Genomic DNA, 46,362 nt, shown 5'->3' on the forward strand with positions numbered 1-46,362 from the left:
TTTTTTCAGAAGACGAATCTTTTGTCATGCCGGCTTTTTACCCATTATCATATTCTGGCGCGTTCTTTATATTATCGTGTAGCAAACTGACCGACTTAGCCAAGCATTTCACCTAAAAACCGTGCAGTATAATCAACGACCGGAATAATACGCCCGTAATTAATACGTTTTGGCCCTATTACACCAATAGCGCCAACAATACGATTAGTCTCGTTGCGGGCCGGGGCGACCACCATGGACATGCCAGAAGCTCCGAACAAACCGCTTTCAGCCCCGATAAAGATGCGAACACCCTCTGAACTTTCTGCCAGTTCTAACAAACTCAGCATTGTCTCCTGTGCTTCAAGCCGGTCAAATAAAGTCTGTATAGCCTGCAAGCGCTCCTGCCCGGCAACATCAGTCAGCAGGCGCGACTGGCCTCTGACAATTAATGTGCCACCCCGTTCACCGGTATCTCCGCCCCATATGGCAAGCCCGCGCTCAACCACATCAGCAGTCAGCTCATCAAGCACATGCCTGTTGTCAGAAATTTCTGTGCTCACACGTTCACACAACTCAGACAATGTTGCTCCCTTAAGTCTGGCATTCAGGTAATTAGCCGCTTCAACCAGAGCCGACGCAGGCACCCCTGCCGGAATTTCTGTCACACGGTTTTCAACCCGCCCATCTGTACCAACCAGCACAACAAGGGCACGATTACCGCCCAGAGCAACAAACTCAATATGCTTAACAGCTCCCTCACTTTTAGGCGCTATGACAAGACCTGCTGCGTCAGACATACCTGAAAGTAATGAAGATGCCTCCGTCATTGTATCCTGCAATGAACGCCCGCGTGCCTCCAGCGTGTGGCTGATCCGTGTCTGCTCTTCTTCCGAGAGCGCTCCAAATTGCAAAAGACCATCAACAAACAGACGCAGCCCGGCCTCAGTTGGCAAACGCCCTGCTGAAGTGTGCGGCGAAAACAGCAGACCGGCTTCGGTCAGAGAAGCCATGATATTACGCACCGTTGCAGGAGACAGCGGCTGGCTCAGCCTGCGTGCGAGCGTACGCGACCCGACAGGCTCACCATTGGCCATATATTCTTCCACCACTTCACGCAAAATCGTGGCAGAACGCCGGTCAAGATCAGGTGGCAAAGCACTGCCAACAGGGAACACACCAGGTCTCATCATCTGCTCTGCTCCTCCTCACCAGGGCTACATTGTGGGTTTCTTAATCATTTAAAGCAATTTTTTAGCACACACACCATTCTCGTCATACTGAACTGACGATAGTGTCACCTTTGTGTCGTTCGCCTGCCTGGTGAACAAACTATGATTTAAGGAGTTTCTTGACATGCGCCCTTCAGGTCGTCTGCCCAGCGAGATGCGTACTATTACCATCGACACCAGCTTTTCCCACCATGCCGAAGGCTGCGCTCTCATCCGCGTGGGTGGCACAGAGGTACTGTGCACAGCCAGTATTGAAAACCGTGTACCTCCGTTTCTTCGTGGTCAGGGCACCGGCTGGGTCACCGCAGAATATGGTATGCTGCCCCGCGCCACACATTCACGCGGCAGCCGCGAAGCCGCAAAGGGTAAACAGTCAGGTCGCACACAGGAAATTCAGCGCCTTATCGGGCGTTCACTTCGTGCTGTGACAGATCTGAAAGCCCTTGGTGAAATGAGCATCACCCTCGACTGTGATGTGCTTAATGCTGATGGAGGCACACGCTGCGCGTCAATAACCGGAGCATGGGTAGCTCTGCGCCTGGCTCTGGGTAAACTGGTTGCCAGTGGTGCTCTCCCTCACCTGCCACTGCTGGGTCAGGTTGCCGCGGTCTCGTGCGGACTGACTGAAACCGGCGCCGTACTTGACCTCGATTACGCAGAAGACAGCACAGCAGCAGCTGACACAAACTTTGTGCTGACAGCCGACCGCCGCATTGTTGAAATTCAGGGCACAGCAGAAGAAACACCTTTTACAGAAGATGCCTTTAACGAACTGTTTGCTCTTGCACGCATTGGCGTTTCAACGCTGTTTGATGCGCAGACAGCCGCTGTAACACGCGCAGAAAATGGCTGATACATGAGCACACCGCTTTTACACACCGGCGATAAGCTGGTGCTGGCCAGCCACAATGCAGGAAAACTCGCTGAGTTTTCGGCTATGCTGAAACCTTTCGGTATTACCGTAATTTCAGCCGGTGAACTGAAACTGCCCGAGCCGGAAGAAACAGAAACCACCTTTACCGGTAATGCCGCTCTTAAGGCACAGGCAGCGGCAAAGGCCTCAGGCCTGCCGGCATTGTCAGATGATTCCGGCCTGTGTGTGGCTGCACTCAATGGTGACCCGGGCATTTACTCTGCCCGGTGGGCCGGCCCTGACAAAAACTTCCCTGCTGCTATGGCACGCATTCACAATGACATTGGTACGGGCGAGCGGGCAGCATGGTTTATCTGTGTGTTATGTCTGGCTTTTCCTGACGGCAGGCTTCATTTCTTTGAAGGACGGACTGACGGGCAGATTGTCTGGCCACCCCGCGGCACAAACGGGCATGGCTACGACCCCATTTTTGCCCCTGAAGGTAAGACCCTTAGCTTTGCCGAAATGACTGACGACGAGAAAAATGCTCTGAGCCACCGTGCACGGGCCTTTGATCTTTTTCGTAAAGCCTGCCTGGGCTGAATAATCACTGAACCGGGGTTATGAATATCCCGGTTCAGACTACATGCTGGTATATTTTATTCAGGTTTTACAAATACATAAATAAACTGATCTGTTTTACCCCGTATTTTTGAATCAAATACCTTCAGGTGATGGTTATCCTGCGGGTTTGCCAGCAGGCTGCTTTCACCAGCAAACGTAAATCCTGCGGCGAGAATAGCCTTTCTGGCTGTGTCAGGCTCAATACGATGCAGCGTATCAGTTTGCGTCAGACCAGCACCCGCCACCGCAACATGATCGATAACCACAAATTTTCCGCCCGGCTTCAGGGCCGCAAACACCTGTTTGCTAAAGGCTGTAATATCGGTGTTACCCAGAAAAGGTGTTGGCAGGTCATGCAGGTTCTGAGAAGTAAAAAAAACATCAACCGGCTCAGGCAAATTCAGTGATGGCAAATGCACCTGAAGCGCCGTGACATTCGTTATGCCGGACTGATGAGACAGAGCCGTCATGGTTTTTTCAAACTTTGACCCGGGCGTCACCATAAGTGACGGCCAGATATCAAAAACATGACCCTGCTGCCCCACCACACCCGAGAAAATGCGGGTCCAGTATCCACGGCCAGGCAAAAAGTCAGCAACTTTCTGCCCTGGTTTCAGCCCCATAAATGCGACAATCTCCGCCCCGTGACGAGAGGCATCCTTGATTTTATCTGCATGACGCACCGGCGCATTAACTGCCGATGCGACATAGTCAGGCAAAGGGGCAGCCCCGGCCAGGAGTAAACCGGTCAGCCCCAGTGCAAAAAATTTCAGATTATGTCGCATATCAGTGACTCCTGTCCCGCTTTCCTGAGCTGTTAGCTCAGGCGCTGTGTTACATCTGCTATACGTTTACCGTAGAGCTCTGCACTTTTTAAATCACCTTTATGTACTTCATCGACAGATGCATCAGCCGGAGCACGTGTCAGAAGACCGACTGAACCACCAAGGTTATTCACATCATCAGCCGTAGCCGCTTTGGTGTTAGAAGGCGCCTGGCCCAGGCTCACCCATATACCACCATGCTGCGAAGCCAGTGTCTGCAGCGTGATCAGAGCAACCTGTTTATCACCATTCGGGCTGGCTGAGTTTGTAAAGCCACCAAACACTTTGTCCTGCCAGCCACGGGTAAACCAGATTTTAGAAGTCGCGTCGGCGAATTTCTTAAACTGCCAGCTTACATTACCCATATATGTCGGGGCACCAAAAATAAGAGCTGAAGCTTCGTTCAGGCTCGCCCATTCTGCCTCAGTGATATCGCCATTCTCATCAATAGCGATGAGAGCCGCACCAGCACCCTTAGCAACCTGCTCAGCAACAACGCGCGTGTGACCGTAACCAGAGTGATAAACGACAAAAATTTTGCTCATCGTCGACTTCTTTCAAAAAATATCTCATAAGAGATTAGTTTCTTTTTGAAACTATCTTTCCAAAAGAAACGATAAGAGACCTTTCTGCTCTCAACAAGAAGGCACTTTGAAGACACATGGTTACCACCAGGAAACTACGGGAGGTCCCCTCAGACCATTATAATGTTTTTGCCAAAGAATGTCCTGCCCGCATGGTGCTCGACCGCATAGGCGATAAATGGGCCCTGCTGATTCTTGATCATTTAAAATCAGGCAAAACACGCTTTAACGAGCTGAAGCGAAGCGTTGGCGGCATTTCGCAAAAAGTACTCTCAGGCGTACTAAAAACACTTGAACGTGACGGACTGATTTATCGTGAGGTGTATCCCACTGTGCCGGTCACAGTTGAATACTCTCTCACCCCCCTGGGGGAAACACTCACTGAAGCCATAAGTGCCGTAACGCACTGGGCCGAACTGCATATGAAAGAAATTCTTTCAGCCCGTGAGGCCTATGACCTGAAAGTCTGATGGCCACAAAAAAAGGTGGGGCTGTTACCAGCACCACCCTTTCTGAGCTCTCAGCCCCGGTGTGACATCGCCACACCGGGATTGCACGAGATCTCTTAAGCGTCTGTGTTACGACGACGAATAGCCGCACCCAGAATATCACCCAGAGAAGCACCGCTGTCAGATGAACCGTAGTCACTGATAGCCTGCTTATCTTCTTCAACTTCACGACCTTTAATGGTCAGTGCCAGTTTACGGGCTGCGCGGTCAACAGAAACAACCTTCGCATCAACGCGCTCACCAACAGCGAAGCGCTCTGGGCGCTGCTCTGCTTTATCGCGAGCCAGCTCTGCACGACGGATGAAGCCGGTCAGAACGTCGTCAACTTTCACTTCGATGCCGTTAGACTGGATCGCTGTGACAGTGCAGGTAACGATCGCACCTTTCTGAACACTGATCAGAACGTCAGCTGCCGGATCTTCCTGAAGCTGTTTGATACCCAGAGAAATACGTTCTTTCTCTACGTCTACGTCAAGAACCTTGGCTTTAACAACCTGGCCTTTTTCGTAGTTTTTCATAGCTTCTTCGCCGGTTTCTTCCCATGACAGGTCAGACATGTGAACCATGCCATCAATGTCAGCTGAGAGACCAACGAACAGACCAAACTCAGTAATGTTGCGGATTTCGCCTTCTACAACAGCACCGACTTTGTTTTCTTCAGCAAACTGTTCCCACGGATTACGCTGAACCTGTTTCAGGCCCAGAGAAATACGGCGTTTCGTGCTGTCAACATCCAGAACCATGACGTCAACTTCCTGAGAAGTAGCGACAATTTTTCCAGGATGAACGTTTTTCTTCGTCCATGACATTTCAGAAACGTGAACCAGACCTTCAACACCTGGCTCCAGCTCAACAAACGCACCGTAATCAGTGATGTTTGTAACGCGACCTGAATAACGCGCACCTGGCGGATATTTCAGAGCAACATTTTCCCATGGATCAGCTTCGAGCTGTTTCATACCCAGAGAGATGCGCTGCGTGTCAGAGTTGAAGCGGATAACCTGAACGCGAACAGGCTGGCCAATCTGCAGTGCTTCTGAAGGATGGTTGATGCGTTTCCATGCAATGTCGGTGACATGCAGCAGACCATCAACGCCACCCAGGTCAACGAAGGCACCGTAGTCAGTGATGTTTTTAACAACACCGTCAAGGATCATACCTTCTGTCAGGCCCTGGATCAGCTCACTACGCTGTTCAGCGCGTGTTTCTTCCAGAACGGCACGACGTGACACAACGATGTTGCCACGGGCGCGATCCATTTTCAGGATCTGGAAAGGCTGAGGAACACCCATCAAAGGGCCGACATCACGCACAGGGCGAATGTCAACCTGGCTGCCGGGCAGGAACGCCATAGCGCCACCCAGATCAACAGTGAAACCACCCTTAACGCGACCGTAGATGGTACCATTAACGCGCTGATTAGCTTCGAAAGCTTTCTCAAGGCTGGTCCATGCTTCTTCACGGCGTGCTTTTTCGCGTGACAGAACGATGCTGCCGTCGCGATCTTCGTAGCGCTCAACATAGAGCTCAACGACATCACCTGGTTTTACGTCAGGAGAAACGCCAGGAGGAGCGAACTCACGCAGAGAAACGCGACCTTCGCTTTTCAGGCCAACGTCAACGATAGCGAATTCGTCGGTGAGGCGAACAATACGGCCACGGACAACTGATCCGTCAAAGCCGGCGTCGCGGCCAAGAGTTTCATCAAGAAGGGTAGCAAAGTCTTCGCCACGGAAGTGATCCGTGGTCGGGGTTACGGCTGAAGCCATGTGTTACTGTAAATCCTGCACCAGTCAGCATAATGGCATGAGACTGGTCATTCCTGCGCATTGCACAAAGCAACACGACTTGCCCGAAAACACGCACAGAAGACCATTCTTCAGGGGTTTTACCGAGCCATATGTCAACATTACAGAAATCCGCACACAATGTGCACAGACACTCCTGTTGGCAGAGAAACCATCTCATGGGCGCTTGTCAACATAAACCCTGAGTTTTTTCTCTCAGACTCGGATAAAATGTCAGAAACCGTGTTTTCTCAGTCAGAGCATGTGGCAGCCTGAGCTCCCCTCACCTGGTAAGACGCTCCCGCGCATAAGCCAGAGCCTGGGCGAGCACCTGATCAGCATCAAGATGATCTGTTTCTATCTGCAGCGCATCCCCGGCAGGCTTGAGAGGAGCAACAGCACGCTGAGAATCGGCCAGATCGCGTGCGCTGAGGGCCTCCTGCGTTTCTTTTAAAACCAAGGCTACATCCGGGGCCTGCATATCACCACCCTGCTGCAGAAAACGCCGTAACGCACGGGTCGCGGCTGATGCGGTGATAAAAAGCTTCACCTCAGCATCAGGAAAAATCACTGTGCCAATGTCACGGCCATCAAGCACCGCCCCCTCCGGCCCGACAAAACTGCGCTGCGTAGCAATCAGAGCTTCACGGACAGCTGGCTGAGCAGCCACCTCACTGGCAGCCCGGGCAACATCAGGCGTGCGCAAATCCTTACGTGCCAGATCGGCCGGTGTCAGGCGGGTTGCAAAAGCCTCGGCAGGGTCTGCCGGGTTATCACCCACATCAAGCACAAGGCGGCCCACCGCACGATAAAGCAAACCTGTATCAAGGTAAGGCACACCAAGCGCCTTAGCCAGGCGTTTAGCCAGAGTACCCTTGCCAGCCGCCGCCGGGCCATCAACAGCAATAACAGGGCCACGCACACTCATGCGGCAAGCCCTGCGCCAAGACGGTTCAGCAGCTCAAAGAACCCCGGAAAGCTGGTGTTGATAAAAGTTGTATCATCAACCTCCACAGGCTGATCCGCCACCATACCGAGTACAGTCGCACTCATAGCCAGGCGATGGTCCATATGTGTCCCGACACATCCGCCACCAGGGATGGCGCCCTTTGTACCATGCACAATCAGGTCATCCCCCTCAACGCTTGTGCGCACACCATTAACCTCAAGCAAAGCAATGGTTGAAGCAAAACGATCGCTCTCTTTCACACGCAGTTCACCCAGACCACGGAAGCGCGATACGCCCTCAGCATAAGCGGCGGCCACAGACAGAACAGGATATTCATCAATCATAGAGGACGCACGCTCAGCAGGGACGTCGACAGCCCTGAGAGCTGAAGCCTTTACCCGCAGGTCACCTGTCGGCTCACCCGCCTCAATACGCTGGTTAAGCACCTCAATCTGCCCACCCATTTCGCGCAGTGTGTCAAACAGCCCTGTGCGCAACACGTTCAGACCGACATTCTCGATCACGACCTCAGAGCCCGCGACAAGCAAAGACGCCACAACAATAAAAGCGGCTGAAGACGGGTCGCCCGGCACTATCACATCAGCGGCCTTAAGGCTCTGCCCACCCTGCAGACGAATAATACGACCTCCGGCAGATGTTTCCTCAACACTGATCTGCACACCAAAATGCTTCAGCATATTTTCTGTATGGTCACGAGTCGGCACAGGCTCCTCAACACGGGTTTCCCCCTTCGCATTAAGGCCTGACAACAAAATAGCAGACTTAACCTGAGCCGATGCCACCGGCAGGCGATATTCAAGAGCTTTTGGCTCTGCGCTTCCCTGAATAGCAAGAGGCAGCCTGCCCTCTTCGCGGCTCATGAAACGAGCCCCTGTTTCAGAAAGAGGAATGGTAACCCGTTTCATTGGTCTGCGACGCAGACTGGCATCCCCCGTCATCACACTCATCATGTTATGACTGGCCAGAATGCCACTGAGTAAACGGGCTGATGTGCCGGAATTACCCATGTTCAGAACATCAGCAGGCTCCTGCAACTGTCCCAGGCCACGCCCTTCAACAGTCCATGATCCGTCTGCATGACGGTGAATAACAGCACCCAGTGCACGCATGGCGTCAGCTGTGCACAGCACATCCTCGCCCTCAAGCAGGCCTGTGATATGGGTTGTACCCTTCGCCAGAGCAGAGAGCATCAGGGAACGGTGACTGATGGATTTATCACCAGGGACGACAGTGGTCCCTGTCAGAGGGGACTGAACGCGGCTGACACGCAACGGGCGAACCGCGGCACCTGAGGGGGAGGTTTCTGACTGTTTCATAGCTGCATTTTCTCGGTATTACGGGGCATCAAGTCAATCCGTCACTGTGCAGAAAACGCCATCAAAGCAAGAAAAAACGATTTTTTGAGCTATCAGGGTTTGACACAAACTCTATGCAATGGCATCTGGCCACGGCTTAATCACCATTATTGAGTCTGCGGTTTCGACTGTCGGAACCGGGATTCGTTCCTTATTCAGGAAGGCTTTGCCGCCTTTCTGATCTCTGCTCATGATCGACAGGTAGTAGCAAGATGTCTCAGCAGCCCGATCTCGGCACCAAACGCGTCTGCGTCTCCTGTGGTGCCCGCTTTTACGATCTCGACCGCCCAACAGCCATCTGCCCGAAATGTGGCACGGCTCAGCCTGATCTCGTGCCGCGCCTGCGTCGCACAAGTGACAGTCTGATTTCCAGCTCGTCTAATACGACACCGGCTCAGAAAGATGAGGATGATCTGGATCTCGGCACAGATACCGATACAGATGCCGATGCAGATCTTGATGATGCACCGGAACTGGATGACGACGACGACGATGATGACATCAGCTCAGATATCGATGTCACCACCGACAAAGAAGATCACGATTCGTGATCTGATAAAAAACCTCATCACTGTCATGGTGATGAGGTTTTTTTATTCAGGCTATTTTCTGCCGGCGTTCAATTTCAACGCCAACCGACTCGATTTCTTCAAACACATCGAGTTTTTCTATTTTCACTCTGACAACCTGCACACGCTGATCAGCCAGCACGCCAGCTGCAATACGCTCGGCCAGAGTCTCCACCAGTCTCACATGCCCTTCAGCAATGATCTGGTGCACAAGCCTGACAACATGCTCGTATGACACCGTACGGCTAAGGTCATCCTGCCCGACCTCAAGGTCGTTTCTGTCAGGAACACCAAAAGCAACAGACACACGAATACGCTGCGTCACATTCAGTTCATGCGGAAAAACGCCAATATAGGCATCAATCAGCATATTATTGATAAACAGACAGCGCAGAGGCTGCTCGCTCACCCAGGGCGCAAAAACAGTCATATTTCTTTTCTCACTCTTCCTGAGCAGACTGCGCTGAAACCGGAGACCACTGTAAATGCTGCCCTCCGTCCAGGGCAAGCATCTGCCCGGTCACAGATGGCAGGGCCAGAAATGCAAGAGCAGCACGGGCCACTTCGTCGGGTGATGTACCATACCCAAGCGGCACAGATGCACATTGACGGGCAAACTGTGCGTCACTCTGCCTTGTACTGGCGAGGGCCGGACCAGGCCCTATAGCATTTACTCTGATTTTATGAGGAGCAAGTGCCAGAGCCATAGTTTGTGTCAGAGTCCATAATGCACTTTTTGACACGGTATAACTGACAAAGTGAGGCGTAAGCGACCAGACCCGCTGGTCAAGCATGTTTAAAATTATCCCCTCAGCCTCTGCCGGCAATGCTTTACCAAAGGCCTGCATAAGCACAAAAGGGGCACGCAGGTTAGGCTGCATATGTTCTGCCCAGCTGTCAGCCGTAACTTCATCCCACTCGTCACGTTCAAAAGTCGAAGCATTATTGATCAGCACCCCTAACGGGCCACCAAGAGCCGCAGCGGCACGCGGCAAAAGAGTTTTTGTATCCTCTTCCACCATCATATCCGCCTGAAGCAGACATGCCTTACGCCCCAGAGCCTCAACAGCACGCAGGGTTTGTTCTGCCTCAGCTGTCTCTTCCCGGTAATGAATGGCAACATCAAACCCGGCGCGGGCCAGTGCCATGACCATAGCCTGCCCCAGCCGTGCCTTTCCACCCGTCACCAGGGCACGACGCGGCACCGCCTGCGACACAGGCAGAGTATTATGTTCTTCTGACATGATTTCTCCTTTGACAGCAGCGGCTTACACTACGCTGGGCGACGGGCCCCGAGTGCTGCAGCCAGTGTACCATCATCAAGCACATCAAGGGCGCCACCGGCTGGTACACCCTGCGCAACCCGGCTTAGTGTCACCTCATACTCAGCCAGCCTGTCCATCAGCCAGTGCATGGTTGTTGCACCCTCAACAGTTGCACCCAGCGCAAGAATGATCTCACGCACCTGCCCCGCATCAAGGCGCGCCAGTAAGGACGCAATATTAAGATCTTCAGGGCCGACGCCTGCCAGAGGCGACAATGTACCCCCCAGCACCTGATACACCCCGCCATGCACTCCGGCACGCTCAAGCGCCCACAAATCGCCCACTGTTTCAACGACGCAGACAAGCCGCTGATCACGCGTTTCATCTGTGCAAATATGACACGGATCAGAGGTATCAAGATTACCACAGGTGGAACAGGTTGTGACGGCCTGCCCCGTCTGATCGAGTGCTCTGAGCAAAGGCTGCAGGCGAGCCTGCGGGTCACGCAGCAGGTAAAGCACGATGCGGCGCGCCGAGCGTGGGCCAAGACCAGGAAGACGCCCGAACAACCTTATCAGCTGCTGTATTTCGTGCCCGCCCATAAGAGGTCAGAAAGGAAGTTTCATACCGGCAGGCAGGTTCAGACCACCTGTCACTTTTTCCATCTCTTCTGCGGCTTTCACGTCAAGTTTGGTGCGGGCATCAGCACAGGCCGCAACGATCAGGTCCTGAAGCATTTCCATCTCAGCAGGGTCAGCAAGCTTAGGGTCGATCGTGATGGAACGCATATCACCTTTACCGCTCAGAAGAACCGTGACCATGCCGGCACCTGAACTGCCTTCAATTGTCATTGCCTCAAGGGTCGCCTGCATGGCTTCCATTTTAGACTGCATCTGAGAGGCCTGTTTCATCAGACCGGCTAAGTTTTTCATTGTGTCTCTCCTGCTGGTGCCGCACAAAGCAGCATTTTTTTGTTAAGAAATAAAATAAGCATCTCAGCCCCGTACTACTACCCCGCCTTAGTCAAAAGACAGGCCCGGGTCTGTCGGACGCTCATCTTCATCTGTCAGTTCAGCATCAACCGGTGCAAATATAAGATCGGGGATCTCCTCAGGGGGGAGACCATACTCATCCAGAGCATGATCTTTCACATCCCCCAGCTCCGCCTCCGGGAAAACCTTAAGAATGGCCTGAACCAGGGGATGAGCCTGCACATCCTGGCGCTGAAACTGAATAATTTCAGCACCCTGTTCATCCAGAGTCAGTTCACCTTCCTCCTGAGACAAAGTAATGCGCCATGACATACCGGTCACAGCCTGCAAAACTGTCTGTAAAGGCTTAACAGGATGAGGGGTTGCACCTTCTTTAATGCGAATAACAATATGACCGGGCGCAAACGACACCAGGTGCACAGCATGGCGCAACACGCCATGTAAACTCGCCTGGCGCTCCTGCCTGACCAGAGCAACAACCTCCCGCCAGCTGCGGGGCTGAGCGGATACTGCCTCAGCCTGGGGAGTACTCTGCACCATATCAGGTTCAGGTAAACGTAAGGCTGTCGCACCACCACCCTGCCCACCAGAAACAACCTGTGGCATAACCCGGCTGCTGCCAGATGGAGGCATGCTCTCAGACGGCGCATCCTGCCTGCGCTCCACCGGAGCCTGCGGCGGCATACCACCAGCAGAAAGCTGCTTAATCACCTCCCCCGGCGATGGCAGGTCTGCAACATAGCACAGGCGGATCAGCACCATATCAGCCGCAGCACGACGATCAGGTGCCTGTTCGACCTCCTGAATACCTTTTACAAGCATCTGCCAGGCACGCATCAGCACAGGCACAGGCAGGCTGTCGGCCAGTGCAGCCCCACGTACACGCTCAGCCTCAGGCATATCAGCGGCATCACGCAGACCCGGAACGGCCCTCAGACGAGATACTGTGTGAATCAGATCAAGTATATCATTCAGCACGAGGCCGGGGTCAGCCCCGCGTGCATGCGCTGCATCAGCCAGGGCAAGTGCCGTATCAGGCTTGCCGGTCATCACCGCTTCAAGCAGGTCAAACACAACCTGACGGTCAGCAAGGCCGAGCATATCGGTCACAACGGCGGCACTTACCTCATCCTCAGCCGTACCGCGGGTGGCAGCCTGGTCAAGCAGCGACAGGCCGTCACGCACCGAACCATCAGCCGCACGGGCGATAAGAGCCAGGGCATCAGACGAGAGACGAAGTGCTTCTTTTTCGGCAATACGCTGAAAAAGAGCTACGAGGTCAGACTGTGCAACACGCCGCAGGTCAAAACGCTGACAGCGCGACAAAACCGTTACCGGTACTTTACGCAGCTCCGTCGTGGCGAAAATAAAAGTGACCTGAGCCGGTGGCTCCTCAAGAGTTTTCAGCAACGCATTAAATGCATTACGCGAGAGCATATGCACTTCATCAATGATGAAGACCTTCATGCGCCCCTGCATGGGGCGAAAGCGCGTAGCTTCTATAATCTCACGTACATCATCAACACCGGTGCGCGAGGCTGCGTCCATCTCGAGCACGTCTGGATGACGGTCTTTTAAAATAGCAACACAGTTAGCACAGACACCGCACGGGTCGGCCGTGGAGCCACCCTGTCCGTCCGGGCCGGTGCAGTTCAGGGCACGGGCGATAATACGGGCTGTTGTTGTTTTACCCACACCGCGCACGCCTGTGAGCATAAACGCATGTGCCACACGCCCAAGCCTGAAAGCATTGCGCAATGTGCGCACCATAGCGTCCTGACCGACAAGGTCATCAAACGTTGCAGGCCGGTATTTTCGGGCCAGAACACGATAGGGTGCAGCGGGGGAAGAAACCGGCTCTAAAAAACCGTCGGAGAAACCGGGCTGCTCCAGGAGGGAATCGGGAGGCTCCGCCTGAGGAGAGCCGGCATCGGCCTTATCGGTCATTGCGGTTCCGGATAATGGAGACTGGCTCTGCCTGTCCCTTATTTGTAAGGGAATAACAGGTGGAAAGCCGAACAATGACCCGGACGAAACTCACTGTGGCTGCTTCCTTCCGGATCTGACCAGGTCAACAAGGTATCCGTCCACTGCCGACTTTCCGTCGCAAGCGATAACACCAAACTGGCCCTGCTGCCAAGTCCGTATCTGGCACTTCTGCCACTGCGGCACAGATTTTCTTCCTTTACATGACAAAAAAGAGCACAAAGAGGCTATAGACACAGCCATACTGTTTAAAATTTCTCCGCCAGACATAAGAAAGTGTAAACGTGCTCAGATTAAAAACATCCTCATTTATACCTGTTGTTTTCTCTGCTTTTTGCTGCTTTTCCTCGGTAGCACATGCTGAAAAAAAAGATTCAGTTAACGGTAATGTGCCCAATGCTCAGCTGCAGAAAGAGCTCGCTGTTTTACGCTTTCAGCCTGATTCAGCCAGTGAATCCTGTATTAATGCCCTTAAAGAGCTGCACAAAACCCAGGATCTGATTGACAAAAAAGAGCAGCGTTCATCCAGCGACCCTGATCTGGCTATTGCCCATGATGTTCTGGAATCAGATTTCGAAAATGCGATCGAAATGTGCTCCCCTGATGTGCGCAGATTATGTGGTGTGCATGACCCCGACGTAAAGCTTGCCAAAGCCTGTGAAAACGTTGGCAGCCTGCCTGACACGACGCCAGAAAACTAATACACCCGCTTCTTATTTCTCAGGCAGCGCAACCAGGGCTTCGACCCCTTCACGGCACCCCAGTACAGCAGCTTTCTCTTTGATCGTCAGAGCATGCTCAGCAACAGCAACACTGGGGGCCTCCTTCACCTTTAGCAGACCAACCAGGCGATCAGCACTGATCGGTTCACCAGGCTGGCGTGGGCGAGGCAGCATCTCAAGATGCGCTTTACGCAATGCCTTATTTTTACGCAGAGCAGAAATTGCACCCTCAGGCAGAATATCTGCCTCGGTTTTCAGTTCATTCTGTACAGTGACCAGGACCTCAGGAGGGTATGTTTCTTCCGGAATAAGCAAAACGCCTGCCCGGCGCAATGCTTCACCTGCCTTGCGACTGCTGGTCAGCACCACGAGAGGGATAGCCAGCAACAGCCCCAGCAGAACAGGTGTCATCCAGAAAAATAAAGCCGATGATACAATCCATGCACCACATCCCAGTACGAGACCAAAGAGTGTGAACTTAGTGTACTGCTTTACGACAATTTTAACCGGAAAATCTCCATCATCACGACGCTGAGCATTCCACCCGGAATCATGCCCGGATAAAATAGAAACCACAGCAGAGGTCTGAATCAGCATAGCAACCGGTGCAATCAACCCGCCGATAAAGGTTTCGACAAGCACAGAAATGGCGGCTCTGATAAAGCCACCGCACCCTTTGCGGGTCGTTTTATCAAAAAGCAAAGCAATATAAGCCAGAAATTTTGGAGCCAGCAGCACCAGCATCGTACCAATAAACACATATTTTGCCTGCACCGGGTCAACATGTGGCCAGTTAGGATAAAGCGTTTTGGTATCGCCAAAATATTCGGGGCGCTGAAAATGCGCCTGCAAAGAAATACAAATACCGGTCAGCAGAAAAATCAGCCACAACGGTGACGTAACATAAGCTCCTATGCCAACAATCATATGCATACGGCTGATCCAGCTCAGCCCTCTGGCTGGCAGAACCTTCATATGCTGCAGATTACCCTGGCACCAGCGCCGGTCGCGAATAGCAACGTCAGTCAGCGAGGGGGGACTCTCCTCATAAGAACCATCAAGAGCCGGCACCATATGGATGGCCCAGCCACCCCGGCGCATCAGCGCAGCCTCGACAAAGTCATGGCTGAGAATATGCCCGCCAAAAGGTGGTCGCCCCGGGACATGAGGCAGCCCGGCCTGAGAGGCAAATGCACGGGTGCGGATAATCGCATTGTGCCCCCAGTAATTCCCCTCAGAGCCATGCCACCAGGCAATACCATGTGCAATAACCGGACCATACACACGCCCGGCAAACTGCTGCATGCGGGCAAAAAGTGTACCCCCGCCTACAATCACCGGTAATGTCTGAATAAGACCCACATTCGGGTGGCGCTCCATCGCTCCTGCCATACGCACCAGTGTGTCACCCGACATCACAGAATCTGCATCCAGCGTGACCATATGCGCGTAAGCACCGCCAAAACGACGCACCCACTCACCAATATTACCGGCTTTACGCTCAGTATTGTTATGACGACGGCGGTAATACACACGCCCGCCCGGCCCTGTGTAATCACGCAAAGCCAGAAAAGCAGCCTCTTCTTCAATCCACACATCAGGCTGCGTCGTATCAGACAAAATAAACAGATCGAACGCACCGATCTGCCCTGTTGCCTTCAGACTGCTATATATAGCTTTAAGGCCTGCCATAACCCGGTGTGGTGATTCATTATAAACCGGCAGCAAAAGAGCCGTACGGCTTTGCAGCTCAGGCAATGGTCCGGAACGGGTCAGCCCCAGACCAAGGCCGCCGCGGGTCAGCATAGAAAAAAAGCCCGCACAGGCTGAGGTGAAAGCCAGCCCTATCCAGAAAAACAGCAACACAAAAAGCGCGAGCATCGTAAACCCGAGCAGCGTGACACCATTGGCGTCAAGCACCAGGTGCATATGCCAGGCACCATAGACTGTCAGCGCGAGCGCCGAACCCAGAACAGACAGCCGCCGCAAAACAATAGTGCGGGGCTCTGTTACCGGCGTGCGGGGTCGCCCCTCTTTATCCGGCCGGGCAGAAAAGCTCTGCTCAGGCATAAAAAGAGGTGACTCAGCAGGCAACGCTTCAAAAGCTGAAATATCAGGTGTTACGGAGTCCATTTATAAAGCCATTTTTCTGAAATAGGCCCGTCATCTGTTGCCAGTACAGCCTGCAATTCAGCCACTTTTTCATTGCCAGGAACAAACTCAAATGTTGTACGCCAGCCTTTAATATTAGGGTTAGGCTCAACCACAACATTACGGATCGTGCCTGATGTTGTCTGTGGAATAAGGTGAAAATGTGTGTCTGCCGGTAAATGCTTAAACGGCTCACCCGTAAAATCAATTGCAAAGAAACGGGCCGTTTTATCATCCGTCACGGCACCAACACGTGTTGCACCAACGCGCGCCTGTGATGTGGGGAATGGGTTATCAGCCCCCCAGTACATGCGATACGTGAAATTATATTCCTTACCCGCAACCAGCGGTGCTTTAGGCCGCCAGAAAGAGACAATATTATCATTCACCTCATTCGGTGTGGGGATTTCAACCAGGTCAACCCAGCCCTCACCCCAGTCTCCTATAGGTTCAACCCACAAAGAAGGACGTTTTTCGTAATTGAGCGCGAGATCTTCAAAATCATGAAAATTACGACGCCGCTGCATCAGCCCAAAACCATGGGGCGAAACATCAGCAAATGCTGAAAACTGGAGGTCAAGCGGGTTACGCAGAGGGCGGAACAGCTGCTGACCTGCCCCTGTCCAGATTTGCAGAGCCTCGCTGTCATGTGCGGCAGGGCGCCAGTCATCAACATGATTACGATCGTTTGAATCAAAATAGAACATACCCGTCAGGGGTGCGATGCCAGACTGCTTCATCTCTACCCGTGGGAACAAAGACGACTTCACATCGAAAATTGTTGTATCACCTGGGCGGATAGAGAAGCTGAATGCCCCGGTAACTGACGGACTGTCGAGCAGACCATGCACGACGATCGTATCAACATTAAGAGCGGGTTTCTCAAGCCAGAAAGCGCGGAACAGAGCAAATTCCTCACCCTTGGCATCGCCGGTACCGTTCGCAAAGCCACGCGCTGACAAACCGTAATTTTGCCCTTTGGCAACAGCACGGAAGTACGATGCCCCCAGAAAGACGCAGAACTCTTCCATCACACCAGGGGTATTAATCGCTGTGCGCAAACGTAGCCCGGCAAAACCAAGGTTATCCTGCACTTTTAAGGCCGGATCAGCATAACTGAACAAATCAGGGCTGTAAGGAACCGGCGCTGACTGGCCGTCTTTTACTTCATAAATATCGATACGCGGCCGATAGAGAAAACCACGTGGGAAAAACTCAACATCAAAATCGAGATGCTCGCCGTACCACAGCGCTTTGTCCTCGCGGTATTCAATACCCCGGAACTGATCAAAATTCAGGTTATCAATCGCTGCGGGCAAAGTCTGATCAGGCCCGGCATAAGGAGCCGCAGCAAGACGCTTTGCTATCTGCCGCACAGTATCCTGAGTAAAAGCCCCTGTCGCACCGGCCATCTGAGCAACATGGGATGCTTCAGCTGCACTGGCCTTACGTGCAGAAAACCCCTGCGCCAGCGTAGCGAGAGTAGCTCCGGCTCCACCCTTTATAATGTCTCGTCGCTGTATAGATGACGACACGCCTGATCTCCTGTTATACACCGCTTTATTCTGCGATATTATTTTTCACCCGGACTATGCTGACCATACTTATATGAATTTAGATTTTTTTTTAAGTCTTTGTCTTCTGACCTGCCAGCAAACGGCGTAAACGGGCCATATCCTCAGCACAGGCAACTGCTGCCTCTGCTTCCATTTTGCGATAAAGGGCGAGTACTGCAAGCCCCAGTTGCGTAACCGTAGCGCCGCCGCCGCCGCCCGTGCGTGTTGTCACTACAGGAGAGGAAAAAAGCTGATTGAGGCTGTCAACCAGAAGCCATGTCCGCCTGTAAGACATGCCCATGGCCCGCCCGGCTGCAGAAATAGAACCCGTTTCGGCAAGTTTTTCAAGTAAACGTATTTTCCCGTGACCCAGCACAGGCGTATCATCTGCATCAAGGCGCAGCGTGAGTCTTACTTCCGGCATGATCTGACAGCTTCAGTTCACAGCAGAGAATATTTGCATGAGACGCTAAACCTCTGAATAGCTATTTTTTTCAACTAAATAAGTCGGGACATTTTAAAATAATGCCTGTTATATGCCCCTCTAGCATCTGGCGCCTCATGACACCAGACGATCTTATCAGTGTCACCAGCCTGGCCACACAGATACACACTGACTACCCCGAAGATGCGGCAGTTTTTACCAACCGCCTGAAACTGGCACCTGATGGCTGTTTTGTGCTGAGCAAAGGAGCATTGATTGAAGGGTATATTCTCAGTCACCCCTGGTTTGGGTGCATAACACCGAAACTAAATGCCATACTCACAGCCCTGCCTCAGGCCCCTGACCGCTGGTATCTCCACGATATTGTATTAAGTCCTGCAACAAGAGGGCTGGGACTTGCCGGCACCGGTATTGCTCTGATGGAAACCATAGCCCGAAGCTATGGTCTGCCCTGCATCAGTCTGGTTTCAACACGGCTTGCCCTGAAATTCTGGGAGAAACAGGGATTCACACCAGAAAACATTTCTAAGGAAGAAGAAAAAGTGCTGGCTTCTTATGACCCCGAAGCCAGACTTTTATCACGCATAATAGCGGACTAACTCTACTCGTCTGCGTCTGCGCTTTCATCAGGCTCAGGTGACGCCATCATGGAATCTGCCACTACACCGGCATGAACACGTACTTTTTGTTCAATATCTGCCGCCATTTCAGGGTGATCACGCAGAAACTGCTTGGCGTTTTCACGGCCCTGGCCAATGCGCTGGCTATCGTAGGAGAACCAGGCGCCTGACTTTTCAACCACGCCAGCTTTCACACCAAGGTCAAGCAACTCGCCGACCTTACTCACCCCTTCGCCATACATAATGTCAAATTCAACCTGGCGAAAAGGAGGGGCCATTTTATTTTTAACGACCTTAACCCGGGTCTGATTACCCACGACTTCATCTTTATCTTTAATAGAGCCGATACGACGAATATCGAGACGCACTGAGGCATAAAATTTCAGTGCGTTACCCCCCGTTGTTGTCTCGGGGCTGCCGAACATTACACCGATTTTCAGACGAATCTGGTTAAGGAAAATCATCATGGTGTTAGAGCGTGCGACCGAACCTGTCAGCTTACGCAATGCCTGGCTCATCAGCCGGGCATGCAGGCCAACATGGCTGTCGCCCATATCACCCTCAAGCTCTGCACGCGGCACAAGAGCTGCCACACTGTCGACAACCAGCACATCAATTGCACCCGAACGCACGAGCGTATCGGCAATTTCAAGTGCCTGCTCACCCGCATCCGGCTGGCTGATCAGCAGGTTATCAACATCAACGCCAAGCTTTTTGGCATATCCGGGGTCCAGAGCATGCTCAGCATCAATAAAAGCGCAGGTGCCGCCTTTTTTCTGTGCTTCAGCAATAGCATGCAAAGCAAGGGTGGTTTTACCAGAACTCTCCGGGCCGTAAATCTCGATTACGCGGCCACGTGGCAAACCACCAATGCCGAGCGCAATATCAAGCCCCAGAGAGCCGGTAGGAATGACGTCAGCCTGTTCACGCGGGCGCTGGCCCAGCCGCATAACAGACCCTTTACCAAAAGCACGCTCGATCTGCCCGAGTGCACCTTCAAGAGCTTTTGCCTTATCCATACCCTACCCTTCCTGCTGTCTGTCAGACATTATACTGCACAGGCTGCACGGTGCGCCTGTATTTTGATTCTACGGGCGCTTCCTGCTTAAGCGCATGCCTGACAACACCCGTTTCAGCCCGTCATACTGCCTGTTCTGCACACTCAGCACAACGCATTAAGAAACCGTTCTTCTTTTGTTTTATTTAGGAACAAAAGAAGAACATGTGTAGTGAAATTATTGAAAAAATGCAAGCTGTGTATCCGACAGAGCCGTGTCTTATTTTTTCTGGTTATCCTGGTTACCGGAAACCGCCAGACCGCTGCCACGAGGGTCTGTCCAGCCGAAGCATTTTTTTTCATCTCCCGGCAAACCGTCGCGACATGACACAAAATTTGCACGTCCATTGCCATTACCCACTTTAGGTTTCACCCCTAAAATAGCGGCCCTGAGCGCAATTGCTGCTGTATCAGCTGCGACATTTTGCCCTGAAGCTGTTGCGGCAGCATGGAAATAATCTTTGTTTTTATGTGCTATCGCCGCCGCCAGCATAGGCAGAGGTAATCTGGCAGGAGAGGCTGCAAGAACGATACCTGTAGAACCTGCGACACGGCCTGTACCAAACAGATTATTCATTGTCAGAGCACAACCAACAGTCTCTCCCTGGCGGTCAGTCACAATGAAGGAGGTAGATGCCGGCAGAGCACTCAGGTTACCCCCCTGAGGGAAACGCTGCGAATCCACCATAGACTGCGCCATATTTACATTTATCGGCTTACCATTCGTCTGATTACGCCAGCCTGACACGACGGATTCACCAATCAGCACACCCTGATTCTGATGATGTGTCAGAGCCGCCGCCATACCCAGACCACCATCAGCCGGAGGAGGCAGTAAATTCACCCTCAACCCGTTAATATCCAGAGATAAAGGAGCCGAAACCGTTGCAAGGTTGCGCCTCATATCAGCCATAGACACTCCCCCACCGGCATCGTGAGCAGCCTGAGAGAACACCTGACCAAGAGAGCCTGTATATAAATCACCTGTCCCGGCTGTGCGAATGCGCTCAAGAGATCCTGCAAGACGTGACTGCACCATCAGGTCATTCGTCTTCAGAATTTCTCCTTTGCCATTGCTAAAAATCGCCTGTGCTTTTTCATCTGCCAGCAAGGCAGCGTCAACTGTGCTCAGATCTGAAGCCAGTAATGTGCCAACAGGCACACCGTCACGGGCCATATTACGAGCCGGCATCAGCGTTTCGGAGAAATCGACACTGCCATAATGCAACTGCATCAGATAAAGGCCACGCACCAGCATAGGGACCGCAGCAGGACGCTCAGCTCCTGCCTCCGTTCCCGCCGGGGGCAGAAACAGAAAAGCTTCACCATTCTTCTGCCCGGGTTTCCAGGCAAGACAGGCACCACCGGCTCCCAGTGAAGCACGTGAAGGTAATGTTACAGATAAAGCCAGCCCCAGTGTTGCCGCAGCATCTGCCGCATTACCGCCCCGGGCCAGTACATCACGCGCAGCAAGCGCTGCCAGAGGTTCATCAGCGACAACTTCTCCGACAAAACCAGAAACAGCCGTGAGCTGAGGTGCTGAAGACCCTCCACAACCCGCCAGTAACGCTGCCATAAACAAACTGGCAGCCACACGTGTGGGAGCGGAAAAGATCGATGTACGTCGGGCAGAACCGGGGCTTAAATAACGCTCGGACACGTCAGGATCTCTCCATTTATTCTCAGATACGCTCACAGACAGATTTTAGCTGCCTTCTTTTCGATAGCCATCTTCGGCACACTCAGCAACACATACTCTGCGTTTGTGGTAAAGCTTTCTGTCTGCAATTCCCATTCTAACGCTTCTGCATTAGGGTAAAATCATGAAAAAATCAGTTTTTCCCTCTCTCAGGCAACTTACTTTTGTAACCGGTGCCTGTCTTTCGCTTTCAGGTTTTTCTGTACCAGCTTATGCTGACAGCCAGAGCTTTACACCCGAGCAGCGTAAAGAAATCGTAAACATTGTGCGCGACGCACTTAAAACAGACCCCTCTATTCTGGCAGATGCCGTTGCCTCCATGCAGGCGCAGGCCACAGCAAAGCAGCAGTCTGATGCTCTTGCCGCTGTACGGGCGCACAAAGACCTGTTTGGACAGAGCAACACAGACATTGTTCTGGGCAACCCTCATGGCACACTGGAAGTTGTAGAGTTTTACGACCCCCGCTGCCCTTATTGCCGCAAGGTTCTGTCAGACCTGGACAAACTCGTTGCAAGCGAGCATGACCTGCGCCTGGTAGAAAAAATTGTGCCTGTTCTGGGTCCGAACAGTGTTCTCGACGCCCGTGCTATTCTGGCCGCCGGTGAGCAGCATGCTTACAAAGAGTTTCAGCTTGCTCTGATGAGTGACACGGCAAGTCCGTCAACAGATCGTATTCGCCGGGTTGCGCAGCATATTGGCCTGAATGCCGATCAGCTTATAAAAGACATGCAGAGCCCAAAAGTGGCTACCGCCCTGCATAACAACATAGAGCTGGCCCGCTCCATCAACCTCGACGGCACACCAACGTTTGTCTTTGGTGATCTGCAGATTGTCCCCGGTGCGGTTTCTCTCGATGAGTTAAAAACCGCTCTCGCCCGCATGCGAAAAAGCCACTGAAAAATTCAGACATTCCTCCTCGTTTAAGAGCAGGAATGTCTGCCAGCCAAAAATCAGCCAACGCCCTCTGGCTGCGGTTGCCAGGTGTGCACGATACCTTCCTCACGAAACAAAACAGAGAGAGCGCGCACCATATCATCCATCATTTCATCCGTATGTGACGGACCTGGTGTCAGGCGCAGGCGCTCTGTTCCGACAGGTACAGTCGGGTAATTAACAGGCGTTGCGTAATGCCCGAACTCCCGAAGCAGGCGCGCACTGATCCTTTTGCAACGCTCCGCATCACCGACAGGCACAGGTATGATATGACTTGGAGTCATCGTAAAAGGGATACCCGCAGCACGCAGACGCTGCCTGAAAGCATGCACCCGCTCAAAAATAGCATCACGACGCCAGTTTTCTGCCCTTACCTTTTTTACACTCACCAGGGCAGCGCCAACAACAGAAGGCGGCAGAGCCGTAGTGAAGATAAAACCGGATGCTGTTGATCGCAGGAAGTCAATAATCTCAGCTGATGCTGTGACATAACCACCATGCACACCAAAACCTTTAGCCAGGGTACCCTCGATGATATCAACCTGGTCGGCAACCGCATCACGCTGTGATACGCCGCCGCCTTCCTCGCCGTACAAACCAACAGCATGCACTTCATCAAGATAAGTCAGAGCATTATATTTGCGGGCCAGAGCACATGTACCGGCAATATCAGAGATATCGCCATCCATTGAATAAACACTCTCAAATGCAATCAGCTTAGGTGCATCAGCCGGCGCTGCCGCGAGTTTCTCTTCAAGGTCGGCCAGATTATTATGCTCAAAAATAACAGTCTGTGACCCTCTGGCCCCTTTGATGCCTGCAATCATTGATGCATGATTCATCTGATCCGAAAAACAGATCCAGCCTGGCATGGAGGTCAGAATTGTCTGTAATGTTGCCTGGTTAGATACATAGCCAGAAACAAAAAGCAGGCCGGCTTCTTTTCCGTGCAAAGCGGCCAGTTCGGCCTCAAGCTCAGTATGAAGCGGGCTTGAGCCGGCAATATTACGTGTGCCACCTGCCCCGGCACCATGCTCACGCACGGCAGCGACGGCGGCTTCCATCACCTCAGGCACAACTCCCATCCCGAGGTAATCATTGGTTGACCAGACAACAACTTCACGCCCTTCAGGTGGCGGTGCCATTCCCTCTTCATAGACAGGGAAACGGTCTGTCAGCCGCGACAGGGGCGTAAACGTGCGATAACGGCCCTGCTGCCTGATTTCGTCAAGAACCTCATGACACCGTTCATAAAACGGATGTCTGGCGTTTCTGGTTACTCTCACGCTGTTCTCTCCTTGCGTCACCACAGTAACCTGGGCGCGGCGTTTATGGCTTTTCTTTCGGCATTACGTCACATAAAAAAAATTGCGACTTACCGCACATATACCCTGACAACAGGCTTCGTCACTGATGAATCAGGCATAGCTGTTATCTCAACCTGCCCGGGCGGAGCACCCGCTTCTGTCAGAGCCTCAACCATAGCCTGACCATCTGTTTTCACCAGATCTGTCAAAGCAGATCTGTCATGATCCGGCAGCCCGCTTGAAGGCACCAGACATTTCACGGTAAATAAAATGTTTGCTTTGCTCTGCAAAGCCTTTTTTACCATCGTTTCTACAGGGACACGCCATTCTTCTGACGGCGTGCCGGCAACAACCTGAAGCAACGGAGGCACAGGAGGAGGACCTGGTGGCTGTGGCGGAATATAAGGTACAGGAGGTTTGCCCGCCTGTGGGTTAAATGTTTTCTGGTCGATCAGCTTACAACCGCTCAGGCACAGAACCGCCCCCAGCAGTGCGCTCACCCTCATAACCGAGCGCTGTGCAGTAATAGAAATAACAGAGGGCATAACAGGCGCATCTCCACAACAGTAGCATCGCTTCTTACGCCCATTCTTCTCCGGCGCAAGAGTTCAAAAAATCATTCCCGGGGATAAGATACCCCTGTTACTCTCTTTTTACACAGTATTTCATTATAAAAGCACAGCGCATAAGGTTTTCTCTTGTCCCGCTGCTAGGGCGGTTTATACTACCGCCATTCTTACAGCGGGACAATCTGACCTGCTGCTGCACTGTCCTCTGAGACGAAAGCATTATGGCGACGTCAGACTCCACACGTCAGGGTCATCAGAAAAAAAATGAGCGGCGCTCTGCCCAGGCTACGGCAGTTTTGCGTATGGCTGGTACGGTCAGGCAACTTTTGTCGGAAGCCGGGCATATCACGCCTGCAAGCCGGGCTCTCGTTGAACTGATGTGTCTTCCGGTTACCGCTTTATGGTGTCGGGTACTGCGCTTTGACCCGCAAGCCCCTACGTGGCCTGACAGAGACCGCTTTCTTGTACCTTCCGCCTCTATGTTGCCACTGCTCGACATTATGCTCAGCCTGACTGGCAGCTCAGGCCCCTACAAAACGCCCCAAAACACGCACACTGAAATGGCCCCCGGGCCTGCCAGCTATGGTATTGCAGCCGCGGCCGGAATGGCACTGGGCGAGCAGACTCTCGCCAGTCGCTTCGGCCGCTCTCTCATCAATCACCGGACATGGGCCGTTGTGCAGGATACAGACCTGGCGTCAGGAGCCGCGACAGAGGTCGCTCAGCTCGCAGGACAATCAGGCCTCGACCGGCTGACACTTCTGGTCGCATCACTATCTGACAGTCCCTCTCCTGAACTCATCACTTCACTCGCGCTTTTTCAGGCATCGGGGTGGAATATCCGTAAAATCACAGCGGGCGACCTGTCATCCGTTACATCCGCTCTGGCCGCAGCTCTGCGCTCAAGAAAGCCGACACTAATCGTCTGCTCCCCCTCACCGGCCCGCAAAAGCTCAGATGAGCAAAACTCCCTTCCTCCGGCAGAACTCACGGGGCCATGGAGTCTTACAGCACGGCGAGGCGCATCTGCGCGCCGTTCGTGGCTACGCCGCCTGGTAAGGCACCGGCAGCGCAGCACCTTTCAGCGCGAGCAGATGGAACAGCTGCCTCCCCTTTTGTCCGAAGACTGGCTGCGCACATGGCGCTGGCATATGCGTCGCTCTCATGACAGATCAACAAAAAACGCAAGCCTTGTCGCCTTTCATACTCTGGCAGGTCTTCTGCCAGAAATTATGTGCCTCTCGTCCTCCGCTCTTCCTCTGCCTTCTGACATCCTGACGGACCATACTTTATCCCCCCCTGAAAATAGCACCGTCATCTGCGGCTCTAAAGCTGAAGGGATGTCAGGTCTTATGATCGGACTCGCTCTGCATGGCGGGTTACTGGCCTGTTGCCAGGCCCCCCTGATAGCGGCAGACCGAATGATGACAGCCCTGCGTATGGTCGCCTTTATGCGCAGAAAAGTGCTGCTTTTGCTGACTGAAAACAAACTCAATCAGGACTGTCTCAGCGGTGGTCTGCTCTCAGCAGAGCAGCTGCCGGCACTGCGGGCCATTCCTCACCTTGCGGTGTTTCGTCCCGCCAATGTGCACGAAACATTTCAGTGCTGGGAGGCAGCTCTTCGCTGGAAAGACGGGCCGTGCGTGCTCAGCCTCACCCCGGATGAAAACCCTGACACCCCTTTTCCCAAAAGCTGTTTTGGCAGCCCATCGCGCGGCGGATATCTGCTGCAGCATCAGCATGCCCCCCAGGTCACCCTTATCGCCTCAGGCTCAGAGGTTGCCATCGCGCTCGAAGCATCGCACCATCTGACGAAGCAGGAGATTCGTACCGCGGTCGTGTCACTTCCCTGCTGGAAACTTTTTGCGGACCAGCCTGAAACCTATCGCCAGAAGGTTCTGGGCGGATCTGGCATACGAGTCGGTATCGAAGCCGCCTCAGGTTTTGGATGGGAACAGTGGCTTAGTCCCGGTGGAGTTTTTGTAGATATGAACGCTCTGAACATTTCTGCTCAGACCGGCACCTCATATGATCGTTCCGGCAGCATTGCCGAAGCGGTCTGCGAAGTGGTGAAACATCACCTTTTCGCATCAGGCATGATGCGGGACTCTCTCCCGCAGGCAGGCCTCCCCTCCGTGGACAAAAACGCGGAAAGCCACTCTGGCAAAGTCATAAAACAAGAATGGAAAACTCAACAATGGCAGTCAAAATAGCAATTAACGGCTTCGGACGGATCGGGCGTCTTGTCCTGCGTGGACTGATTGAAAGCGGGCGGACAGACGTTGTGCCTGTAGCTATTAATGACCTGGGCAGCGTTGAAGCAAACGCGCATCTGCTCTCATATGACAGTGTGCACGGGCGTTTCCCTGCTGATGTAAAGGTTGACGGCAATAAGCTGATTATTTCTGCCAATGGCCGCACATGGGATCCGATTACTGTCTCTGCCGAACGTGACCCGTCAAAAGTACCTTTCAAAGGTATTGATGTGGCGATGGAATGTACAGGCCTGTTTACATCAAAAGAAAAAGCAAGCCCTCTGCTCCAGGCTGGCGCACGTAAGGTACTGATCTCAGCACCTGGTACTGATGTAGATGCGACAATTGTTTACGGTGTGAACCACGATATTCTGACATCGGATATGACCGTCGTCTCTAACGCTTCATGCACAACCAACTGCCTGGCACCAGTAGCAAAAATACTTGAAGATCATTACGGCATTGAACGCGGCTATATGGTCACCATCCACTCCTACACAGGTGACCAGCGCACAGTTGATACCCTGCACAAAGACCTCCGCCGCGCTCGTGCATCCGGGCTGAACATGATCCCGACCTCAACCGGTGCTGCCCGTGCTGTAGGTCTTGTTCTGCCGCACCTCAAAGGCAAACTCGACGGCACAGCCATTCGTGTACCAACGGCTAACGTCTCTCTGGTATCACTTGATATTGTGCCTAAAAAAATCCCTGGATCGGTTGAAGAAATCAATGATCTCTTCAAAAAAGCCTCTGAATCCGGCCCACTGGCTGGTGTTCTGGCCTATTCAGATGCCCCTCTGGTAAGCTCTGACTTTAACCATGCTATTGCCTCGTCCTCTTTCGATGCGACTCAGACCACCCTGGTTGATGGCGGCAAAATGGTTCGTATCTGCTCATGGTATGATAACGAATGGGGCTTCTCTAACCGTATGGCTGACACGGCTGCTCTGCTGGGATCTCTGTAATGGCAGAACTCTCCTTCAACACACTCGATAATCTCAACCCGGCAGGTAAGCGTATTCTGCTGAGGGCGGATCTGAATGTACCGGTTAAAGATGGTAAGATTACCGACTTTAACCGTATTGAGCGGATTGTACCCACAATCCGCGAGCTCTCTGACAAAGGGGGGCGGGTTATTATCATCAGTCATTTTGACCGCCCCAAAGGCAAGGTTGTGCCTGCGATGTCACTTCAGCCTATAGCTGAAGCACTGGCCACAAAACTTGGCAAACCTGTCAGCTTTGCGCATGACTGCATTGGCCCGGATGCTGAGGCTGCGGCCATGTCTCTCAAAGACGGCGAAGTGCTGGTACTTGAAAATACACGCTTCTACCCTGGTGAAGAGGCCAATGCCCCTGACCTGGCCACAGCGCTCGCAAAACTGGGTGATGTGTACGTCAATGATGCGTTCTCAGCAGCACACCGTGCCCACGCCTCAACCACAGGCGTAGCAGACCATCTTCCTGCTTTTGCAGGACGTCTGATGCAGGCTGAACTGACGGCTCTCGACACAGCTCTTGAAAATCCTGACCATCCGGTCGGAGCCATTATTGGCGGAGCCAAGATCTCAACAAAACTGACTTTGCTGGAAAACCTTCTGGAAAAAGTTGATGTTCTGATCGTTGGTGGCGCAATGGCAAACACCTTCCTTGCGGCAAAAGGCTATAATGTCGGCAAGTCTCTCAAAGAAGAAGACATGCTGGATACAGCCCGCCAGATTATGGAAAAGGCTAAAGCCAGAAACTGCGAGCTGGTTCTGCCCGTCGACGTCGTGCTGACACAGGATTTTATTGCAGGCGCACCAACAACTGTCGCTGGTGTGGCTGACATTCCTGATGGCTGGATGGCTCTTGATGTTGGCCCTGAAACAGTCACGCTGCTGAAAGAAAAACTGAGCACTCTGAAAACACTGGTCTGGAACGGGCCACTGGGTGTTTTTGAGCTCCCTCCGTTTGATATTGGCACCACGACGATTGCTCTCGAAGCCGCACGCCTGACAAAAGCCGGCACGCTGAAAACGATTGCCGGTGGTGGGGACACAGTCTCTGCCCTGCGTCACGCCGGTGTGCTGCATGACATGACCTATGTCTCAACAGCAGGCGGCGCGTTTCTGGAATGGATGGAAGGCAAAATTCTGCCTGGCCTGACTGCTCTGAGCAGAACGCTTGAGCGCACTATTCCGATTTGACCGAACGATACCAAAGGTCTGGCAGCTAACCCTGTCAGACCTTTACCTGTTTATTCGCGCCTGAGCACCTGGTCCGTCATGAAAGAGGCCAGCTTACCCGCCACAAAATCACGCTTCAGGGCCACTTCATCATATTCATCACGCACCCAGTCAAGGAAAGGCAGACGCCCCTCGGCTTCAGCCTGGTAACGCAGAAAAAAAGCGTCGAGAATACCAGTGCGGGACTGCTTAAAATGTCCGTAACGCCACGACAACTCTTTCATAGCGCGTGCGGCACTTCCCCCTTCGAACACAATAACCAGGGCTGAAGCCAGCCCCGCTCTGTCGGCCCCTGATTTGCAGTGCATCAGCATCGGGAAAGCAATAGTCTTATACAATTCTGCAAAACGCAGAATACGGTCACGATGTGGTGCACCACGACTTTCAAAAGCCATATCCACATGGGCAAGACCCAGCTTTTGGGCAGCCTGACGCGACAGGGCATCAGAACCACATTTGCGGTGCCCGCGCAAATTAACAAGTGTGCGTAACCGGTAGCGATTCATCGCCCGTTTTAAGCGGGCGGGCGTGGGGTGATTACACCGGTATACCTTGCCAGGAACCACCTCCTGAAAATTTGTCCAGACCAGCCTGAAAATAGCATGATCGACAAAAAGACTGTCGACCCAGGCTTTCATACGTCTTGCCGGGGAGGTTATCTGACCATCAAACACAGCGTATACAGCTCCACATCTGTCGGAGTTCGGGCTCCTCTCTTCCCTTAACAGGAAGAAAACGTCAATCTTTTAGCGTGTGCTGCCACAGGGTGGCTCAGGCCACTCATTAAGCCTCAAAGCCAGTAAAGCCAGGTCAAGCCAGCGCCCGAACTTTACACCGGCCTCTTTCACAAGCCCGGCGTCCTCGAATCCAAATTCTTTATGTAATGCTATCGAAGCAGTATTTTCGGCCTCTATACCTGCAACCATGACATGCACAGCTGTCTCACGGGCACGTTTTATCAGTGCCTGCATAAGCAAACGACCGACACCCCGTCGCTGCCACAACGGGTGGACATAAACTGAATTTTCAACCGTATAACGATACCCGTCAAAGGCACGCCATGGGCCATAGCTGGCATAACCTGTGATATCTCCCGTTTCAGAGCAAAACGCGACAAAAACAGGAAACCCTGCCTCTTTACGCTGACGCAGCCATGCAGCACGCTCAGCGCTCTCGACATATGTATCATTCCAGATCGCCGTCGTGTTCTGCACAGCATCGTTATAGATGCAGGTTATCTCAGGCACATCAGCATAATCTGCATCTCGTATCTGTATCACAACTCAGCTCTGCTCCTGATCTCTCTGACACGGTATGAGCAACAATGTTTATTTGCTCTCTTTTGCCAGACGATAAAGGTCGAGCGAGAAATAAGGAAGCTTTCCTTTACGCTGCGTCAGAGCGTTGACTGAATAAATAAGAGTATAATTCTTCTTCAGTACATCACAGACTGAGCGTTCAGCGTTACCTGTCATACAGGCATTAAATGGGGTCATCACCAAAGGCGGGTGCTGCGCAAGGTCATTCAGATAACGCTTCTCTGCCCCGGCCCCAAACATAATATCAACGTGATCTGTAAACGCGTAGCGGTCAAATGTTCTGAAATCGCCCATGTAAAAAAAAGCCTGATCAGCACGAATATTTAATACACGCTGATGAGCGGCCTCACGGGTTATCAAAGCATAATCAATAAAGGACATATCCCACAGCCAGCGTATATTACGACCGGTACAAAAACCCTGAGAAATAATAGAAACAATACATAAAAATAAAAAGCTATACCGTGGGAATTTAACATTCTGATAAAATAATACAGATGTCATAATAACAAGAGGCACAAAACATAAAATATAATAATGGTTAAAAGGATGTCCTGAAAGAACAGTCGCGGGTAATGATGAAATAAACCACAATGGCAATAGAAGCGCAGATGGTTCTCCTGCCCTCATCTCTTCACGGTATTTGCGATACCAGAGTAGTAAGACGGGAAGAAACATAACTGTATATGCTATAGTGCATAATACACTGGAAATTCTGCTAACAGTATTGCCACCATAATTTTGCAGGAAGTCATGCTGCATACGGAAATAACTCTGTAGCGCATTATTCCCTTCTATAAGGTAGGGAGAGAAAGACGTCAGCAGCCCAACTATGCATCCGATCGAAAATATAAAAATATACTGTAATTTAAAAAAACGAGGAGAAAACAAAAGAAACAAAACAGGTAAGAAAAGAGAAACTGCAACCAGATAATTAATATTAATTAAAAGAGGGATCATAAACCCTGGAATAAAATAATTAACAAATTTTTTATTTGATAACCCATTATATAAAACAGCAAGAACAACAGCAGAACCGGCTGTTAAAACATTTTCTGTATTCCCATCAAGAATTCCAAATATATTCCCGACAAAAATATAAATAAATAATGCTGTAATAATATTAAAAGTGCCAAAAAACCGACAAAAATAAAGCGTAACAGCACTAAGAACCAAAGATAAGAAAAAGAAATCGCCGTGGAAAAAAGGACATATTTTATCCCACGCACCATAAAATAAATAAACACCCCACGGTTTATGATCAAATGCATAACTATAAGGCAACATATGGTCACGAAAAATACCGCGCCCTACCATAGTATAGTAAACAGTATCACCATTACCATATGGAAGGTATAAAAAAGACAATATAGCAAGAACTGTTAAAAACGATCCCAGCCAGAACAGCCATTTTTTTCCACAAAAAATTGGCAGAGACTCTAAATTATTTAGTGTTTTTATTAAAAAATCTATATTTTGTTTCACAGCAGGCCTGCACAATATTACTCTTAATAATGAGATTACAGGAATGTATCCAAAACCTGCCCCCAACCTTTCCGTTTGTTAACCTTTTTTTTTGTGTAAAAAAAACCCCGTACTTTGCTTTCAAACAAAATACGGGGTTTTACTTAACTAACAGATAAGAAGAGATCAGCCCTTACGTTCCAGCTGCAGTTCCTTAATCTGACCAATAGCTTTTGCCGGGTTAAGCCCTTTCGGACAGGCCTGAGTACAATTCATAATCGTACGGCAGGCATAAAGCTTAAAGGTATCTTCCAGCTCATCCAGACGGTCGCCTGTATGTTCATCACGACTGTCGATAATCCAGCGATAAGCAGCCAGAAGCACTGACGGGCCAAGATAACGATCGCCATTCCACCAGTAAGACGGACAGGACGTCGTGCAGCAGAAGCACAAAATACACTCCCACATACCATCAAGCTTAGCACGTTCTTCAATACTCTGACGACGCTCTGAATCAGGCGGCGGAGCACTGTCAGACTTCATCCATGGCTCAATTGAACGCAACTGAGCATAAGCTGCATCAAGGTTTGAAACCAGATCCTTGACGATCGGCATATGTGGCAGCGGATTGATACGCACATCGCCCTTAACGTCTTTAATAGGTTTCAGACAGGCCAGTGTATTCTCGCCATCAATATTCATAGCGCATGACCCGCAAATCCCTTCACGGCATGAGCGCCGGAAAGTCAGCGTCGGGTCAACGTCATTTTTAATATGGATGATTGCATCAAGCACCATCGGCCCGATGTGATCCAGATCGATCTCGTAAGAATCGACGACCGGATTACTGTCATCATCAGGTGACCAGCGATACACCCTGAATGTTTTAACATTTTTAGCCCCGGCAGGAGCCGGATAGGTTTTACCTTTTCCGACCACACTATTACGCGGCAAACTGAATTCGACCATTATTTCCTCCCTTTCTCGCCTGATTGCTTAACCGAATCAGTAAACGCGCTTTTTGGGTGGGAAGACTTCAACTTCATCGGTCAGAGTCTTCATATGAACCGGACGGTAGGTCAGCTTTACCTCACCCTTGTCATTAAGCCATGAGACAGAGTGCTTCAGCCATTCCTTATCATCACGATCAGGATAATCATCACGGGCATGTGCGCCACGGCTCTCATGACGAGCCAGGCCGCTTTCAAGCGTTACCGTGCCGTTTGCCAGGAGGTTTTCAAACTCCAGAGCCTCCATCAGATCGCTGTTCCAGATCAGAGAGGAGTCAGAAACTGAAATGTCTTTCAGCCCACTCCAGATCTCACGAACCTTGTTAACACCATCCTGAAGGCTTTCTTCAGTGCGGAAAACAGCAGCATGAGACTGCATGTCACGCTGCAGGCGTTCACGCATTTCAGAGACTTTTGTTTTGCCATTGGCATAACGCAGACGATCCAGACGATCGAGCGCAGCCTCACCGGCATTTGCAGGCAATGGCTTCACAAAGTCTGCTGGTTTTACAACTTCTGCAGCACGACGCGCAGCAGCACGACCAAACACGATCAGATCGAGCAGAGAGTTTGTGCCAAGACGGTTCGCACCGTGCACAGAGACACAGGCTGCCTCACCCACAGCCATGAGGCCAGGAACGACGGCATCCGGGTTATCAGCTGTCGGACGAACAACCTCACCATGAATATTAGTCGGAATACCGCCCATATTATAGTGAACTGTTGGCAGAACAGGCACTGGCTCTTTCGTAACATCAACACCGGCAAACACGCGTGATGTCTCGATAATGCCAGGCAGACGCTGATGCAGCAGCTCAGAACCAAGGTGCTCGAGATGCATCATGATATGGTCTTTTTTCGGACCAACACCACGCCCCTCTTTAATCTCGATCGTCATAGCGCGGGAAACCACGTCACGCGATGCAAGATCTTTAGCCGTTGGTGCATAACGCTCCATAAAGCGTTCGCCCTCAGAGTTCGTCAGGTAAGCCCCTTCACCACGGCACCCTTCAGTCAGCAGACAGCCTGCCGGATAGATACCTGTAGGATGGAACTGAACAAACTCCATATCCTGTGTTGGCAGACCCGCACGCATCACCATCGCATTGCCATCACCAGTGCAGGTATGAGCAGACGTACAGGACTGATAGGCACGGCCGTAACCACCGGTTGCCAGAACAACCATCTTCGCATTGAAGCGATGGATCGTGCCATCATCAAGGCACCATGCGGTAACACCGCGACAGTTGCCCTCATCGTCCATAATCAGGTCGATGGCAAAATACTCGACAAAAAACTCAACGTTATGTTTCAGACACTGCTGGTACAGTGTGTGCAAAATAGCATGGCCGGTACGGTCGGCAGCAGCACAGGCGCGTGGCACAGGTGCTTTACCAAAGTCACTCATATGACCGCCGAAGGGGCGCTGGTAAATCTTCCCGTCTTCGGTACGGGAGAATGGCACACCAAAATGCTCGAGCTCATAAACAGCCGGTACAGCTTCGCGGCACATATATTCAATGGCATCCTGGTCACCCAGCCAGTCAGACCCCTTAACGGTGTCATACATATGCCACCGCCAGTTATCTTCAGCCATGTTACCCAGAGACGCACCAATGCCGCCCTGAGCGGCAACTGTGTGGCTTCGTGTCGGGAAAACTTTTGTCACGCAGGCGGTCTTAAGGCCAGCAGCTCCCATACCCAGCGTGGCACGCAGGCCGGATCCCCCGGCACCTACAACCACAACATCATATGCGTGATCAACAATTCGGTAAGCTCCCCGGGACGGAGAGGTATTGGCATTCATCGTGACGGCGCTCCCATGTGCGTTCGGCCTGTCATATCTTCAGGATTTATGTCTGGCCTGCTATGCAGGCGCAGGCACCAGGTTAATAACTCTCAGGATTTCCGGCTAACGCCTGAAATCACCAGCTTGATGACGGAAAACACGCCCAGAAGGCCGATAAGTGCCGTCGCAGCTTTGACCAGAATACGTGTTGGTTTATGCAGCTTGCCATGCACATAATCGTCAACAATCACCTGAAGGCCGACACCGGCATGGTGGAATGTTGTAATAATCAGTGCAGTCAGCATCGTCGCGTTTACAGGCTTGCCACCCCACTTCACAACGGTGTCGTGTGATGCGCCTTTGAGGCGGAAGATCTGAATAACAAACCAGGCTGACAACGGCAGCAGAGTTGCTGCTGAAACACGCTCAGCCCACCAGTGCTCAGTGCCTGAACCACCAGCACCCAGCCCGCGTGCACGCCCAAGCTGTGAACGCATTACCTTAATGTGAGAAACAGAAGAGTCCATATCAGGAAGCCTTCCCTACTTTGCTACGGCCGCCTGAACGTCCGCATGTGATCAGCAGTGCAGCGACCAGAAGGACACTCACACCTGCACTTACACCAACAGCAACCGGGCCATCCTTGTTGATTTGTTCTTTTTCGAAACGGTAGCCGCTATCCCACATGAGATGGCGAATACCACCAACCGTATGATACACTACTGAAGTGAGCCACCCGGCCAGAACAAGCTTGCCAAGCGGGTTACCCGTTACTTTACGCGCTGTGTCAAAAGACTTTGGGCCTTTTGCTGCAGCTGAAAGCCATAACACGCCCAGCGTTGCGCCGCCTGTGGCGATCACACCGGTAATACGGTTTAAAATAGAAAGAAACATGGAAAGCCGAAAACGGTACACCTGAAGGTGTGGCGACATTGGTCGCTGTATCAGCTTACCGTCACTGCGGCTTCCCACGAAGAGGGCCTTGCGGATATCCTGCATTGTCAGCCTCGTATCCCGTCCATCAATCCCTACACCGGCCAGGGGCGCCGGTGTTTCTGCATAGACTTTCGTCTACGCCCACCGGCAAAAGTGGTCAATTCACTATGGCTACACGAGACCGAGAGGCCCTTCATTCTTTTTTTACTTTTAGTGTTTAGGCAAAAGGTCCAGAGCAACCATGGTTTCAGCAATCTGTACTGCATTAAGGGCTGCACCTTTACGCAGATTGTCAGATACACACCAGAATGCCAGACCATTTGGCACAGTCGGGTCAAGGCGCAGACGTGAAACGTAAGTTGCGTCCTCACCGACACACTCTGTTGGTGTCACGTAACCACCATCTACGCGCTCATCACGCAGAATAACGCCATCTGCTTCACGCAGAGCCTCGCGGGCACGCTCAAGATCAACAGGCTCTTCAAACTCTGCCACAACGGCTTCAGAATGTCCGATAAAGACCGGAACACGAACACAGGTCGCAATCACTGAGATATCAGGATCAAGGATTTTCCTTGTCTCAACAGTCATTTTCCATTCTTCTTTGGTCGCACCATCATCCATGAAGCGATCAATCTGAGGAATGCAGTTAAACGCGATCTGTTTCTGAAACTGCTCAATAGCAGGCGGATCATTCACGAAACTACCACGGGTCTGGGCAAACAGCTCATCCATCCCGGCTTTACCGGCACCGGCCACCGCCTGATATGTCGCAACCACAACCCGCTTAAGGGTAAATAAATCGTGCAGTGGTTTCAGAGCGACAACCATCTGAATAGTTGAACAGTTTGGATTCGCAATAATATTGCGTTTCATACCCTTGAGCGCGTTTGGATTCACCTCTGGCACGACCAGCGGTACACCGGGCTCCATACGAAAATGTGATGTGTTATCAATTACGACACATCCTGCTGCGGCAGCAATCGGGGCATATTTTGCAGATACAGAACCTCCGGGAGAGAACAAACCAACATCCCACCCTGTGAAGTCAAATGTCTCAAGGTTCTGAACCTTAAGCACCTTATCGCCAAATGACACTTCACGCCCTGCTGAGCGGGGAGACGCCAGAGCTACAATTTCATCAACCGGAAACTTGCGTTCCTCCAGTGTTTTTAAAATCTCACGCCCTACTGCACCCGTGGCACCAACAACAGCAACCCGATACCCCATCACTTCACCTAACTGTTTTATCCTTGCCAGAACGCCTGACAGGATGAAGAATCTAAACCAAAGACCATATAAATGGAATGAACATCCTCAGGGTAGCCCTTCAGAGTTCTGTTCTTCATAACAGCCAGAACGGGTATTGCGCTATCCTTTAGCAAGGAAACTCCGGCTTATGACCTCTCCTCGCCACAATGCATCCGCTCCTGCTCAGCCCTCTGTTGCTCCGGCAGCACGGCACCCGGCACCCGACGGTACCCTTGTCATTTTAGGAGCAGGCGGAGACCTGACGCATCGCCTTCTGGTGCCAGCCCTTTATGACCTGGCGTGCAGTGGCTTTTTACCCGACGACTTTAAAGTCGTCGGTGTCAGCCTTGAGAAGCAGACTACGGAAGAATGGGTGGCTTCTCTGCGCGCACGCCTGGATGCTTTTACCCGCGATAAGCATGCCGAGTTTTACACAACCAAAATCAGCGAAGAGGCATGGCAATGGCTGGCAAGCCGCATGACCTATCGTTCCATGAGTTTCGTCTCTGCTGAGGAGATGCAGACCCTCACCGCAGATATCGCCGGACGTAACGCTGTTTTCTACCTCGCCATACCCCCCCGTTTTTTTGAAGAGTCAGTTGTCACTCTGGCAAAAGTCGGACTGCTCACCGAAAAACCTGGGGTATTCAGACGGCTTGCCATTGAGAAACCTTTTGGCACCGACCTGGAAACAGCAGGAAAACTCAATGCGCACCTGCTCTCGGTAATGAAGGAAAGTCAGATTTACCGTGTTGACCATTTCCTGGGCAAAGAAACTGTGCAGAACCTGCTGGCCCTGCGCTTTAGCAACCTGCTGTTTCAACCCCTCTGGCACCGTGACTATATCGACCATATTCAGATAACCGCAGCTGAAACGCTCTCCGTTGAAGGAAGAGGTGCATTTTATGATGCGACGGGTGCTCTGCGCGATATGGTGCCTAATCACCTCTTTCAAATTCTTGCTCTTGTCGCAATGGAGCCCCCAACATCTCTCAAGGCTGAGCCTGTTCGTAATGCCAAACAGCAGGTTTTTGATGCAATACGCCCCATCACTCCTGAGAACGCCGTGCGTGGCCAGTACATAAAAGGCAGGAGCGGCGACCGCATTATTCAGGCATATCGCGAGAGTATGGGTGTTGCTCCGGATAGTATAACTGAAACTTATACTGCGTTAAAAATTGAACTGGACACCTGGCGCTGGGCGGGTGTGCCTTTTTATCTGCGCACCGGGAAAGGGCTGAGCAACAGCGTGACGCAAATTATTGTGCAGTTTAAGCAAACACCCCTGTCACTGTTTCATACAGAAGATGGACAGCCACAGCCCCCCAACCGCTTTGTTTACAACATCCGCCCGGACAAAGGTGCAGACCTTCATTTTAATGCGAAAAAACCTGGTCCTGAAACTAACATTTCAGAAGTTGTGGCGCAGTTTCGTTATGAAAAATCTTTTGGTAGCCTGCCAAATATTGGATATGAAACACTGCTTTACGATTGCCTTCAGGGTAGCGCTTCACTTTTTCAGAGAGCTGATAATATCGAAGCGGCATGGCGTGCTGTTGACCCCGTGCTGAAAGCATGGGCTAAAGACACGAAACCTCCTGAATTTTACACAGCAGGAAGCAATGGTCCGGCTGGCGCCGACGAGCTTCTTGCACGAGATGGTCGTTCATGGGGTCCGCTAAATAATATTAAAAAATAATATGTTTTTAAAAATGCCTTCTTTTTCAGGAAGGCATTTTTATCATGACTTTTAATTACTTATTATTTTCTCAAGCGTTTTAGAAACACCTTTGCTTTTTATATCTTTCCTTAACTGTACAAATTCTTTTATAAAATTATTATTTTTATCCAGATCCCATCCTGAAAAACTATTTATTTGTAATGATTTTTCATAATCATTATCAAGAATAAGATCCTTATCTTCATTACTCAGACGTGGCTCCTGCACAGAGTAACTTTGCCCCTCATCATCCAGCCCTGAAATATAAGAACAGAAACACGCCAGAAGAAATGAAATTCTTCTTATATCTTCACCTTTTTTTACAACATCCATTGCTGTAGGCCTGACAAAAACAGGAAGTTTTGATGCGCTGTCAGATGCAATACGTACAAGCTGATCACTCACAGCTTTATTGCTAAAGCGCGACAGTAGCTGCTGTGCATAAGCAGACAACGTAATACCCGGAGGGGCCTCAATCAGCGGGATGACATCAAGATGTAAAAACTTCTCAAGCAAAGCCGTAAGATGAGGATCTTTCATCGCCTTATTCACCACACGATACCCCATCTGCACAGCAGGCAAAGCAAGCATCGAGTGTGAGGCATTCAGCATACGCAGCTTCACCTGCTCGTATGGGGCGACGTCCTGAGTGAAGAGCACACCAACCATCTCCCATGCAGGCCGTCCCTGCGGAAATTTATCTTCCACAACCCACTGAATAAAGTCTTCCGAATAGACTGGTGCACGATCATCAATACCACTGGCCGCATTCAGACGTGTTACATCATCAGCTCTGACAGCAGGGGTAATGCGGTCAACCATGCAGGAAGGGAAAGCGACATGTTCACTAATCCACCCGGCCAGCTCTGTGTTACGCTGATGTGCCCAGCCCAGCACCGCGTTGCGCGTTACCTGGCCATTATGCGGGACATTATCGCACGACAATATAGTAAAAGGCGCGATACCAGCTTTACGTCTGGCGTTAAGCGCCTCAACAAGTAAACCAAAAGCAGTATGCGGCACATCACGCGCAACATCCTGCACAATATCTGGATGATCAGACAGAAAACCTCCTGTCTCATCCATATAATATCCGCCTTCAGTAATAGTCATGGTGACCAGGCGAATGTGCGGGTCAGCCAGACGCTGTATAGCCCCTCTGCGATCATCAGGAGCATAACAATACTCAACGATTGACTGCACGACTCTGATCGTATCAGAACTATGTGCAGGGCACTCTGTGAGCGTATATAGCCCCGACTGAGCCTGCAGAGCGCGCGCCTTCTCTTTCTCAGATGCAGACTCAACCAGCCCTATACCCAGAATTCCCCATCCTTCCTGACCAGGAAGGGCCAGAACACGGTCCGTATAAACTGCCTGATGAGCTCTGTGGAAGTTTCCGACACTCAGATGTGCAATACCCGGCCTGACTGCTGTACGGTCGTAAATTTCGGTCACGATGCCAGACGGCAGGTCAGACAGAGTTTCTGCTGTTAACTTCATAAAAATATCCCTTATGGCCGCATCCTGAGGGATAAATTTTTGTAAAACACCCCAGGTAACAGCGAAATGGATGTTTTAACTTAGAAAACATCTCAATCCGTGCATAAGAAACAATAATAACCAGGCTGTAAACCGTATTTATTATTATGAATTCTGTTCAGTCATATGCCTGACAAGCAGGACACCCGTCTCGACAAGCCTGTCTGTCAGCTTCAGCCCGGTCTCCGCATCACACAAAGCCGGGTCACCGCGGCCAATACCCTGCGTCGCGGTGACATCGCCTTCAAAAGGCAGAGAAACAGAAACACCATTAAGGCTTACCTGGCCAAAATCAGCGACTTTAAGGCCCCAGGCTTCTTTATCTGGCTCAGGCCTGACAAGCGCCTCTGGTTTCACCAGGTCAGGACACAGATGCATCGCAATACTAAACAACGGATTTGCCCCATGCCCGGCTGACAGTTGTGCTTTTTGAGCACCCAGCAACTGAGGCAGAAGCTCTGATGCTGCACGCCACAGATACAGGTTAGGAATAACCACTTCTGTCTGCTTCATAATCTGTCGTGTGACATCATGAATCATCGCACTGTTGCCGCCATGACCATTCAGAACAATGATTTTTTTAAAGCCCCGGGTTAACAGACACTCAAAAATATCTGTCAGCACAGCCCGTAATGTTGTTTGGGAAAGCGCTATCCCTCCGGGCATATACCCAAAATAATCAGCACCACCAAAAGGCAGAACAGGTGCGACATACGTCTCATATCCCTGCCCGGTTGCCTTAAGGGCAATGCGTTCGGCCACCTTATCTGCCAGCAGATAATCGCCCATTGGCGTGCATGGCCCCTGATCTTCAAAGCTACCCAGAGGCAGGAGAAGAACAGGGTCTCTGGCGGCAATTTCACGCATGTCAGCAGCTGTCAGGCACGCCATATGCACGGTTTTATTCTGTGTCACAGGAGGGCCTTTCTCTGCTGATCTGAGAGTTATTATGCGCGTGGTGTAAGCTGATGAAACGCCCAGTCAAGCCATGGTAAAAGAGCTCTTACATCGGCACTCTCTACGGTCGCACCACCCCAGATACGCAGGCCGGCAGGTGCATCGCGATAGCTCGCAATATCAAATGCCACACCCTCTTTCTCAAGCAAAGCCGTCAGCTCCTTAACCGTCTTCACCTGTTCTTTACGTTCAAGCGCAAGGAACCACGGTGCGATAATACGCAGACAAATGGATGTTGATGAACGCTGAGCCGGGTTCTGCGCAAGGAACTCAACCCAGTCTGTTTTCTCTGTCCAGGCCACGACTTCCGCCAGGTTTGCCTGGCTACGCGCTTTAAGAGCAGGCAAACCTCCGACTGACTCAGCCCATTTCAGGCTGTCGAGTGCATCTTCAACACACAACATAGAAGGTGTGTTGATCGTATCTCCCTTAAAAATCGGCTCGATTAACGCACCTTTTTTTGTCAGACGAAAAATTTTTGGCAACGGACGATCTGTTTTAAACTGCTCCAGACGCGCCACAGCACGTGGTGAAAGAGCCAGCATACCATGAGCAGCCTCACCACCCAGAGCTTTCTGCCAGGACCATGTTACGACGTCCAGGCGGTCCCATGGCAGATCCATGGCAAATGCAGCTGATGTTGCATCGCAGATCACCAGCCCCTCATGCTGCGCAGGCACCGCATCTGATGAAGGCACACACACGCCGGAGGTTGTGCCATTCCAGGCCAGGACAACGTCGTGGTCCCAGTTTACCTCTTTAAGGTCAGGTAAGGCACCATAATCAGCACTGAGCACACGTACATCATCAAGCTTCAGCTGAGAAACAATGTCCTGAGCCCACAGAGCTGAAAAGCTCTCAAATGCCAGGACGTCAACCGGACGGGCACCCAGCACAGACCAGAGCACCATCTCCATCGCACCGGTGTCTGACGCCGGTACAATACCAACACGCCAGCCCTCTGGCACACCCAGCAATGCGGCAGAACGCTCAATCACGTCATTCAGGCGGGCGCGGCCTTCAGCTGAGCGATGTGAGCGGCCTGTGAGTGCACCACTCAAAGCCTCAACACTCCAGCCCGGACGCTTTGCACAGGGACCAGAGGAAAAACACGGATTGGCCGGACGGATGGCCGGACGTGAGGAAACATTATGCTGGGAGATTGTCATGTTTGTTGTCCGGATAAGGAAATGGGACAAACCCTGGTGCGAGAGAGGGGACTCGAACCCCTATGCCCGTAAAGGCGGTCGATTTTGAGCCGACTACGTCTACCGATTCCGTCACTCTCGCAGCTCTGAACCCTCTCGTATCAGCAAAACGCTTTACAGAAAAGTGCAGGCCTAAAAATAAGCAGGGCTTAAGCTAATATTTTGTCAGCGACAAACCCGCTGCGTACCATCAGAGGCAATGTAGGTACCGGTCTGTGGGTTAAAGCAGGCATTCTGAGTGCAGCTGCTGCCGGCAGAATAGGGCTGAGGATAATTTTGTGCTGCCATGGCCTGAGCTTCACGGGCAGCGGTGCCACATAAAGGTGTATCGGGCGATGCTGAAGGGTCGTTCACCACCATTGATTCACTATATGTTTCGGAGGGCTGTGACACGAGGCCGGGCGCAAATGTCTGGGGGGGCTTACGGGCAGGCTGTGCAGAACATCCGGCAAGAAACGTAATGACTGCACATGTCACCGCACCACGAAATAAAAAACCCTCAGACATTCCTGCCCTCCCTTGATCAGAACGCCCTGGTCAGGACGATAACCACACCAGAATTAAATACGCGCCTGTGCCGCTATGATACGCCACATATGCTCAGCAGCTCAATATGCTTCCTGTTCAGAGATCAAGTAATCCCTGCTCCTGCTTTTGTGCTTTTTTACGACTGATAACAGCCTCTCGCGCACCATCACCAAAGGTCAGCTCAACAGCCTGCCCGGCTTTCAGTGCACCTGATGACGTCACAGGCTGCCCCTGCGCGGTAACGAGCACATATCCCCTGGCCAGAATAGCCTGAGGGGAAACAGCATCAAGCTGCCCGCATATACCAGCCAGGGCAGTTTTACGCTCGCGCAGGCAGGCCTGAAGCGGTGCAGGTGTAAGACGCTGACGCTCAAAACGTATATGCCATTTCTGCATCGTGCGGGCTGTGCCGCTTTGTAGTGCTTTCTCAAGATAGGCAACGCGGGCACGCTGACCAGCCAGCAGGGCCGCAGCTGACGGCACAGAACGCTCAGCCGCCACCAGAGCCGCGCGCTTATGGCGCACAAAACCAGGAAGAGCCACTTCAAGCCGGCGCCAGCGTGTATCAAGCTGCATACTCGCTGTTTGCAACAGCCCGGGCAGATCCGGCAAAGCGCTGCCAGCACGCAGCAGGCGCAAACGCGCTGTTTGCAGGCGGTGTGACAACGCACTCAGCGCGCGCGCACCACGATGTTCAAGGTCGGCCATAACCTCACTTCTGACCGGCACAACCATTTCTGCCGCAGCAGTTGGAGTTGGTGCCCTGCGGTCAGAGGCAAAATCAATCAGTGTCGTATCCGTTTCATGCCCGACCGCTGATACCAGCGGAACAGAACAGGCCGCAGCGGCCCTGACAACCTGCTCATCATTGAAAGCCATCAGGTCTTCCAGCGAGCCGCCACCACGTGCAACAATCAGCACATCAGGGCGTGGCACTGCACCCGTACCATCAAGGCGGGAAAACCCCTCAATCGCGGCTCTCACCTGGCTGGCAGCACCCTCACCCTGCACGGCAACAGGCCAGACCAGCACATAACGCGGAAACCGCCGGGCCAGCGTGGTGCAGATATCATGCAGCACGGCACCCTGGAGCGAGGTCACAACTCCGATCACATCAGGCAGAACCGGAAGCGATCGTTTGCGCTCACCATCAAACAACCCCTCTTCAGCCAGCTTCAGACGCAACCGCTCAATACGGGCCAGCAGAGCACCCTCACCAGCATACTCCATCCGCTCGACAACAAGCTGATAATTTGAACGCTCGCCATAGGCTGAGACCTTGCCGGTCGCAATAATCTCCAGCCCGTTTTCAGGCACCAGCCCCAGGCGCGAAACTGACCCTCGCCAGACAACACCAGCAATCTTGCCGCGTTCATCTTTAAGCGAGAAATACAGGTGCCCGGAGGGGTAGCGCTTAAACTCTGTTATCTCGCCACGCACGCGCACACGACCAAACGTGCCTTCAAGGGTGCGCCTGATCGCTCCGGAAATTTCCGAAACACTATATTCGGGCACATTCCCTGCGGATGGCCGCTCTGCTTCAAACTCTTCGTTCATTCCGCCAACTTATGCTACAGACGCCAGACCTGAAAGAGCTGACAACAAAAGATATGGGAGAAAAATAATGCGGGTATTACTGGTCGGATCAGGCGGGCGTGAACATGCGCTGGCCGCAACACTTGCCCGCTCGCCTCAGCTGGCAGCCCTGTTTATTGCACCAGGCAACCCTGGTACGGCTGATATCGGCACCAATGTTGCCATTAAAGCAGATGATGTGCCGGCTCTGATTGCCTTTGCCAGAGAAAACAACATTGACCTCGTTGTGCCTGGCCCTGAAGCGCCGCTGGTTGCTGGCCTGGCGGATGCCTGCGCCAAAGCAGAGATTGCCTGTGCCGGCCCGACACGTGCCGCAGCGCAGCTGGAAGGCAGCAAGAAATTCACTAAAGAAATCTGCTATGCAGCCAGCATCCCGACAGCGCAGGGCGAATATTTTACGAATGCAGATAAAGCCATCACCTATGTGCGTGAACGCGGTGCCCCTATTGTTATCAAAGCGGACGGACTGGCTGCAGGTAAGGGCGTGGTTGTTGCTCAGACTCTGAGTGAAGCTGAAGATGCTATTCGTCAGATGCTCAACGAAGGCTCAATGGGTGACGCTGGTCGTCATATCGTCATTGAAGACTGCCTTGAGGGCGAAGAAGTCTCTCTTTTCGCGTTTTGCTCCGGCGATAAAGCTGTGCTGATCGGAGCTGCACAGGACCATAAACGTATTGGAGATAATGATACCGGCCCCAACACAGGTGGCATGGGTGCTGTTTCCCCTCCCCGCGGGTTTAGCCGTGAAGACCAGGAAAAAGCGCTCGACCTGCTGGTTCGTCCGATGCTGCATGAAATGCTGCGCCGTGGCATCTCCTTCCGTGGGGTTATCTTCGCCGGCCTGATGCTGACAAAAACCGGCCCGCAACTGATAGAATATAACGTGCGCTTTGGCGACCCCGAAGCACAGGCACTGCTTATTCGCCTGACCTCTGACCTGCTGCCTGCTCTGAAAGCTCTGGCTGATGGTACGCTTGAAACAGCCTCCATCACCTTCTCAGACAAAGCTGCTGTCAGCCTGGTGATGGCTGCTGAGGGCTACCCTGAAAAACCCGTCACTGGTGCCGTTATCAGTGGTGTGGGTGCAGCCGCTGCTCTGGAAGGTGTTCAGGTCTTTCAGGCTGGCACAAAGACAAATGATGAAGGCGATCTGGTGGTCGCGGGTGGTCGTGTGCTGTCGGTTTGCGCCCTGGGTGACACGGTGCGTGAAGCCCGTGACAAAGCCTATGCCGGTGTAAAGAAAATCAGCTGGAAAGGCGCACAGTGGCGCACTGATATTGGTGCCCGCGCACTCGAAAGCTAAAGCCCTCCGTCCCTCTCCTTCGCGCCACGGTCATCAGCTTCGTAAGCCCGGCCGTAGCACACATTGCCTGAAAGGTGCCTGCCGTTTATGAGTGCGCCCACCCATCACCTTACACCTGAGGATCTGCTCTCTGCCGTGACCGGCATAACTGAGAGCGAGAACGACCTGATTGCGACTTTAGCCAATGTGTCGGCCCTGATTTTTGAAGCTCTGCCAGACCTCAACTGGGCCGGGTTTTATCTGCACCGGCGCGGCGAACTGGTTCTTGGTCCGTTTCAGGGGCGTGTGGCCTGCACACGTATTGCCCTGGGTAAAGGAGTTTGTGGCTCTGCCGCGCAGGAACGTAAAACGTTTCTGGTTGATGATGTACACAGCTTTCCAGGGCATATTGCCTGCGATGCAGCATCAGCATCTGAAATTGTAGTACCGGTGATTAAAGACGGTCAGCTTATTGGTGTGCTTGACCTCGACAGCCCGCTGAAAAAACGTTTCACACAGCAGGAGCAAACTCTGCTTGAAGCAGTTGTGACACGCCTGGTGCACACCATTAGCACCGACGATCTGAAATGGCTTTCTGGCTCTGCCTGAAAAAAATATTACGCTCTTTTGCCATAACAGAACCCGCCATAGGATTTTTTTCCTGTGGCGGGGTTTTTTTTTTTAAAAGG

At 52.0% G+C, this 46,362-nt stretch carries 45 protein-coding genes, 1 tRNA gene and 1 other RNA gene (1 of these 47 cut by a window edge); 13 read left to right on the forward strand and 34 right to left on the reverse strand.

Features of this window, described 5'->3' with window-relative positions; translation table 11 throughout:
• A protein-coding gene (locus HK11_RS01255; protein ID WP_086553532.1) for a penicillin-binding protein 1A crosses the window boundary here: on the reverse strand, positions 1-28 show its beginning. It extends 2,669 nt beyond the left edge of the window; only the first 28 of its 2,697 coding nucleotides appear in the window; its start codon is at positions 26-28; its stop codon lies off the left edge, out of view.
• 67 nt (positions 29-95) lie between these two features.
• Positions 96-1,169: a heat-inducible transcriptional repressor HrcA gene (gene hrcA, locus HK11_RS01260; RefSeq protein ID WP_086553577.1), complete on the reverse strand. Its 1,074-nt coding sequence runs from the start codon at positions 1,167-1,169 to the stop codon at positions 96-98.
• 166 nt (positions 1,170-1,335) lie between these two features.
• Here hrcA and rph point away from each other — a divergent pair, with 166 nt between their 5' ends.
• Together rph and rdgB are read left to right on the forward strand one after the other, a co-directional pair.
• Entirely contained in the window at positions 1,336-2,064 is a 729-nt protein-coding gene (rph, locus tag HK11_RS01265; protein ID WP_086553533.1) for a ribonuclease PH, read from the forward strand.
• Between the two features lie 3 nt (positions 2,065-2,067).
• Positions 2,068-2,667 carry an RdgB/HAM1 family non-canonical purine NTP pyrophosphatase gene (rdgB, locus tag HK11_RS01270; RefSeq protein WP_086553534.1) on the forward strand — a complete coding sequence of 200 codons (600 nt, stop codon included), beginning with the start codon at positions 2,068-2,070 and terminating at the stop codon, positions 2,665-2,667.
• A 56-nt stretch (positions 2,668-2,723) separates the two neighbouring features.
• Here the strand turns inward: rdgB and HK11_RS01275 are convergent, their stop codons facing one another.
• Positions 2,724-3,473 (reverse strand): class I SAM-dependent methyltransferase, encoded by a 750-nt coding sequence (locus HK11_RS01275; protein WP_086553535.1) that lies wholly within the window; start codon positions 3,471-3,473, stop codon positions 2,724-2,726.
• 32 nt (positions 3,474-3,505) lie between these two features.
• Complete coding sequence (locus HK11_RS01280; protein ID WP_086553536.1) at positions 3,506-4,057, reverse strand: flavodoxin family protein; 552 nt, start codon at positions 4,055-4,057, stop codon at positions 3,506-3,508.
• A 116-nt stretch (positions 4,058-4,173) separates the two neighbouring features.
• On the opposite strand from HK11_RS01280, the gene HK11_RS01285 reads away from it, so the two are divergent.
• Positions 4,174-4,566 (forward strand): helix-turn-helix domain-containing protein, encoded by a 393-nt coding sequence (locus tag HK11_RS01285; protein ID WP_086553537.1) that lies wholly within the window; start codon positions 4,174-4,176, stop codon positions 4,564-4,566.
• Positions 4,567-4,661: 95 nt separating this feature from the next.
• Here HK11_RS01285 and rpsA read toward each other — a convergent pair whose 3' ends face one another.
• From rpsA to aroA, 3 genes are all read right to left on the reverse strand, one after another.
• Positions 4,662-6,374: a 30S ribosomal protein S1 gene (gene rpsA, locus HK11_RS01290; RefSeq protein WP_086553538.1), complete on the reverse strand. Its 1,713-nt coding sequence runs from the start codon at positions 6,372-6,374 to the stop codon at positions 4,662-4,664.
• Positions 6,375-6,675: 301 nt separating this feature from the next.
• Entirely contained in the window at positions 6,676-7,320 is a 645-nt protein-coding gene (cmk, locus tag HK11_RS01295) for a (d)CMP kinase (protein ID WP_086553539.1), read from the reverse strand.
• Positions 7,317-8,678: a 3-phosphoshikimate 1-carboxyvinyltransferase gene (gene aroA / locus HK11_RS01300; RefSeq protein ID WP_086553540.1), complete on the reverse strand. Its 1,362-nt coding sequence runs from the start codon at positions 8,676-8,678 to the stop codon at positions 7,317-7,319. Before aroA ends, cmk begins: the two co-directional genes overlap by 4 nt.
• 251 nt (positions 8,679-8,929) lie before the next feature.
• On the opposite strand from aroA, the gene HK11_RS01305 reads away from it, so the two are divergent.
• Positions 8,930-9,268, forward strand: coding sequence for an FYDLN acid domain-containing protein (locus tag HK11_RS01305; RefSeq protein ID WP_086553541.1), 339 nt, complete (start codon positions 8,930-8,932; stop codon positions 9,266-9,268).
• A gap of 46 nt (positions 9,269-9,314) precedes the next feature.
• On the opposite strand, the gene folB is transcribed toward HK11_RS01305, so the two are convergent.
• The 6 genes from folB to ffs all read right to left on the reverse strand — a co-directional run bounded on the left by folB (position 9,315) and on the right by ffs (position 13,646).
• The gene (gene folB, locus HK11_RS01310) at positions 9,315-9,716 is read right to left on the reverse strand and encodes a dihydroneopterin aldolase (protein WP_086553542.1); all 402 of its coding nucleotides are present in this window, start codon (positions 9,714-9,716) and stop codon (positions 9,315-9,317) included.
• Positions 9,717-9,726: 10 nt separating this feature from the next.
• A complete protein-coding gene (locus HK11_RS01315; RefSeq protein ID WP_086553543.1) occupies positions 9,727-10,530 on the reverse strand; it encodes an SDR family oxidoreductase in 804 nt (267 codons plus the stop codon).
• 29 nt (positions 10,531-10,559) lie between these two features.
• The gene (recR, locus tag HK11_RS01320; protein ID WP_086553544.1) at positions 10,560-11,153 is read right to left on the reverse strand and encodes a recombination mediator RecR; all 594 of its coding nucleotides are present in this window, start codon (positions 11,151-11,153) and stop codon (positions 10,560-10,562) included.
• A 6-nt stretch (positions 11,154-11,159) separates the two neighbouring features.
• Positions 11,160-11,483 (reverse strand): YbaB/EbfC family nucleoid-associated protein, encoded by a 324-nt coding sequence (locus tag HK11_RS01325; protein WP_086553545.1) that lies wholly within the window; start codon positions 11,481-11,483, stop codon positions 11,160-11,162.
• 87 nt (positions 11,484-11,570) lie between these two features.
• A complete protein-coding gene (locus tag HK11_RS01330; protein ID WP_086553546.1) occupies positions 11,571-13,490 on the reverse strand; it encodes a DNA polymerase III subunit gamma/tau in 1,920 nt (639 codons plus the stop codon).
• A 58-nt stretch (positions 13,491-13,548) separates the two neighbouring features.
• Positions 13,549-13,646: signal recognition particle sRNA small type (ffs, locus tag HK11_RS01335), an RNA gene on the reverse strand.
• 167 nt (positions 13,647-13,813) lie between these two features.
• Here ffs and HK11_RS01340 point away from each other — a divergent pair.
• Positions 13,814-14,230, forward strand: a complete 417-nt coding sequence (locus tag HK11_RS01340) for a hypothetical protein (RefSeq protein ID WP_086553547.1) — start codon at positions 13,814-13,816, stop codon at positions 14,228-14,230.
• 12 nt (positions 14,231-14,242) lie between these two features.
• Here the strand turns inward: HK11_RS01340 and mdoH are convergent, their stop codons facing one another.
• The 3 genes from mdoH to HK11_RS01355 form a co-directional block, all read right to left on the reverse strand.
• Complete coding sequence (gene mdoH / locus HK11_RS01345; RefSeq protein WP_086553548.1) at positions 14,243-16,384, reverse strand: glucans biosynthesis glucosyltransferase MdoH; 2,142 nt, start codon at positions 16,382-16,384, stop codon at positions 14,243-14,245.
• A complete protein-coding gene (locus HK11_RS01350; protein ID WP_086553549.1) occupies positions 16,372-17,937 on the reverse strand; it encodes a glucan biosynthesis protein in 1,566 nt (521 codons plus the stop codon). The genes mdoH and HK11_RS01350 overlap by 13 nt, the downstream gene beginning before the upstream one ends.
• A gap of 91 nt (positions 17,938-18,028) precedes the next feature.
• Positions 18,029-18,382 (reverse strand): winged helix-turn-helix domain-containing protein, encoded by a 354-nt coding sequence (locus HK11_RS01355; protein ID WP_086553550.1) that lies wholly within the window; start codon positions 18,380-18,382, stop codon positions 18,029-18,031.
• Between the two features lie 137 nt (positions 18,383-18,519).
• On the opposite strand from HK11_RS01355, the gene HK11_RS01360 reads away from it, so the two are divergent.
• Positions 18,520-19,002, forward strand: a complete 483-nt coding sequence (locus HK11_RS01360) for a GNAT family N-acetyltransferase (RefSeq protein WP_233133243.1) — start codon at positions 18,520-18,522, stop codon at positions 19,000-19,002.
• Between the two features lie 2 nt (positions 19,003-19,004).
• Here the strand turns inward: HK11_RS01360 and recA are convergent, their stop codons facing one another.
• Entirely contained in the window at positions 19,005-20,042 is a 1,038-nt protein-coding gene (gene recA / locus HK11_RS01365; RefSeq protein ID WP_086553551.1) for a recombinase RecA, read from the reverse strand.
• 258 nt (positions 20,043-20,300) lie between these two features.
• Positions 20,301-21,656 carry a gamma-glutamyltransferase gene (locus tag HK11_RS01370; protein WP_086553579.1) on the reverse strand — a complete coding sequence of 452 codons (1,356 nt, stop codon included), beginning with the start codon at positions 21,654-21,656 and terminating at the stop codon, positions 20,301-20,303.
• Between the two features lie 247 nt (positions 21,657-21,903).
• On the opposite strand from HK11_RS01370, the gene HK11_RS01375 reads away from it, so the two are divergent.
• A complete protein-coding gene (locus tag HK11_RS01375; RefSeq protein ID WP_086553552.1) occupies positions 21,904-22,677 on the forward strand; it encodes a DsbA family protein in 774 nt (257 codons plus the stop codon).
• A gap of 53 nt (positions 22,678-22,730) precedes the next feature.
• Here the strand turns inward: HK11_RS01375 and hemA are convergent, their stop codons facing one another.
• Together hemA and HK11_RS01385 are read right to left on the reverse strand one after the other, a co-directional pair.
• On the reverse strand, positions 22,731-23,999 hold the full coding sequence (gene hemA / locus HK11_RS01380; protein WP_086553553.1) for a 5-aminolevulinate synthase: 1,269 nt from the start codon (positions 23,997-23,999) through the stop codon (positions 22,731-22,733).
• An 89-nt stretch (positions 24,000-24,088) separates the two neighbouring features.
• On the reverse strand, positions 24,089-24,565 hold the full coding sequence (locus HK11_RS01385; protein WP_086553554.1) for a hypothetical protein: 477 nt from the start codon (positions 24,563-24,565) through the stop codon (positions 24,089-24,091).
• 245 nt (positions 24,566-24,810) lie between these two features.
• On the opposite strand from HK11_RS01385, the gene HK11_RS01390 reads away from it, so the two are divergent.
• Genes HK11_RS01390 through HK11_RS01400 form a run of 3 tightly spaced genes read left to right on the forward strand, consistent with a single transcriptional unit; the run spans position 24,811 to position 29,032 of the window.
• A complete protein-coding gene (locus HK11_RS01390) occupies positions 24,811-26,802 on the forward strand; it encodes a transketolase-like TK C-terminal-containing protein (RefSeq protein ID WP_086553555.1) in 1,992 nt (663 codons plus the stop codon).
• Positions 26,787-27,809, forward strand: coding sequence for a type I glyceraldehyde-3-phosphate dehydrogenase (gene gap, locus HK11_RS01395; protein WP_086553556.1), 1,023 nt, complete (start codon positions 26,787-26,789; stop codon positions 27,807-27,809). The genes HK11_RS01390 and gap overlap by 16 nt, the downstream gene beginning before the upstream one ends.
• On the forward strand, positions 27,809-29,032 hold the full coding sequence (locus tag HK11_RS01400; protein ID WP_086553557.1) for a phosphoglycerate kinase: 1,224 nt from the start codon (positions 27,809-27,811) through the stop codon (positions 29,030-29,032). Before gap ends, HK11_RS01400 begins: the two co-directional genes overlap by 1 nt.
• A 50-nt stretch (positions 29,033-29,082) precedes the next feature.
• On the opposite strand, the gene HK11_RS01405 is transcribed toward HK11_RS01400, so the two are convergent.
• The 8 genes from HK11_RS01405 to HK11_RS01440 form a co-directional block, all read right to left on the reverse strand.
• Positions 29,083-29,709, reverse strand: a complete 627-nt coding sequence (locus HK11_RS01405; protein WP_369822899.1) for a tyrosine-protein phosphatase — start codon at positions 29,707-29,709, stop codon at positions 29,083-29,085.
• Between the two features lie 108 nt (positions 29,710-29,817).
• On the reverse strand, positions 29,818-30,351 hold the full coding sequence (locus HK11_RS01410) for a GNAT family N-acetyltransferase (protein WP_322973222.1): 534 nt from the start codon (positions 30,349-30,351) through the stop codon (positions 29,818-29,820).
• 48 nt (positions 30,352-30,399) lie between these two features.
• Positions 30,400-31,875, reverse strand: coding sequence for a hypothetical protein (locus tag HK11_RS01415; protein WP_086553559.1), 1,476 nt, complete (start codon positions 31,873-31,875; stop codon positions 30,400-30,402).
• 165 nt (positions 31,876-32,040) lie between these two features.
• On the reverse strand, positions 32,041-32,823 hold the full coding sequence (locus HK11_RS01420) for a succinate dehydrogenase iron-sulfur subunit (RefSeq protein WP_086553560.1): 783 nt from the start codon (positions 32,821-32,823) through the stop codon (positions 32,041-32,043).
• A gap of 36 nt (positions 32,824-32,859) precedes the next feature.
• On the reverse strand, positions 32,860-34,671 hold the full coding sequence (gene sdhA / locus HK11_RS01425; protein ID WP_086553561.1) for a succinate dehydrogenase flavoprotein subunit: 1,812 nt from the start codon (positions 34,669-34,671) through the stop codon (positions 32,860-32,862).
• 92 nt (positions 34,672-34,763) lie between these two features.
• Entirely contained in the window at positions 34,764-35,180 is a 417-nt protein-coding gene (gene sdhD, locus HK11_RS01430) for a succinate dehydrogenase, hydrophobic membrane anchor protein (RefSeq protein ID WP_086553562.1), read from the reverse strand.
• A 1-nt stretch (position 35,181) separates the two neighbouring features.
• Positions 35,182-35,652, reverse strand: a complete 471-nt coding sequence (gene sdhC, locus HK11_RS01435) for a succinate dehydrogenase, cytochrome b556 subunit (RefSeq protein WP_086553563.1) — start codon at positions 35,650-35,652, stop codon at positions 35,182-35,184.
• 147 nt (positions 35,653-35,799) lie between these two features.
• Positions 35,800-36,819 carry an aspartate-semialdehyde dehydrogenase gene (locus tag HK11_RS01440; protein ID WP_086553564.1) on the reverse strand — a complete coding sequence of 340 codons (1,020 nt, stop codon included), beginning with the start codon at positions 36,817-36,819 and terminating at the stop codon, positions 35,800-35,802.
• 169 nt (positions 36,820-36,988) lie between these two features.
• Between HK11_RS01440 and zwf the strand changes: the two genes are divergently transcribed.
• Entirely contained in the window at positions 36,989-38,539 is a 1,551-nt protein-coding gene (gene zwf, locus HK11_RS01445) for a glucose-6-phosphate dehydrogenase (RefSeq protein WP_086553565.1), read from the forward strand.
• 51 nt (positions 38,540-38,590) lie between these two features.
• On the opposite strand, the gene HK11_RS01450 is transcribed toward zwf, so the two are convergent.
• From HK11_RS01450 to xseA, 6 genes are all read right to left on the reverse strand, one after another.
• On the reverse strand, positions 38,591-40,063 hold the full coding sequence (locus HK11_RS01450; protein WP_086553566.1) for a mannitol dehydrogenase family protein: 1,473 nt from the start codon (positions 40,061-40,063) through the stop codon (positions 38,591-38,593).
• 144 nt (positions 40,064-40,207) lie between these two features.
• The gene (locus HK11_RS01455; RefSeq protein ID WP_233133246.1) at positions 40,208-41,017 is read right to left on the reverse strand and encodes a creatininase family protein; all 810 of its coding nucleotides are present in this window, start codon (positions 41,015-41,017) and stop codon (positions 40,208-40,210) included.
• 32 nt (positions 41,018-41,049) lie between these two features.
• A complete protein-coding gene (locus HK11_RS01460) occupies positions 41,050-42,228 on the reverse strand; it encodes a phosphoserine transaminase (RefSeq protein WP_086553567.1) in 1,179 nt (392 codons plus the stop codon).
• 34 nt (positions 42,229-42,262) lie between these two features.
• Positions 42,263-42,349: transfer RNA gene (locus tag HK11_RS01465), tRNA-Leu, on the reverse strand.
• Positions 42,350-42,432: 83 nt separating this feature from the next.
• Positions 42,433-42,774, reverse strand: coding sequence for a BA14K family protein (locus HK11_RS01470; RefSeq protein WP_086553568.1), 342 nt, complete (start codon positions 42,772-42,774; stop codon positions 42,433-42,435).
• 117 nt (positions 42,775-42,891) lie between these two features.
• Entirely contained in the window at positions 42,892-44,352 is a 1,461-nt protein-coding gene (gene xseA, locus HK11_RS01475; protein ID WP_086553569.1) for an exodeoxyribonuclease VII large subunit, read from the reverse strand.
• 67 nt (positions 44,353-44,419) lie between these two features.
• On the opposite strand from xseA, the gene purD reads away from it, so the two are divergent.
• Together purD and HK11_RS01485 are read left to right on the forward strand one after the other, a co-directional pair.
• Positions 44,420-45,694: a phosphoribosylamine--glycine ligase gene (purD, locus tag HK11_RS01480; RefSeq protein ID WP_086553570.1), complete on the forward strand. Its 1,275-nt coding sequence runs from the start codon at positions 44,420-44,422 to the stop codon at positions 45,692-45,694.
• A gap of 87 nt (positions 45,695-45,781) precedes the next feature.
• Positions 45,782-46,282, forward strand: coding sequence for a GAF domain-containing protein (locus HK11_RS01485; protein ID WP_086553571.1), 501 nt, complete (start codon positions 45,782-45,784; stop codon positions 46,280-46,282).
• Positions 46,283-46,362: the final 80 nt, after the last annotated feature.

The organism is Acetobacter sp. DmW_043, from assembly GCF_002153485.1.
Lineage (GTDB): Bacteria > Pseudomonadota > Alphaproteobacteria > Acetobacterales > Acetobacteraceae > Acetobacter > Acetobacter thailandicus.

Bases quoted from the DNA above. Each gene is read 5' to 3' on its own strand.
- hrcA (WP_086553577.1), bottom strand. From the start codon at position 1,169: ATGAGACCTGGTGTGTTCCCTGTTGGCAGTGCTTTGCCACCTGATCTT.
- rph (WP_086553533.1), top strand. From the start codon at position 1,336: ATGCGCCCTTCAGGTCGTCTGCCCAGCGAGATGCGTACTATTACCATC.
- rdgB (WP_086553534.1), top strand. From the start codon at position 2,068: ATGAGCACACCGCTTTTACACACCGGCGATAAGCTGGTGCTGGCCAGC.
- HK11_RS01275 (WP_086553535.1), bottom strand. From the start codon at position 3,473: ATGCGACATAATCTGAAATTTTTTGCACTGGGGCTGACCGGTTTACTC.
- HK11_RS01280 (WP_086553536.1), bottom strand. From the start codon at position 4,057: ATGAGCAAAATTTTTGTCGTTTATCACTCTGGTTACGGTCACACGCGC.
- HK11_RS01285 (WP_086553537.1), top strand. From the start codon at position 4,174: ATGGTTACCACCAGGAAACTACGGGAGGTCCCCTCAGACCATTATAAT.
- rpsA (WP_086553538.1), bottom strand. From the start codon at position 6,374: ATGGCTTCAGCCGTAACCCCGACCACGGATCACTTCCGTGGCGAAGAC.
- cmk (WP_086553539.1), bottom strand. From the start codon at position 7,320: ATGAGTGTGCGTGGCCCTGTTATTGCTGTTGATGGCCCGGCGGCGGCT.
- aroA (WP_086553540.1), bottom strand. From the start codon at position 8,678: ATGAAACAGTCAGAAACCTCCCCCTCAGGTGCCGCGGTTCGCCCGTTG.
- HK11_RS01305 (WP_086553541.1), top strand. From the start codon at position 8,930: ATGTCTCAGCAGCCCGATCTCGGCACCAAACGCGTCTGCGTCTCCTGT.
- folB (WP_086553542.1), bottom strand. From the start codon at position 9,716: ATGACTGTTTTTGCGCCCTGGGTGAGCGAGCAGCCTCTGCGCTGTCTG.
- HK11_RS01315 (WP_086553543.1), bottom strand. From the start codon at position 10,530: ATGTCAGAAGAACATAATACTCTGCCTGTGTCGCAGGCGGTGCCGCGT.
- recR (WP_086553544.1), bottom strand. From the start codon at position 11,153: ATGGGCGGGCACGAAATACAGCAGCTGATAAGGTTGTTCGGGCGTCTT.
- HK11_RS01325 (WP_086553545.1), bottom strand. From the start codon at position 11,483: ATGAAAAACTTAGCCGGTCTGATGAAACAGGCCTCTCAGATGCAGTCT.
- HK11_RS01330 (WP_086553546.1), bottom strand. From the start codon at position 13,490: ATGACCGATAAGGCCGATGCCGGCTCTCCTCAGGCGGAGCCTCCCGAT.
- mdoH (WP_086553548.1), bottom strand. From the start codon at position 16,384: ATGGACTCCGTAACACCTGATATTTCAGCTTTTGAAGCGTTGCCTGCT.
- HK11_RS01355 (WP_086553550.1), bottom strand. From the start codon at position 18,382: ATGCCGGAAGTAAGACTCACGCTGCGCCTTGATGCAGATGATACGCCT.
- HK11_RS01360 (WP_233133243.1), top strand. From the start codon at position 18,520: ATGACACCAGACGATCTTATCAGTGTCACCAGCCTGGCCACACAGATA.
- recA (WP_086553551.1), bottom strand. From the start codon at position 20,042: ATGGATAAGGCAAAAGCTCTTGAAGGTGCACTCGGGCAGATCGAGCGT.
- HK11_RS01370 (WP_086553579.1), bottom strand. From the start codon at position 21,656: ATGGCAGCGTTACTGGCGGGTTGTGGAGGGTCTTCAGCACCTCAGCTC.
- HK11_RS01375 (WP_086553552.1), top strand. From the start codon at position 21,904: ATGAAAAAATCAGTTTTTCCCTCTCTCAGGCAACTTACTTTTGTAACC.
- HK11_RS01385 (WP_086553554.1), bottom strand. From the start codon at position 24,565: ATGCCCTCTGTTATTTCTATTACTGCACAGCGCTCGGTTATGAGGGTG.
- HK11_RS01390 (WP_086553555.1), top strand. From the start codon at position 24,811: ATGGCGACGTCAGACTCCACACGTCAGGGTCATCAGAAAAAAAATGAG.
- gap (WP_086553556.1), top strand. From the start codon at position 26,787: ATGGCAGTCAAAATAGCAATTAACGGCTTCGGACGGATCGGGCGTCTT.
- HK11_RS01400 (WP_086553557.1), top strand. From the start codon at position 27,809: ATGGCAGAACTCTCCTTCAACACACTCGATAATCTCAACCCGGCAGGT.
- HK11_RS01405 (WP_369822899.1), bottom strand. From the start codon at position 29,709: ATGAAAGCCTGGGTCGACAGTCTTTTTGTCGATCATGCTATTTTCAGG.
- HK11_RS01420 (WP_086553560.1), bottom strand. From the start codon at position 32,823: ATGGTCGAATTCAGTTTGCCGCGTAATAGTGTGGTCGGAAAAGGTAAA.
- sdhA (WP_086553561.1), bottom strand. From the start codon at position 34,671: ATGAATGCCAATACCTCTCCGTCCCGGGGAGCTTACCGAATTGTTGAT.
- sdhD (WP_086553562.1), bottom strand. From the start codon at position 35,180: ATGGACTCTTCTGTTTCTCACATTAAGGTAATGCGTTCACAGCTTGGG.
- sdhC (WP_086553563.1), bottom strand. From the start codon at position 35,652: ATGCAGGATATCCGCAAGGCCCTCTTCGTGGGAAGCCGCAGTGACGGT.
- HK11_RS01440 (WP_086553564.1), bottom strand. From the start codon at position 36,819: ATGGGGTATCGGGTTGCTGTTGTTGGTGCCACGGGTGCAGTAGGGCGT.
- zwf (WP_086553565.1), top strand. From the start codon at position 36,989: ATGACCTCTCCTCGCCACAATGCATCCGCTCCTGCTCAGCCCTCTGTT.
- HK11_RS01450 (WP_086553566.1), bottom strand. From the start codon at position 40,063: ATGAAGTTAACAGCAGAAACTCTGTCTGACCTGCCGTCTGGCATCGTG.
- HK11_RS01460 (WP_086553567.1), bottom strand. From the start codon at position 42,228: ATGACAATCTCCCAGCATAATGTTTCCTCACGTCCGGCCATCCGTCCG.
- HK11_RS01470 (WP_086553568.1), bottom strand. From the start codon at position 42,774: ATGTCTGAGGGTTTTTTATTTCGTGGTGCGGTGACATGTGCAGTCATT.
- xseA (WP_086553569.1), bottom strand. From the start codon at position 44,352: ATGAACGAAGAGTTTGAAGCAGAGCGGCCATCCGCAGGGAATGTGCCC.
- purD (WP_086553570.1), top strand. From the start codon at position 44,420: ATGCGGGTATTACTGGTCGGATCAGGCGGGCGTGAACATGCGCTGGCC.
- HK11_RS01485 (WP_086553571.1), top strand. From the start codon at position 45,782: ATGAGTGCGCCCACCCATCACCTTACACCTGAGGATCTGCTCTCTGCC.